We start from the raw sequence: 57,671 nt of genomic DNA, 5'->3' as shown, positions 1-57,671 counted from the left end.
TGGGCATTCAATCATTACGTTTGAGAATTCTACCTGTCATAAGTTTGATTGCAGGGTTGTTATTTCCAACACATGCTCAGGAAACTGGATTAGTCAAACGCGTCTGGAATTCAGTATTCAACGATACCACTTCCATTGAGAGGCCAAAATTCATTGCCTATCCTACGTTGGCTTATGCTCCAGAAACAAAATGGGAACTGGGAGTTAGTGCCATTTATGTATACCACGCAAACCGAGATGTTAAGAATCGGCTAAGTGAGATCAATGCTTTTAGTTTCATCACCCTGGAACAACAGTATGGATTGTGGATGGATCATGCACTTTACAGTGATAAGAGTAAATGGATTATGCTGGGAAGGGTAAGACTCCAGCAGTTTCCATTGCTTTACTTCGGTATCGGCCCAGATACAGATGGGGAAGAATTAGCACAAATAGATGCAGGAAGCATAAGCATTCGTGAGCGTGTCTTGAGAAAGGTGTACAAAAACCTTTACCTGGGATTTGAGTCAGATTTGCATAAACTATCGAATGTAAGTCTTACATCATTGTCAAATGAACCGTATGAAATGCCTGCTGGCCTTCTAAAATTCAGAAATATTGGTCTTGGATTGGGTTTGGTATATGACAGCCGGCATAATGTCCTCAATGTTCGCGAAGGATTTTTTGGAGAAACCGGATTCCTCAGATACGATGATGCCTGGGGAAGTGATTTCGAGTTCACATCATATTTTTTTGATGCTCGATATTATCACTCTTTAGCTGAATCTCAGGTTCTAGCATCTCAAATTTATTTTTCTGAGGTTCAGGGTAATGCACCTTTTAGTCAGCTTAGCTTGATGGGAGGAGAGTCCTTAATGCGTGGATATTATCTGGGAAGATATCGTGATAAGACGTTGTTAGCAGCCCAGTCTGAATATCGATTTTTACCATTTCCATTTAGCAAGCGATGGGGTGCTGCTGCTTTTGTTGGAGTTGGGACAGTGAGTGCCGGGGCAACAAAACTTGATATGAGTAAACTCAAGGTTACAGGGGGAACAGGTGTGCGATTCCTTATCTTTCGTAGCAAGGATATCTTCACACGTTTTGATGTTGCAGTGTCTGAGGATGGTTTGGGTTACTATTTTTTTATTGGAGAAGCTTTTTAGGTTGAAGCATTGTAAATTAAAATAGCAAATCAAATCGTGGAAATCAGTGAATTCAATAAAACCCAATCTCCAGCAGATCAACAAATCTGTCACCTTCTGATGAATACCATCAATAAGCATCTCTCTGAAGCTGAAAGTAGGATATGGCACAGACATCCGGTTTGGTTTTTGGATGGTAATCCGATTGTGGGTTACAGCAAACTGAAAGATTGCATTCGATTAATGTTCTGGAGTGGGGCTGATTTTGATGAGTCAGATTTAAAAGTGGGGACCGGAAAATTTAAAGATGCTTCCATTCGATACACTTCAGCTGACCAAATTGATGAAGACGATTTGAAGAGATGGCTTGAAAAGTCAAAAACGATCCAATGTGATTATAGAAATATCGTTAAGAAAAAGGGTCGATTGGATCGAATTAAATAGGTGATTCTACTCTAAAAAGTATCAGGTAGTAGTGATGCACACACCTGATCTTTTTCTGTCTGATTCCTTGAAGAGTCAATTCTGATCGCTATGTTTATTAATTGATTTAGATAGCTGATCAAATCATCATGAAGCCGATCACCCAGTATACAAAAAGTGGAAGCATCAATATAGCCTATCAGGTTTTTGGTTCTGGAACCAAAGATTTAGTTTATATCCCTGGATGGGTTTCTAACATTGATTTAATGTGGGCATGTCCAGAACTTGTCAGTTTCTTATTAGAACTTGGGAAAGTAGCACGTGTGATTCTTTTCGATAAGAGAGGAACCGGGCTTTCTGATCGATTGGTTGAGTTTTCCACGCTGGAAGAGCGAATGGATGATATACGGGCTGTCATGGACGCAGTTGGTTCTGAAAAAGCAATTTTGTTTGGTCACTCTGAGGGTGGCTCAGCATCTGCTTTATTCGCTGCAACATACCCTGATCGTACACTAGGTATGATTTCCTTTGGGATCTTCGCCAAACGCAGATACAGCAAAGACTACCCCTGGGCTCCAACGGATGAGGAAAGAAAGGTTGTATATGATATGATCGAAAACAGTTGGGGTAGTGGAGATATGGATTTGGAATCTTTGGCCCCATCTAAAGCAGATGACAAAAAATTTATGGACTGGTTGTCTAATTACTTTAGATCTGGAGCAAGTCCTAGTGCAGCAATGGTTCTGACGAAAATGAATACTCAGGTTGATATCATAGATATTCTTGGGTCAATAAAAGTACCTGCATTGATCATGCAAAGAACACACGACATAGATGTAAAAGTTGAAGAAGGGAGATTTATCGCTGATCGAATAAGAAACTCAAAATTTATCGAATTGGAAGGACAGGATCATCTTTTTTGGGTAGGGAATACAAAGAATGTGCTGAAGGAAATTAAGGATTTTTTGTATGAAATAGAGCCGGAGAAGTCACATGATGAAAGGCTTTTTACAATCGTTGCTGGTAAACTTAAGGGCGAAACTGATGAAGGTTCGAATGTTAAAGTTTTAATTAAAGAGATCATCAAAAAAGGGAAGGGCAAGAATACTCAATTTGATGGATTGTCATTTATTTCAACCTTTGACGGCCCCAGTAAAGCAGTCAATTGTGGAATGGATTTGGTGAATTTTATGAAAAGCTTATCTATTGAAATAGCTATCGTAATTGATATGAAAGAGGGCGCTATCAGTGGAAACAATTTGGTGAATGTAAGCAATAAGGAGTTTGTTGATGCGCTCCTCAACGAGTCTCAATTTAATCAGATTCTCGTCTCCCAAGCCGTGAGATATTTACTTTCAGGAGCAGATGTTTCTTTTTCTGAATATGGGTATCTATCCATTCCGGGAATGATGGAAAAATCTACGTTGTATTTAGTATCAGATCCTAATGACATTCAAACCCCGATTCTTAGAGATGATGCATTTTTAGAAAGTATCATCAAAATCATTGAAAAAAACTATAATAAGGAACACTTCAGTGTTGATATGCTATGCAAGGAGGTAGGAATTAGTGAGCGACAGTTGCAACGTAAACTTAAAGCCATTACGAATAAATCGCCTATTCAGTTAATTTCAAGCGTACGCCTTCATCAAGCAAAAGAACTACTGCAAAGCAGCGGCCAAAGCATCTCCGAAGTTGCCTACATGACAGGCTTTAATAACCCATCTTATTTTGCGAAAAGCTTTAAAAAAGAGTTTGGTATAAGCCCTTCTTCGATCAATTCAGCCAAATAATGTCGGAATAGTGTTAGTCTGACGGTTTTGTGCCAGTAGTTGCCGGATTAGTATGCTCTAAAGCATGTGACTCAAATCTAGTTTTGTATATCAAAATTGATTTACAACACTATGAGTAATTCTATTCAAAAGCTGGTATTGATGGTCTTCATATCATTAATCATTTCATGTACTTCAGAGCAAATATCACCCGAGGTTGATTGCACAACTTCTCCGGTAGAATTGGAAGTTGACGTAGTAACTGATGCCACTTGTAGCGTATCGGATGGATCATTTAGGTTAATAGCTTCAGGGGGATCGAATCCCTATACATTTTCAACAGATTTCGAATCGAACAGCGATGGCAACTTTACTGAATTAGTAGCAGGCACCTATTTAGTTGTAGTTACAGATTCTGCTGGTTGTTCATCTGAAATTGAAGTAGCAGTCAAAAATGAAGAAGGAGTCAATCTTAATGACGTCCAGGTTTCAAATACAGCTTGCGAAACTACAGAAGGAAGTATTGAGATTGATGCTTCTGGTGGTGTAGAGCCTTATAGGTATTCAATCAATGGTGGTGTTTCACAGGCAAGCAATTTATTCTCAAACTTAGGTAATGGATCATATGATGTAGCCGTGATAGATGCCACCGGGTGCGAGACGTCTGAATCAGTAAATATTTTAACGGGCGTCAGCTATGAAAATTCAATTAAAGCAATAATTGAGACCAATTGTGCCATTTCCGGATGTCACAACGGAAGTGTATCTCCTGACCTTCGGACGTTCACATCAATTCAATCTAGCGCCAGTAGGATCAAAGCAAGAACTGCAAATGGCTCTATGCCAAGAGGAAGGACACTCACACAGACCCAAATAGGCCTAATTGCATGCTGGGTAGATGATGGAGCTCTTGATAATTAGTAATAATCCCTAAACATATAATTATGACTTATTTAAAAACTTTCGCCGTAGCTATTTTATTACTGACAATGAAGCTTGTCGTAGCACAAAATGTGTTAATTGACAAACAAGGAGTGGCCCATTTCTACTCAGAAGCCCCGCTAGAAGATATAGAAGCCACAAATGAAAAGGCAGTTGGTGCCATAGATCTTGATAAAGGAACCGTGGCTGTGACCATGCTTATTAAGAATTTCCATTTTGAAAAAAGCTTAATGGAGGAGCATTTCAATGAAAATTATCTAGAGTCAGAAAAGTATCCAAAAGCTTCTTTCAAAGGAAAGATTGCAAATTTCTCATCATATGATTTTTCTAAACCTGGAACAATCACAGCCAAAGCCAATGGAGAACTCGAAATTCATGGAGTGAAAAGGCCAATAGAAAGTGAGGTAACATTTGATATTAAAGAAGATGTAATTGGTGCAAATACCATTTTCAAGGTTGCTTTAGAGGATCATAAAATTAAAATACCGAAGCTGGTGATTAAGAATATCGCCGAAGTTGTAGATGTAGATGTTTCATTCAATTTCATGAAGAAGTGATGAGGAATCTGATATTTATACTACTGCTGGTTTCAGGAAGTGTATGTGCACAAGATGATTTACTATCCTTAGTTGAAGACGAGCAATCAAAAGAAGCAACGATTGTTGAGGCTACTTTTAAAGGAACACGAATTATTAATGGTCATTCGATTGAGACGAGGAGGAAAGGGGTCATGGATTTTATTATCTCTCACCGATTTGGAACCATCGATGGTGGGAGCTATGAGCTTTACGGGTTGGATAATGCTACCGTAAGATTTGGATTAGAGTATGCGCTTTCGGATAGGCTTTATGTTGGACTGGGAAGGAGTTCTTTTGAAAAAACTTATGATGGATTTGTAAAGTACCGCTTATTGAGACAAATGAATGGTGGTGGTATGCCGGTATCTATGACTTGGTTTAGTTCTATTTCGGTTAAAACTCTTCGTATGCCTGAGTTGGATTTAGGGTTCACTGATAAGTTAGCAAATACAAATCAGCTACTAATTGCTAGAAAATTGAGTTCCAGTGTTTCAATACAGATAATGCCAACGTGGGTACATAAAAATCTGATTACTGCTGAGGACACTAACAATGATGCATATGGGTTAGGATTAGGAGGTAGAGTTAAGCTTTCTCAGAGAGTAGCGTTAGTAGTAGAATACTACTATATGGCTAGAAAAATTAATAATTCGGCTTTCAACCCTATTGCTATCGGATTTGATATAGAAACAGGTGGGCATGTTTTTCAATTACAGTTTACCAATGCCACTGCCATGGTTCCAAAAGGTTTCCTGACGGAAACAAACAATGATTTTTTTAACGGTGAATTACATTTTGGATTCAACATTTCAAGAACATTTCAAGTTGGTGAATAATGAAAATAGCTATGGGGGTTAAACATGGCGAAAGGCAGGCATCCAAGTGGGGATTTGGAATGCCTAAAGGCAACTCACTGAGTTGCCTTTTTTAAATATTTGACAGGTTATTAATCTCATGAATGATTCTATCTAGTTTGGAAACTGTCTTCTCAAGATGATGGAAGATTTTTGCGTTGTATTCCGTTTTGAAATTCTCTTCCTTGATTAACGATATTAACCCAATGATATTCGCTACAGGAGCTCTTAACTCATGTGAATTCTTATAAGATACCTTGCGTATTATTTCTACCTTCTCTTTGAGTTCGTTTTCTAATGCTACTATATCGGAAACATCCTGAACAATCGTTGTGTATTTGACAGGTGAGTTTTCATCATTCCTATCGAAAACAATATCCCGTATATAGAAGGTGAGATATGCATTGTCTGATCGACGGACTCTTAAAGTACATTCAACAATCTCACCTACATTACTATTCATTAATTGTTTGATTTTTTGCCTCGATTTTTCTTGATCGTCAGGATGAACAATTGATTCAAAATAGTTTTTACTGTGCTCCTTCAACTCTTCTTTACTATATCCAAGGAGCTGTTCTGCATGACCGCTGGAGTAGATAAGTTCCTCTTTTAACATATCTATAGCACCAAAAGCAACTGGTGATGCTCTCTGTAATGATTTAATAAATGAAAAATTCAATCCCATAGACTAACTATTCGATTTTAACTATTTATCCTCAATGTTTAAATCACCAACAATTGGAAGTTTGATTTGGGATGGGTATTCTGCTGAGTGGTGTATAGTGTTGTGAGCTATGACACCTTCTGTCTCATCATAATTGTTTCCCCCGGTATTCAGATTTCTCATAAAACGAGGAAAGTTACTGCTTGCAACCTCTATTCTAATTCTGTGGCCTTTTGCAAAGTAATTACTAGTGGAAAGAGGAGTTAAATCAATTTTGTAGACCTCACCCTCTTCCATAAATACCTCCTTATCATATCCTTCGCGGTAACGTGCTCGCTGAATGGTCTCATCCAGATTGTAAGCCGTGCCATCGGGATGTACATCGATTAGCTTAATTGTAAAATCCGTATCCTTTACATCCGAGGAAACATAAAGTGACATTTCAATAAATCCTGAAACTTCAATTCCTTCGGTAAGTGGCTCGGAAGTGTACACCAAAATATCATTACGTGTTTCCATCTCTCGTTGGTCTCGAGCTCCAGCGTCAATGGCATTTCCCGTACAACATACATTCCCACCATATGAAAAAACAGGGTTATGAGGATCGTAAGTATAATTGTCTTGATTTGGTTTAGCAGGAGGGTTTAATGACAATTTACCATCACCAAACAAACTATTCGCGTTACCCTCACTATCTAGATAAAGTGAGGTCATATTCGCTTCTTTTGGTGGCCAGGTATCTGAAGTCTTCCACTCATTTTTCCCCATCAAATAATATTGAACTCTAGGTAAATCTTCCAGAAAATCACTTTTTCCGTCTTCTTTTAGCCAATGATCAAACCAACCATAAATCAACTCGTCATAATTTAAACGAGCATCTCCAACACTCATTTCACCTACCATCGTATTTTCAGTAGCTCTTTGGTAGCCGCAATGCAATGTTGGTGCAATCACCAGGTATTGGTTGTCCGCAACCTTCGGATCGGGATGATTTCTCACATGATTGAATAATGCCAAATTTGGACTTACCGATACATCGTACCAGGAAACGAACCAAAAGCTTGGCTTTTTTAATTCCATATTGTCATGATAGAGTCCACCCTCAAACCATGCTGGATCGTTGGGTTTACGTCTGATCATTTCATCAAAAATCTCGCGTTTGCCTCCCATATTTACCAGCATGTCCTGGACAGGTAAATGAGACATAGCTGCTAGCATATCATCAATTCGCGGATTTTCTGGTGCCAAATCATAAAATCTTGAAATTCTTATTAAGTCTTCTTGGGTGGCGCCTGCAGGAATTCTTGGTTTGAATTTGTCATGCTCCACGCTGTAAAGCCATGAAGCAAAGAGCATCTGAAAAGCTCCTCCCCGGTACCAATTGCCTTGCTCATAAAAGTCACCAACTTTCCCAACGCCAGCTCCATAACCCATAGGAACCATGGCAGCATGTGAGGGGTGATCCAATGCTGCTACGGCCATCTGCCACTCTGCCGTTGATGAGCAACCAAGGGTACCAATCTTGCCATTACTCCAATCTTGATCAGACATCCATGAGAAAGCATCATAGCCATCAGTGAGAGGGACTCCTAAAATGTCCCATTCTCCCTCCGAATAATACCTCCCTCTTTCATTTTGAACCACGTATGCGAACCCTTTTTCTACGGCCTCTAAAGCTCGTTGATAGGTTCTTGTTCGTTCCTCTCCATCCCCCCAGCTATTAAAATTGTAGGGAGTTCTTGAAAAGATGATGGGTACTTTCTTGTCTGTTTTAGGACGATAGATGTCTGTTGCCAGCCGAACTCCGTCCCGCATTGGCATCATGATTTTTTGATCAATAATGGCAATTTCTTCAAGCTTTTCACGGACGGCTTGACTGAAGATGAGCGTTGCAACAAAAGAAAATATTAGAAAGAAAGAAACCTTTTTCATGGCATGGATTGGATTAGTTGAATTTAAGTTAACAATTTCTACGCAACTGATAGGAAAATCTCGCAATGTTGAATTAGAGTTTTTAGTAACTTGAATAAAAAACTGCTCATGAACAAATCAATTATAATTTCAATCTTCACTTTAGGAATCATTTTTAATTCATTTGCTCAAGACAAATACCTGAATAAAGTTCAAACATTGGATTCCACAATTGAAACATTATATGAGGTGATTTCTGGAGCGGCTGGAGAGAAAAGAAACTGGGAATTGTTTAAGTATTTATTTACGAACGATGCTCAGTTGATTCCGTCTGGACCCAATGAAGAAGGAAAAATTGGATATCGAGTGATGAGTCCTTCACAATATGTGGAGACTTCAGGATCCTGGTTAGAAGAGAATGGTTTTTTTGAAAAAGAGATTTACCGGGTTACTGAATCATTCGGTTCTCTCACCCATATTTTTAGCACCTATGAATCTTATCGTAGTGAGGCAGATGAGAAACCTTTTACGCGAGGGATAAATAGCATTCAATTGATGAAAGACAAAGAAAGATGGTGGGTCGTTAACATTTACTGGACAGGAGAGCGAGATGATAATCCAATACCTGAGAAGTATTTGCCTAAAGACTAAAGACATGGCTGTAGTAAAGCACCGAATCTATACCATGAGTGTTGCTGGGGTCTACCCTCACTACATCACCAAAGCAGAGAAAAAAGGACGGACCAAAGAAGATGTAGATCTGATTATTGAATGGCTGACCGGATATGATCAAAAGGGGCTGGAAGCTGTCATCGAGAACAAAACAAATTTCGAAGATTTCTTTGCCCAAGCTCCAAAAATGAATCCCAATCGGAAATTGATCAAAGGAGTGGTCTGCGGCATCCGGGTAGAGGAGGTAGAAGAGCCACTGATGCAGGAGATTCGCTATTTAGACAAGCTCATCGATGAGCTGGCCAGGGGAAAGAAAATGGAGAGTATTTTAAGGAAGGAGTAGTATGTACATCATTGATTTAAACTATATCGTTCCGCTGGAAGAACTTGATGCTCACATGACTGAGCATGTGAAATATCTTCATCGGTACTACAAGCAAAATAAGTTTGTGGCTTCCGGAAGAAAAGTACCGCGAACAGGTGGGATTATTCTGGCGCTAGCCGATTCAAAAGAGGAAGTAGAACAGATGATATCAGAAGATCCATTCTTTACTCATAAGCTGGCTGAATTCACCATCACGGAATTCCTTACTTCACAAATGCATCCACAGCTAAAGCCTTTGTTGGGTAAGCCTTGAAATTTTTCTTTTACTACGAAGCAACCATTTGCGTATCCTACTCATCAAAGGGTTAAACATCTACTATGCACACACTTACACAACAAAAAAATGCCGTAACCTGGCTGAGAATCATTTACCCACTTTGGGCAGTTCTGGGAATGTTCAGTCTCTTGTATGTCCCGTCCCAATTAATCGTCTTGAGCGATCCGGAGCTCACAGCTTCGAACATCCTGGCGAATGAAATGCTTTTTCGGCTTGGTATAGCTGGCAGTTTAATAACCCAATTATTTAGCGTTGCAGCTGTCTGGTTTCTATACAAGCTGTTTTATTCTAAATATAAGGATGCTACTATTCTCATGGCCATTTTCGCTTTTCTGGGAATTCCGATAGCTATGCTCAGTACCGCTGATCAGCTAATGGTACTAGAGGTTCTGGATCAGCCTGATCAAGTGGTTTCTTTACTTAAGCAAAGCTCAAGAGGTACCATCATCGCTACAATTTTCTGGGGTTTATGGCTACTGCCTCAAGGTTATATGATCATTCGCTCACCCTTATTTCCGCGAATAATTGGTTGGTTTTTGATTCTGGCCGGTGCAGGATATACCATATCGGCATTCGCCTATTTTCTGGGTATCAAAGGGTTATTGATCGACGTGCTGGACTATCTCACATTCGGAGAAGTGATCTGGATGCTTTGGGTGCTATTTATGGGAGCCAGATGGAAAGCATTAGACGATTAGGGTGCAAAATATCCAGCTCAATAATCTTTTGAGGGGTGAAAAATATGAGAGCTAATTCAATGTGACCTTATGGAATCAAATACGTAACTTACCTGAGGTCCTGGTTCTTTACTTAACTCCTTCCGATGATGCCTAAGATACAGTTTGATTCCTACGATACTACAGGCTTCTTCGATGAGATGGTGATGGAGGATCATTCAATTCAACCTCATTACCAGATATTCAAGGAACGGATACAGAAAATGGGCTGGAAAAGGCTCAATTTCCTGCAGCACTCAGCTGATAGAGCGCAGTTGTCCTTAGGGATGACCTTTAATGTTTACAGTGATAATCAGGGCGTTGAACGGATACTGCATCTCGACTTAATTCCCAGGATAATAAGTGGAAAGGATTGGGCTTTTTTGGAGAAAGGTCTCAAACAGCGAATTGAAGCACTCAATCTTTTCATTAGTGATCTATACAATGAGCAGAAGATCTTAAAGGATAAGATTATACCAAAAGACCTGATTTTTTCAGGCGAATATCTAAAAGAATGCGAAGGCTTAAAACCACCACAAAATGTTTGGACACACATCAGTGGTAGTGACATCATTCGTGACGGTGATGGGAGATTTTATGTGCTGGAGGATAACCTTAGGTGCCCATCAGGTGTATCCTACATGCTGGAAAATCGCGAAATTCTTAAGCGAACATTTCCTGAAGTATTCGAAAAATTGAATGTTCGCCCAGTGCAGGATTATTCGCATCATTTGAGAGATATGCTGGAGTCACTCACACCAATAACTCCGGCAACAATAGCAGTACTTACACCTGGAATATACAATTCCGCCTATTTCGAGCACTCCTACTTGGCACAGCAAATGGGAGCGGAGTTAGTAGAAGGGAGGGATTTAGTGGTTGAAGATGATATTGTCTATATGAAAACGATTCGTGGGCTACAGCGTGTGGATGTGATATATAGAAGAGTGGATGATGAATTTCTCGATCCGAAGGTTTTTAGAAAAGATTCACTCCTTGGGACACCCGGATTATTCAATGCTTACAAAAAGGGAAATGTAGTCCTTGTAAATGCTCCAGGCACGGGAGTGGCCGATGACAAAGCGGTTTACACATATATTGATAAGATAGTAAAATACTACCTGGATGAAGACATCATTTTACCTAATGTACCGACCTACTTATGTGGCGAGAAAAAAGACTTAAAATATGTTATAGAAAATATTGCCAATCTGGTCATAAAGCAAACAGATGCTTCTGGTGGATATGGTATGCTGATTGGACCTAAGGCTACCAAAAAAGAGCATGAAGAATTCAGAGCCAAAATATTAGAGAACCCCAGAAATTACATCGCACAACCAGTATTAAATCTTTCCAGAGTTCCAACCTTAACCGAAGGATCCATTGAAGGAAGACATGTAGACTTGCGGCCCTATATTTTGTATGGAAAGGACATTAAGATTATTCCTGGGGCTTTGACACGGGTGGCTTTAAAGAAGGGTTCATTGGTAGTTAACTCATCTCAAGGAGGTGGGAGCAAGGACACATGGGTACTGGACAAATAAACAAGAAAAGAGATGCTAAGTAGAGTTGCAGATGCCCTGTATTGGATGAATAGATATGTTGAACGTGCGGAAAATTATGCACGCTTTCTGGATGTTAATTTCAACCTTTCTTTGGAAATGCCACCAGGGGGAACAGAGCAATGGAAACCGGTTATTGTGACCACCGGAGATTATAATCTTTATGAAAGTACCCATGATAATGTTGATAAAACAAGTGTCATTCATTTCCTTGGTTTCGATGAAAACAACCCAAACTCTATCTACAATAGCATCTGCAATGCCCGTGAGAATGCTCGAGCCATTCGGCCGGATATTACACGAGAAGTGTGGGAACAAATCAATTCACTTTACTATCATGTAAGGGAAGGAGTAAACAAAAAACAGTGGGAAAAGCATGACCCTCGAAACTACTTTTTAGAAGTTAAAAAGAGTTGTCAGCTGTTATATGGAATTTTTGATTCCACTATTTCCAGAACCGAAGGATATCATTTTGGTAAGATAGGTCAGCTGATTGAGCGAGCCGATAAAACTTCAAGGGTGTTGGATGTAAAGTATCACATGCTCTTACCTTCAGTTGAGGAAGTGGGGTCACCTTTGGATTTGGTTCAATGGGCCTCTTTACTTAAATCAGTAAGTGCTTATGATATGTACCGTAAAAAACGAGGGAAGCTGTCGCCTTTGTTTATTTCTGAATTTCTCATCTTCGATAAAGAATTTCCACGATCGATGATGAATTGTCTGGAGGAAGCAGAGGAATCACTTCAAGCGATTACTGGAAGTAGTCAGGGATATGCTAATATGGCTGAGAAGAGACTAGGACGATTAAAATCAAACCTTGAATACGCCGACATTGAAGAAGTATTCAACGTAGGTCTTCATGAGTACCTTGATAACTTCCAATTGGAACTTAATGAGGTGTCTAACGCTATTTATTTGACTTTCTTTTCGTGGGATAATTTTTCAAATCAAACACAAACAACAAATCAATGACATATTGCTTAGGCATTAAACTCAAAACCGGTTTCATAGGCATTGCTGATACTCGGATTACCTCTGGAAATGAAACTGCAAAGGCCAAGAAGGTCTTCACAGTAAATAAGAAAAAACACTCATTCTTCATTATGACATCAGGCCTTCGTTCTGTTCGAGATAAAGCCATCACCTATTTCAAGGAAATAATTGAAGAAAATGATGAATCATTCAATAAGCTGTACAAAGCAGTGAATGCCTTTGCTGATCAGGTAAAAAGGGCAGCTAATGAAGATAAAGCATCATTGAAGGAATCGGGCCTTAGCTTCAACCTCTTTTCTATTGTTGGTGGGCAGCTCGAAGACGATGATGAGCATAAAATATTTTTATTGTATCCCGAGGGTAATTGGGTGGAAGTATCAGAAGGATCGCCATTTGTAATCATTGGAAATAGTGGGTATGGCAAGCCAATTCTTGATCGCTCCATTCGATATAATTCTTCATTGAAATTTGCTTTAAAAGCAGGGCTACTCTCTTTTGATGCGACACGCATTAGTGCCAATGACGTTGATTTTCCCATTGATGTAGTTCATTATGAAAAAGATTCTTTTAACATAACAGAGACCAGGTATAAGAAAGATGAGCTATCCGATATTTCAAAAATGTGGGATTCAAAAATAAGTGAAGCCATCAATGATTTACCTGATGATTGGATCGAAAAAATCTATATCTCCAACAATATGGAAGAGGAAGATATGTTTGATGAAGGTAAATGGAGCGGTAGCTAATGGATCTTAAAATACATCATGAAACGATTTATCAATTTGATGACGAGGTGTTTTTTGAACCTCATACATTACGATTTAAACCATCCACAGATCATTATCTCACGGTAGAAAAGTTTCATTTGAAAGTCTCTCCTGATCCAGTGGGCTTTTCAGAGCAAATGGACATTGAAAATAATATGGTTCTTTTTTGTTGGTTTGAGGGGCTGCATAAAGAATTAAAAATCACACTCGATTGCACGGTAACAATTCAAGAATTTAATCCATTCAACTACCTCATTTATCCCGGATCATTTCTCACCGTTCCATTTGAATATCCTAATCAATTAAAACACCTTTTAACAGCTTCATTAAATCATACTGAGTTATCCAATGAGATAGTTAGTTACCTAAACGCAATTCTCAAATCTGCTAAAAATGATACTGCCTCATTTATCCTGGCACTCACCCAGCAGATTCATTCTGATTTTAAGGTTGAAATACGAGAGGAGGGAGTACCAATGTCACCAAATGATACATTTCGCTTAAGAAGAGGCTCTTGTCGTGACTTAGCATGGCTACAAATTCAATGTTTGAGGCATCTTGGTGTAGCTTCACGTTTTGTAAGTGGATACTATTACCTGGATGTAGAAGAGCCTGTTTTTGAGTTGCATGCCTGGGTTATCGCTTACATTCCGGGTGCAGGATGGCTAGGATTTGACCCTACTCACGGAATAGCAGCAGGGCATACGCATATTCCAATTGCAAAGAGTGCGCATTATGAAAATACAATGCCTGTAAGCGGTACAATTAGAGGTGGAGCAAAATCGAAAATGCAATTCAATTTGGATATGGAGCTTAAAGCATAGAGTACTTAATGACCCTGCTCATATAAAAACCTTCTTTCTTCAGCATTCGCTTTTCTAAAATCAAAATGGAGGTTCTTGCCTTCCAGTGGAAAAGTAATGCGATGATGTTCTTTAATTTCTTCAAAATTTTTAAAGAAAATTTTTCCAAAATAGGTTTCACCTGGATAGATGATTTCTCTATCAAAAAGTTCGTTTGGTAAGTAGTGAAGCTCCACTTGAGCGGACGCTTCACTTTCTATAGCCACATCTATCAGAATGTCAGTCGCCATCAAGGTGGCTACTGTAACTGCATCTCGTGTGTTGGATTTTTTTTCGTCTGCTTCGGTCCAGGTGGATTTATTCCAATCTCGCTCATCCTCAATAATATCATGTGTGATAATGGCTGCACCCACAAGAAATAAGAACAAGGCAGCTGCCTCAGCATCTTGCTGTTTTACTGTAAAAAAAGCATCTACTTGTTCAGGTGTCATGGCGGATGTCACCTCTTGGTACAACTTCTTCTTTTCAGGGTCTCGATAGGAGTATGGATGAGCAAATTTCTTTATTCTATTCATATCAATAAAAATAGGTTGTGTGCTTTTGTTTTCGATTTCCAATCCAAAGACATAATGGTCGCCTTTTGCTTTTAGATTGGCCAGTGCAATTGTCACAGAATCCAATTCAATATAGGCTTCATAATTGTTCTTTTCGATGGAAAAATCCTGTGGTACTAGCCTGGCAGGCAAACAGCTGATCAATAGGAATGGGATTAGAAGTATGGTGAGTCTCATGAATTGGATAAAACAATTATGTTGCCAAAACTGAATGATCTCCACATTAAAAAAGCTTTTATGCCTTTGAAGTATACAAAAAATGAGACCACCTCCTGGTGGTCTCTTATCCATTGTAATTGTAATTAAATGCTAACGTATTTCTATGCTTGGAGCACACACGATTAAGCTCTCCTTTCAGGAAGTAGCTATACTCAGAACTTACGCTTTCATCAAGGGCCCGTTTTAGCAGGTCCATGGCTTTAGCATATTCTTTGCATAGTTCGTAGATCAAAGCTTCCATTCGAATCCATTGATCCATCTGCGCCCCGGGTAATCCGGAAGCATAGCTGATGACAAGCAAAGCATCTTTGTAAGCTCTCATCTTGATGTGCCAGCGGGTTATACTTTCACAAACCTGTAGGTTGGAAAGATCAGCAGCCATGGCTTCATCGAGGTAGACTTTTGCTTTCTCTAACTCACCGAACTGATCCATATACATTCGACCCATTAGCTCATTCGCAGCAGGATGCTCCGGATCATAGCTCAAAGAATAGTTTAAGTTTTCAACGACCTCTTCCAAGTTATAGTCATACATCTCAAGCGCCTTCACAAAATATTGATCGGCTAAATTGAATGCCATAATAGTTTCTGTTGTGGGACCAACTAGTCCCGGTTAATAGTAAATTCCGCGAGATACGTCAAACAGGTTGTAACCTGTACCAAAGGCATTGATAGGAAATATTATTAGGTATTCCCGATCCAGGTGATCGGGCGATTATTCACATACCTTGATGAGAGGAGCCCGATCGAAGAAGTTTTCGTTTTTGATTACTACTCTTTTTCATTCGATTCTAATTAATAATGCGAAAGTAGGAATTTATTTTTTATTAACAAATTCAAAATTAAATTTTGTTGTTAATAAAATCTTTCCGATACTTGCAGAGCTAAAATGAAAATAATGAAGCAACACATTTTACATATCAATAATTATCAAGGGACAGAAATACTGTCTTTTGATTACATATATAAGCATTGGCTTGGTATAGATTGAATGATCTAACATATAGAAATTTCGAAACCCAAGCCAAAAGCTTGGGTTTTTTGTTTGTATTCAAAAATGGTGAAATGATACATAAACAGAATATTATTTGGTTTTCGGATTTCCGTCAATGGGAGAGGTATGCCCAAACGAATCTGGATTTAATGAACGATTACCTCTCTGTAAGGTTTCCCGATAGCGCATAGGATTTATTGTCTGTTGACAGCAACCCTGGCCCGTATCGGTTAGGGTTTTTTTGTGCCTTTTTTGGAAGTGCGCTGACGTTGGAGAGTCAGGTCTGTCCGTAAAACAGATGTCATGTGACTTATCGAGTTCGATTCTCGAGACGTCCACAAAACCGATTGGTCCAATGGCTAGGATATTGGGATTTGACCCCAAAGAAGCAGGTTCGATTCCTGTATCGGTTACAAACGGTACCATAGTTCAGTAGGTAGAATGTCGCACTGTCTATGCGAAGGTCAGGGGTTCGAACCCCCTTGGTACCGCACCTGAAGCAGATGCAAAACGGGTGTCTTGTGCTTAGAGAATGGTTGAAGGCCATAACGTCAGATTCCGTTTGTCTGGCCATGTTTTGAAAAAGCTCTAAGCGGATGGTGGTCGTCTTGACTGATCAGAAAAGATTAGTTGTGGCGATTTAAGGAAGTGGATTGGTGAATAGCCATCCATTTCCTCTGAAATAAAGAAAAAGTTCTTTGAATAAGAGATTGCTTTTAATAGCACAAGATCTTCTCGAAAGAGAAGCTGGGAATGAAGAAGGTAAGGAGACCTGATGAGCGTTTCTGTATAGCGCCATAGTGTTCTTCGGAATATGCTGCTCAGTACCTGATGAAAGTTTCCCACCACGCTGGAACGAGGGTTCGAATCCCTCTCTTGATTAAGGTTCAAGATAGCTTAGAGGTAAAGCAAGCACGTGAAAGTCGCGGGTTCGATTCCCGTCATTTTCGCCCTTCGGGGATTGGGATAATGTAGCTCAGTTGGTTAGAGCATCACCCTGTTAAGGTGAGACTGGATAGTCACTCCAGATCCAAGCTTGTCATCTTGTAAAACTGACAGCTAGTGAGAGCAGAAGGTAGCTGTCCAGCAGATCGAATCTTCGGATTCGTGATGCAGTTTGAAGAGCGACTGAAAAACAGACAGGATTCCGTTCGGAATGACTGGATCTTTTGATTGAAGCAGCAAATCAGTCCTTGTAATCTGTATGGATTACGAGCGGAGAAGAGCCCCTTCAGTTAAACGATTTATTCATCATCGAACTCAATGTCAGATTTTCCTCAATCGACAGACGGCCAGCTATCATGCTGCTTTCTTTTTGAAGAGTATTTTTTTAACTAAATGTGTATAACGATGCAAAGGATTAGAATCAATGCAGGACAAATCGGATTGGTCTACAGGACTTCAGGTGGCTACAAAAGAGTAATCACTGAAGGTGTCTACTGGATCTTTCCGTATGAGCAAGTCGTAAAGTATGACTTGGCAAAACCATTCTATCCTTCAATCGACTTAAATGTGCTTTTGAGGGATGAAAGATTGGCTGAACATTTAATGATTGTTGAGGTGCGAGACAATGAATTGGCGCTTCAATATGAAGATGGTAGATTCAAGGCAGTTCTTACTACGGGCAAACACGCTTTCTGGAAAGGATTGATTGAGTATTCATTCGTCAAAGTGGATTTGAGTAAAATCGAAATCACAGAAGCGGTAGATTTACTTTCAATTAAACGGAAAGAATTGGTGCCTTATGTGCGAATGCTAACTGTGGAATCTTATGAAAAGGGAGTGCTTTTCGTGGATGGAAAGGTTGAAAGGGTCGTAGGTCCTGGAGACTACTACTTCTGGAAAAATGCTCAGGAGCTTCTCGTAAGAAAAGCTGATATGAGACAGTTGCAGTTGGAGATTTCAGGTCAGGAAATCCTAACCAAAGACAAGGCTGCTTTGCGAATCAATTTCTACACACAGTATAAAGTAGTGGATGTAGAAAAGGCTGTGGTTGATAATAAGGACTATGAGAAGCAATTGTACATCTTCATGCAATTTGCATTGAGGGAGTACATTGGTCAATTGACCTTGGATGAATTGCTAGAAAGCAAGGAGTCTATTTCAGCATATGTGAAAGAAGCGCTTGTAGAAAAAGCAAGTGAGTTGGGAGTGGAGATCAAAGGTTGCGGAGTTAGAGATATCATCTTGCCTGGTGACATGAAAGAGATCATGAACCAGGTGCTGGTGGCTCAAAAACAAGCTCAGGCAAACGTGATCACCCGAAGGGAAGAAACAGCGTCTACTAGGAGCTTGTTGAACACAGCCAAGTTGATGGAGGATAATGCAATGCTCTTCAAGTTGAAAGAGATGGAATATGTCGAAAAGATTGCGGACAAGATCGGAGAAATCACGGTCACCGGCAATGGGCAGATTGTTGATCAATTGAGGAGTATCTTCACTCCAGGAACACGGTAAAAGCGCACTTAGGTGCGCTTTTTTTAAATCACTGTACCATTTAAAGTGCTAACTTGAGTGCTTATGGGTGAGCTACTTGACAAACAGCACAAATTTTACCTCAAAAATGAGCAGGATTTAATTGAGCAATACAAAGGTCAATACATAGTCATCCATGATGAAAAAGTTGCTGAATCCTTCGGTTCAGAACGAGATGCATACATCTATTGTGTCAAGCATTTTCCTATCGGCACATTTTTAATTAGAAAGGTACTAGCCAAATCTTCACCTGCTTAAAACCAATGCATGCTGAGTATCTCTAATTCCATATCGATAGACAAGCCTCTTTCCGATGTGTTTGCATTCGTTAGCGATCAGGGCAACAATCCCAAGTGGAATTATTACGTCAGGAGCGTTGAAAAAATAAATGATGAGGAAGGTATTGGAGCTGAATATCTGCAAATCCGTAAAAAAGACAAGCAAAAATTTAATGTTATTGTATTCAAAGAAAATGAGCGAATAATCATCCAATCCCTGCCAGGTCAGCGGCCCTCCGTAAGACGTGATTTGAGGTTTGATGGAGATGAAAAACAAACGACCATCCATGATCAAATCGATTTCAAAGTTCCGCTACCAAAGTTCCTTTCTTCGTTGATTTTAAAAGGACCACAAAAAGGAGTTAAGCAGAACCTGGCAAAGCTGAAAATACTTTTAGAAACCGGCCATGTTGTGTTGCAAGATGGAAGAGAGATTAACTATTAGGTCTAACTAATAATTAAGTCAATAACCAAATAGCTACTCCCACCTTAACGATTCTACCGGGTTATTTTTTGTGATCTTTTTAGTTTGAAACCCAATGGTTATCACTGAAATCAAAAGCAATACCAAAGCGGATAAAAGAATAATTCCAAATCCAATATTGATGGAATAAGCGAACCCTGCTTTCCATTCCATTAAGGCAAAATAACTGATTGGTGCACCTACCAAAATAGCAATCAGTACAAGCGATAGAAATTCTTTACTGATTATCGCTAAGAGCTGGCCTAAGTTGGCACCCAGCACTTTTCGAATGCCTATTTCCTTTGTCTTTCGAACCAGCGTGATCATCACCAATCCATATAATCCCAAAATCGCGATGATGATTGATAAGGCAGCAAAAACGTGCGAAATTTTACTTACTCGAACATCAGTGTTGTATAGCGATTTGATTTCATCCTCCAAAAAGTAATAATCGAAATAATTACCTGGAAAGTACTGATGGTACCTTTTCTCAACCGCTTCTACCAGTGCAGGATTGGGCTGAGATGAAAATTTGACTGAGAAGTTATTGCCAGTGTCGTAGTAGGGTATCAACAAAATGGGTTCGATCTTATTATGAAGCGATACCTGATGAAAATCCTTGATGACCCCAATGATGGTCCAGTCTTTATCATAAAAGTTGATGGATCTGCCAATCGCTTCTTCTGGTATGCGGAACTTTAGCAATGAAACGGCAGATTCATTGATGATTATATTCTTCACTTTGTCGCCATCAAAATCATGGTCAGTGAATCCAAAATCTCTCCCAGCTACCAACTCCACATTGTATAACTCAGAAAACTCATGATCCACATTCATGAAATTGGAAGTCAAATTTCGAGCTTCAGGATCCGCATCTGAAGTAATCTGAAATACCCTTCCCATATTAGAGCCGGGCACGCGATTCGAAATCGTAGCTATTTCAACACCTGATAATGAGCTTAAGTCATTTTTAAACTGATCAATTTTATTGATGAACGTACTATCCCATTCGGTCATAACCGGCCCATAAACTACCATGGTATTGTCCACATCTACACCAAGATCTTGATTAACCATGAAGTCGATTTGTTTTGCAATGGCAATGGTGGCGGTAATAAGAACCACAGCAAGCGAAAATTGGAAAATGACCATCCCTTTTCTCAGCCAGGCAATTTCACCTTTTAGTCTGAAGCTGCCTTTCAATACATCCTGCGTGCTAAATCTGGTGACGAGCAATGCCGGATACAATGCAACAAGTGCCAGTGAGATCATGAAGGTGAAGAAAAGGAGTATTGGAAATGGAATGCCCCAAATGCTGGATTCTAAGATGATAAATATGCTTAAATCCAAACCTGTCAGGATATTAAAGATTGGTTGTAACCAAATCACTAACCCAATAGATAGTACAAGCGCTATAACGTTTAGCAGTAATGTCTCAATGAACGATTGGCGGATGATCTGACTTTTTTGAGCACCCACTGATTTTCGTATGCCCACTTCTTTTGCCCGTTGAATAGCCCGACTGGTGTTTAAGTTGATGTAATTGATCCATGCGATAACGATGATGAATATGGCGATGTAAAGCATAAGCCAAACCGTATTACCATCAGTCACCACACCGATTTCGTATTCCATGGTGTCATTAAGATGAATCTCATTTAATGGCTGTAAGGAGAACTTTTCTTCACCACCGGAAACCTCTCCATCTTTAAAGTATTGTGTCCCAAAATCAGCAAGCTTACTATTCAAACTAGCCTGATTGACACCTACTTTGAGTTTTACATAATGGTAGAAATCAGACCATTCCCAGCTGGCGTCAGCACCTTCGCCTACAATGGTAATGAAAGATTTATACGAGGTAATGAAGCCAAATTGTAAATGAGAATTCTTAGGAGGATCCTCTAAGATTCCTGAAATCATGAATGGAGTTGGGTAGTTGAAATGAATGGATTTCCCAATCAGATCAGTTACTTCTTCACCTTTTCCGATGAGTTTTTCTGCAAATGTTTTGGTAAGCACCATTTTGAACGGAGCGTCTAGGCATTCAGCCTTGTCACCTTTAATCAATTCATAATCGAAGAAGGAAAGGAAATGCTCGTCTGCAATCAGGTAATCACCTGTTCGGTAGATTTTCTCAGTGTAGTTAATGAAGTTTGACCCGCTGTAGGTCATGCGTGTGTAAGACTCAATCTCGGGAAAGTCAGCTTTCATTGTCGGTCCAATGGTTGGGTAGGTAATGGCCCCATGCTGGACTAGTTCACCATTTTGATAGCGGTCATTGATTATCCGATACATCCGATCGGCATCTGTATTAAAGTTGTCAAAGCTGGTCTCAAAGAGAACGTATTGAAACATCAGGAGAGACACAGTCATTCCTGCGATTAGTCCGAAAAGGTTGATGCCCGTAAAGGTCTTGTTACGTTTAAGATCCCTGTAAGAGACCTTGAGGTAGTTTTGAATAAGCGCCATGTGATTAAGTGTTTTTGAGTGTTGCCTTTTTCTGAGTCGGTGATATCGAAGAAAGGCCAGTGCGTTGAAGAAATAGTTGACACGAGCTTTTCGCTTGTCTTTTTGCTTCAAATCAAGTTGGAATTGCTCCATCAAATCTCCTTCAATAGATTCCCACAATACCGGATGGCAGTACTTAGAGAGTAGAATCGTTAATAATTTGGGTGGAGCTGCTTTCATTGTTCAAATGCAACTTTAGGAATTCCTGACCATAAATCTTCCCGCATAGAGCGTGACGTCTTGAGCGCTGCTTGCCCTGCTTTTGTTACCCGAAACAGGAGCTTTCGTTTACCACCACGTTCGGGTGTAGGATCACTGTATCGTGACTCCAAATAGTCCTTTTCGCTGAGTCGTTGCAGTACATTGTGTACAGTGCTGATCGTAATAGTCCTGTTGCATTTCTCTTCAATCTCCTGTTTGATCAGAATGCCATAGGCATTATCAAAAAGATTTGCTACGACCAGCAATACGATCTCTTCCAGCTCTCCTAGGTTAGTTCCTTTCATATCAATTAATTCAGTTTCTATAATTGTCTTTAATTCATCATCCGTTTCAATTTGGCTCTTTGATTACAGCAGGTAAAATAAAGTTCTCCAACATTTGATCAACCTGTGAATGACCATATGGCTGACCATAAGCTGTAGCTGTTATAACAACAACCAAAGGCTGATCTTTAAAAACAATAATTTTATTTCCTCCATTGCCACTGCATAAAAAAGCTTCATATTTTTTGTCACCAACAGAAAATTCCTGATTCCAGAATAAGTAGCCATAAGCAGTTTGATTGGGCTTCCCTTCAAAATAATTGGTCATGGTCTTAGTTGCCCAATCTGACGACAAAATATGCCTTCCATTCCAAACACCTTTGTTTTTATAGAGTTGGCCATACTTTGCAAAATCTAAGGAATTCATTTCTAAACCTCCTCCAGTATACGGTACGTTTTGTGGAGTATAAAACCATTTATAATTAGAGATATCCAAAGGTTGAAATAGCTTTTCATCTGCATATTTTTCTAATCCTCCCGGGACAGATTTGTCTATAATATCACCCAGAACCAAAACACCTGCTGTGAAATAATCCCATACCTCGCCAACCTTTCTTGTGTTATCCATGGATAGATCTAAAGTGAATTTCACCCAGTTATCGGTAAGTTGCATTTCATCTTCACTCCCTGGTGAATTGAACTTATTGTCGGAACCGTCAAAACCGGAGCTCATAGTTAAGAGGCTTTGTAGTGTTACACTATCCTTTTTAGTTGAATAATTAGCAAATTGGGTGAGGTCATAAAATTCGCTAAGTGTTTGATCGGTATTTTTCAGATGTCCTTCTTCAATGGCAATACCTGTCAGGGTAGATGCGAATGATTTCCCCACTGAGCGTGTATCATGTAATGTGTTTCTACTAGCACCATTAAAATACTCTTCAATTAGAAGTTTACCATTCTTGATAACTACAACACTCGTAATGTTTTTAAATCTATTTTGAGCAATTTTTTCATTGAGCCCCCTAATCTTTTCTTCATCAAAACCATTTTTTGATAGCTCCCAACCGCTATTTTCTTTAATTGGCTGAATGGCTATTTGCTCTTCTGATACCTTGTCTAACTCAGCCATTTTTAAGTTGATTTCACCTTCAGCAATAATATCACCAACGATAATTTCACCATTTTTCAGGTATGGGCGTATTTCTATTTTAAGTGTATGAATGCCTGTTTCCAAAGCAGCTTCACCACCATTTCTATAATAAAACCGCATCCATAAAAACCGACCCCAGGAATCAATATTGGTGCTACTTAAAAATGGTTTACGCAGGATTGTATTTTCGTTTTTTTGAGCCGGAAGCCCTGCACCTAGATTGAGATTTTCTGTATATAATAAGCTATCATCTACAATGAATGAAAACTGGAAATTCCCTTTTTGTATTAGTTCTTCAGCAGTTAATGTAGTGTCTAATTCATGCAGGTAATTAGTCAGAGAATTACCCATGAACACAGTGAAATTTAAATCGCAACTTTCATTTATCTCAAAAGAGGATAGAAAATCACTTTCACTACAGTCTTTAAGTGGACGCGTATTTGACATAAATACGATTCGACCAACATGCGCTTGATGCATGGGTGTAGAGATGCCTTTATGCGGTACAAAACCAGGTATTAAGTTAGATGGAGTTTGTCCACATGCGGTGAAAATGGAGGACGCGATAAGTAACAGAATGAATGGAATTTTTCTCATATTGTTTTTCCTTTATTTGAGTTAGGCAGTTTCGTCACTTCATAAGGGTTTATTTATTCGACAAAACCGAAATTAATATATTAATCGTAATTGTCGAATAAATAGTTACAATAATTTTCAATGAAGTTCAATTGTGGTGTCATGCCTGACCAGCCTTTTCCTGTAGACAGGCCTGATCCGGTCAAATTCCCCCTTATCAAAGGGGGCTAGGGGGTTGTTATGTTGAGAAAAAAGGCAAATTCACATTGCCTCACAATTAATCCATTGTTATGATTTCTTATTTAAGTATTTGCATTTGAACTATTTACAATCTGCATGTGTACTTTTAATGTAATTATCAGGAAAGGTGAAGGGACTGGGCCCCATGCAGCCTTGGCAACCAGATCACCAGCGTGTGATAATTGGTGCTAATTCTCAGCCTGCAGCGACAGGACAGATAATTGACTGATGCCATCTTAGTTGATGGTTTTTTTATGTCCTTACTTTTTCATTCACATTTCATAATACTGTTCTAAGGTTTTATTGACAAAATATTGCGCAAGTAAACACTTGCGTATATATTTGCAAGCACTTACTTGCATATTATGGAGCAACGTAGAGATATTTTTCAAGCCATTGCCGATCCCACTCGTCGTGAGATTCTAACTGCTCTTATTGAAAAACCGAAGAATCTGAATGCGCTTGCAGAGCAGTTTTCAATCTCACGTCAGGGGGTTTCATTGCATGTGAAAGTGCTGGAGGAGTGTGACATGATTTCTATCTCCAAAGAAGGAAGGGAACGATACTGTCACATTAAACCTGAAAAACTATTGGAGATCATCGAATGGCTGGAGCCTTTTAAGCAGCTCTGGCGAGATCGATTTGATCAATTGGATGACCTATTAAAAAATATGAAATAAACACCTACAACAATGAACAAAACTACATTCACCGAAGACCTGGAAAATAACCGGTTGATTGCCGTGCGCACCTTTGATGCACCCGTAGAAAAAGTATGGAGCGATCCTGCAATCCTATGCCAGTGGTGGGCACCACAACCATACACTTGCAAAATAGATGAAATGGATTTTAAGGAAGGTGGCTACTGGATTTATAACATGGTAGGACCGGAAGGGGATGTGCATCGAGGGCGCATGGACTATCTGAAAATAGAGCAGCATAAGCGACTGGAAGCGGAAGACTATTTTGTGGATGAGGATGGCAATGCATCAACGGGAATTCCACCGATGCAAATGTCAGTGAAATTTGACTCAAACGGATCATCGACCACCGTTACATCCATTACCACATTTGCTTCAGCAGAGGCCCTTAAACAAATGGCCGAGATGGGCATGGCCGAAGGATGGGAGCTGGCTTGTAATCAGTTGGAAGCTCTATTGGTCTGATCGTTATACTTCGAAATCTTCATTGGTCTTAGCGTCTCGCTAAGACCAAACCCAACATCACCAAAGTTGCTTATCAGCTAAGGACCTGAGATTCCCATGACTCGGACAATTTAAAATTGTCCTCCCAAGGGAATACGGCATAACCCCAATCCCTATTCCCTTGCGAATGAGGTACGAATGAGACTTGGGAATCTGAATAGACTTCTCTCGTCTTAGCGTCTCGCTGAGACCAAACCTTATAGGTATTTCCAGAAATGTAGTTATATATCAGTTGTGATAGTATGGGTAGAAAATATACCATCCGGCATCAGGATAAATTCAATTTTGTAACATTTACAGTCATTCATTGGATTGATGTATTTATTAGAAATGAATACAAGGGTATTTCATCGACAGTCTAAAATATTGTCAAAAAGAGAAAGGATTGTTGGTTTCCTGTGGTGGCAGGTTTCGTGGATGAGCCGCGTGAATGGTTATAGCACAGTGCAAAGATTATTGTGGCGAGAAAGGGTTGATTTGATGTTTTTGGATTAGCGATCTTAACGAGACGCTAAGACCAGACTCAGGAAGCACTATTGGTCAGATTGATTACTTCCAAAAGATTTCTATGAGCAGTCCTTGATGATTATTAATCACAGAATCTCTTAAAAATCATTCCCGCAAGGAATCGTTTGCTTCATGCTAAGTACTCCTTTTCGTTAGTAATAGAATAATCATGAAATGAGTAACAATCAACATCGGAACATAGAAATTAAGGATGTAGAGATTGAAGCCCATTGGTATATCAAGAAGTCCGGCACCTATACCTTTGGCTGAAGCTAACGCAACATCTCCAAAACCAACAATAGTAAATAGCCAGATAGCAAGTTTGGCGCCTGCCGCTTTATTCCAAACCAATAAAGCTGTTATAATCGCCAGAATTCCTGAAGCCAAATCACCATAGGCAATGGTCTGTACCACATCTAAAGGCGCCTCATTGGAAACCTGACCCGGCATTAGAAGTGTGAGTGGGCCATATCTAAAAGCATGTACCAAAAGCAATGGAACAATTGCCTTATTCCATTCCATTTGTTTGAGCTTAGGCTGCACATACCAAACGGCAATCATGGAGTAAACAATGAGCGATAATGTGAATTGAATGTTTCCGATAATGAAAGGTGTCATAGTATAGAGTTCTTTTATGGTTAGGCCTTTTCAATTTAGTATATTCATTTCAATTTATTCTTCAAACCAATTTCATCTAATGCCTCGGTTCGTGTCCCCACGAACCGAAAACTTGGGTCTTATTTAGTGGCTTTTGAAAGATGGACATTGGCTGAGTCTGAACTCATTCAAAACTCGGTTAGCACTTACTATGAAGAAGATTTTAAGCGACAACTATATGCTAAGAAAGAGTAAGGCCGAAGCACAACATACCAAACTATCTTAATGCGAATAATCTTTATTCATGGACTCATATTGCCTTGGTTCGTGTCCGCACGAACCGAAAGAGTTGGTTTAATGATTTGTGAAGACACAAACCATGGCAAGACGATTAACACCAAAATGAAATGCTCGCTCCAATTAAGTCATTCTTAAGACTATAACTGTGTCATGTCGGACGTGATTCGACATCTTCCGCAACTGATATTATTTACAGTTGGATAAATCTTTTTCAGTGGAAAAATTAGAAAAACTTACATCCTTCCAGGAAAATTATTTCGCCTGTCTCAACAGAATCTTCTGAATAATTTTTTTCAGAAGGATGGAAAATAAATGTTTGATCTTCAGAACTTGAAAAGTGAAGTAAACCATCAATTACTTCATATTTATAAGTTATAGAATATTCAATTTCTTCACTAATCCCATAATAATCATACCCAAACCACAAAACATCATCCTCATCTTTTTTGAGTTCAATATTCCATTTTATTCCATCGTAAGTTGTTTCACCTAATTTCCATCCTTCACAATATGAAGTAGTACTATCAAGATTTAAGAAGGATAGAAAATATAGATCGTCTGCAAAGCCTGAAAATTTTATATCTGAAAAGTCGCTATAGTAATTTTCTGCATCTGCCCAGATTGTCTCCTCATACTTATATAAAAAGCGACAAAACTTTCTTCCAAAACCCGGACCACAGTATATTTTGTTCGGATCAAGATCATATTGTTTCCCACTTCTATCATATACGTATTCTTTTTGTCCATACTCAAAGTTTATAGTATCCTTTTCTTCACAAGAAAACAAAACAAAGAATAGAAATAGAAATGGTAATTTATTCATTACGAATTAGTTATGGGTAAGCAAATCTACGGTAATTAACCTAATAGCTTCAAATACTCCTTTAACGTTAGGTTACGTTTATGTGCTTCTTCAATAGTCATTTTTCTGAACTGTATCTATTGTTATAATAATACCCTCCATCATCTTTATTGTTGTGGATGTATTTAAAACCTAATCTATCATTCAGTTCATAAATCCTTTTAATCCAATTTTACTGCCTCGGGTCGTGTCCCCACGAACCAAAAACTTGTTTATGGTTTGACAAACTACTTTCGTTAGAGCGTTCAGGCCTTGATGTTGCACTTATATCATTGCTATTTAACTGCACATATTCTCATTATTTTCTTTGACAAATCCCAAAATTCTTAATTCATTATTTCCGAATTCAACATTTTCCCCACCATCTCCCACCAAAAATCCCAAATTCCAATATACAAGCTCAAAATTCCAAAAAATCTTCAAAAATAGTGGCATAGCCGTCTTATTTCCATAACTCACTCATTCACAGAACATTCATTTATTGCTTAAAATCATTGATTTAATGCTCAAATTCACATTTTTCTCTATTTTGTGTGTGAAAGTGGGGGAAAGTGGAGGAAAATAGGAAAAGTTGATTACATTTGTCTCGGTGGTTTATATTTTTCAAGGCTCAGTATGGCGTTTTTTACAAGCGAGTATGAGTGTAAGTTGGATACTAAAGGAAGGTTGGTCTTGCCTGCAAAGATCAAGAACAACCTTCCGGAGGTCTCCACTGCAGAACTAGTAATTCGGAAGGGATTCGAGCCGAACCTAATCCTCTACCCAATGGTGGAGTATAAAAAGATACACCACAAGATCTCATCACTTAGTGAATTCGATCCTGAACAACGGAAGTTGAAAAGGACATTTTTCAGGAGCATCGCACAGGTGGAGCTGGATAATGCTAATCGCATTTTGATCCCCAAGCAAATGCTCGCTCATGCACAGATAGAAAAGGAGGCACTCCTCATCGGCACGGGCAACTATATTGAAATGTGGAATCCTGAAGTATTTGATAAGCACATGATTAGTGACGATACCGAATACTCAGAGCTGGCACAGAAATTCCTGGATGAATAGTTTGGTAATGAAGCCTGAAATATTTCCCCCTCTGGAGGGGGTTAGGGGGAGGAAAAAACCATGAGTCAGTACCACAACCCGGTCATGTTGCAGGAATGCCTGGACGGGCTGGACATAAAACCAGATGGAGTATACGTGGATGTGACCTTTGGAGGTGGCGGTCACAGCAAAGCAATACTCGACAAATTGACTACCGGCCACCTCATTGCTTTTGATCAGGATAAAGATGCTGAACAAAATGCCGATAGGCTCACCGAAGCATTAGCGGAGGAGGGCACAAAATGTTCTTTCACATTTATTGAATCAAATTTCAGATACCTGAAAAAATTCCTCAGACTACATGGCATCACGGAAGTAGATGGCATCCTGGCGGATTTGGGAGTAAGCTCCCATCAGTTTGACGAACCATCGCGTGGATTCACCATTAGGGCAGAAGGTGTGTTGGATATGCGTATGGATCAGGCCGCTGCAAAAAGCGCCAGGGAGATAGTCAACGAATACGAGGAAAAGGATCTGATACATATTTTAAGTGCGTACGGGGAAATCAGAAATGCGCGAACACTCGCAAGAGAGATTGTGAATTTCCGAATGAACCAGCCCATCGAGACCAACGAGCAATTGAAAGCCATTGCGCTGAAACATGCTCCGAGAGGTCGAGATCTCAAATACCTCGCACAGGTCTTTCAGGCCATTCGGATTGAGGTAAATGAAGAGATGGAAGCACTCAGGGAATTTTTGATACAGGCAGGCGAGGTGCTAAAGGCAGAAGGCAGACTCGTGGTGATGAGTTATCACTCATTGGAAGACCGGCCAGTCAAGAATTTCATAAACAAAGGAAATATTAAAGGGGTCGATGAAAAAGACTTTTATGGGAATCCAATCAGGGTGTTAGACCCGGTGAACCGAAAGCCCATCATCCCCACAGCGGCAGAAATTGAAAAAAACAGCAGAGCGAGAAGCGCTAAGCTGCGTATTGGCAAGAAAAGAAGTGTGAAGTAGGAAGCTAGAAGGTGGAAGTGATTCCTTCAAACTCCCAGCTTCAAATTTCAAACTTTAAAAAGATGAAGAACACCTACAAATTACCCCAAAGAGAAGAGCGAGGAGGCTTATTCCGTCTCATCAATCGCTTTCTACGCATGGACACTTCCATGAGTGAGGTGATACACGTGCGTTTTCTTCCCCAAATTCTATTTCTGGCATTCTTATGTCTGCTGTATATCGGCAACCGCCATTACGCAGAGAAGAAAATCAGAGACATCAACCACCTGGAAACAGAAGTTGAAGATCTCAGAGCGGATTATACTACCCTGAAAGCAGATTTCATGTATGAAAGCAAACAGTCAGAGGTGGCAAAACGAGCGGCAGAGCTCGGCTTAAAAGAGAGTAAGGAGTTACCCGTCTTAATTAGAAGTGTAGAAGAATTCGATGATTAATAGCGGTGCAAAAAATATCAAAATACTTATTAGTCGACAGTCCACAGCTTGGCAGTCGACTGAAAACTTTCGACTGTTGACTTGAAAAAATGAGCATCAAAAGAGACATAGTATTACGTGTGCGTATCGCCTTTTTGCTAACCTTTCTGGTAGCAGGAGCGGTGATTTTTCGTATTGCTAAAGTTCAATACGTAGAAGGCGACAAGTGGAGAAGCATGGGTGAGACGCTGGGTCTTCAGGTGATGAACGTAAAAGCAACTCGTGGCAACATCTATGCTGATGATGGTAGTTTGCTAGCTACGTCACTTCCATTCTATCGATTGGCGCTGGATCCGTATTTACCATCAAATGGCCTTTATAAAAACAACATTGATTCTCTGTGTTATCTGCTTTCCAGGTATTATGGAGATTTAACTCCTACCCAATACAAACGGAAGATCGATAATGCTCGAAAGAAGGGTCGGCGCTACCTGACTCTTAATCGCAAGGAGATCGGCTACCAGGATAAAAAGAATATGGAGAACTGGCCGCTTTTTAAAGAGGGTAGGCTAAAAGGAGGAGTCATTTTTGAAAAGGTAGAAAAACGCTTTCTGCCTTTCTCCCATTTAGGTATACGCACGATCGGCAGTGTCAATGCCAATGATCGTGGGACTGTGGGACTGGAGTATAGTTTCAATAAACAACTTGCTGGAGTTAGCGGGAAAGGACTTTATCAAAAAATGGCTGGTGGTGGCTGGAGACCCATTTATGATGGCACTGAAAGACGCCCAGTCGATGGTTATGATATCCAGACAACCATTAATGTAGATCTTCAAGATGTAACTGAGTCAGCTTTATTAAACGAACTACAAAAGCATGATGCAGATTATGGAGTAGCAGTAGTAATGGAGGTTCAGACCGGGGAGATCAAAGCCATTTCCAATCTCAGCAGAAACAGTGATGGCGATTACTATGAAAGATACAATTATGCAGTGGGCAGTCAGGGTTCAAGGGAGCCGGGCTCTACCTTCAAGTTGGCAAGTATGATTGCTTTGCTGGAGGAAACTGATATTAAGCTCAATGATTCGATTGATACCGGTGATGGCAAGCTTGAGTTTTTTGACAAAACCATGCGTGATCATAAGCCTGATGGTTTTGGTAAGCTGACTATTCAGGAGGTTTTTGAGAAATCTTCAAACATTGGTGTGGCAAAGTTGATCTCTCATTATTTCGGCAACAATCCAGAGAAATTTATTGATTACTTAAAGCACATGAACCTTCATGAACCACTCGATTTTCAAATGGTTGGTGAGGGTAAACCCTACATTAAAGATCCATCAGATAGTACCTGGAGTGGAGTGAGTTTGCCTTGGATGTCTCATGGCTATGAGCTAAAGATGACGCCACTGCAAATGTTGACGCTTTACAATGCGGTAGCAAACGATGGCAAAATGGTGAAACCCATGATTGTCAAAGGTGTCATGAAAGCGGATCGAATGGTTGATGAGTTTGATACGGAAATCATCAATGATCGAATCGCTTCAAAGGAGACTTTAAGAAAGGTTAAGTTGATGATGGAAGGTGTTGTAGAGCGTGGTACCGCTCAAAACATTAATTACAGTCACTACAAAATTGCTGGTAAAACAGGTACGGCTAAAAAGGTAAAAAACGGTCGTTACGTTAAAGAATACTACACATCATTTGCTGGATATTTCCCAGCGGAAGCTCCTAGATACAGCTGTATTGTAGTTATTGATAATCCAAAAGGGTATCAAATCTACGGTAGCGATGTATCTGCTCCGGTCTTTAAAGAAATAGCCGATAAGATCTATTCATTAGAGCTTGATATGCATGAAGTTGGAACACAGGAGCGCTCTTACATCACAGGGGTCTTTCCATACATCAAAGCGGGCAAGCGTGATGAGTTGACAATGATTTGCAACGAGTTTGGAATATCCAATCATTCTGAAACTGAATCAGAATGGGTGAAAACAAATGTCATAAACGATGCTGTTTATTGGAAAGGAAATAAAGTGAAATATGAGGTGGTGCCGGATGTTCGTGGAATGACATTACGTGATGCGATCTACGTGCTAGAAAATTTAGGGTTAGAAGTACAAGTAAAAGGTAGAGGACGAGTGGCCACCCAATCCATGTCTCCGGGAGGAAGACTATCAAAAGGTTCAACCATTAAACTTCAATTAAGCTGATGCAAACGCTGAAAGACATATTGTTTGGCGTTTCGCTAAAGTCCATCACTGGAAATCGTGATGAAGAAGTAGCAGGTGTGACTTTTGATTCACGAAAAGTTGAGAAAGGATTCCTGTTTGTGGCGGTGAAGGGACTGACTGTGGATGGGCATGATTTCATCGATACCGCAATCGAGAAAGGAGCGAAAGTTATTGTATGTGAGCAAATTCTTTCTGATTTAGATAAAGGTGTTACGATTGTTCAAACAGACAATTCAGCGGAGGCACTTGGTATCATTGCATCAAATTTTCATGGACGACCATCAGAGAAATTAAAGCTTGTAGGCATCACCGGCACTAACGGTAAGACCACTTGTGCAACGTTGCTGTTTGAGCTTTTTCAAAACCTGGGCTATTCGGTGGGCTTACTTTCAACCGTAGAGAACAAGATTAACCATAAGATCTTAAATGCCAGCTTTACTACTCCGGATGCAGTACAGCTTAACCAACTTTTGGCCGAAATGGTTGAAGGTGGTTGTACGCACGCATTCATGGAGGTAAGCTCCCATGCCCTGGTTCAAAATCGAGTTGCAGGTATACATTTCTCAGGAGGAGTATTTACCAATATTTCCCATGATCACCTGGATTATCACAAAACTTTTGACGAGTACATCGCAGCAAAAAAGCTTCTGTTCGATGGTCTTTCATCAGATGCATTCGCTTTAGTCAATGTAGATGACAAGAGAGGAATGGTGATGCTTCAAAATACCAAAGCTGAAAGGAACAGAATGGCTATCCGGTCCATGGCTGATTTTAAAGTCAGGATCATTCATGATACACTGCAGGGCTTAGAGCTAAATTTTGATGGGGTAGATGTGTGGTTCAAGCTCATCGGAGAATTCAATGCTTATAATCTCCTTACTGCATATGCTGTTGCGCTATTGCTCGAGGAAGAGAAAGAAGAGGTATTGAGTGGTTTGTCAACGACCACTGGTGCAAGTGGTCGATTTGAAAAGGTGGAAAACACGACCAATGTAATGGCAATTGTGGATTATGCACATACGCCGGATGCATTGGAGAATGTTTTGCAAACGATTGATAAATTAAGAACAAAGAACGAATTACTGGTAACTGTGGTCGGCTGTGGTGGAGATAGAGATAAGACCAAGCGTCCAAAAATGGCAGGTATAGCTGCACAGTTTAGTGATAAAATCATTTTGACATCTGATAATCCCAGAACAGAAGATCCGAAACAGATTTTGGAAGATATGCGAACGGGAATTCCAAAATCAAAGGAAAGGAATGTGATGGTTATTGAAGATCGAAAGGAAGCGATACGGACAGCCTGTAATCTGGCCAATGATGAGGATATCATTTTGGTAGCAGGAAAAGGCCATGAAACCTATCAGGAGATAAATGGTGTGAGACATCACTTTGATGACAAGGAGGTTTTAAAAGAGCTATTGAATTGATGAATGGATTTAAGCTAAATATCGAAGGCAAAGGTATAAATCTTATAACTGTCGACTGTCAACTGTCGACTGTTTATTCGATTTATATGCGATTGCGGATTTGTTTGGATGATAAAATATTGCAAGAGTAATGTTAAACTATCTCTTCGAATATCTCAATCAAATAGACTTCCCGGGAGCGGGATTGTTTCAGTACATCTCGTTCCGAGCGGGCATGGCAGCATTGCTATCCCTATTAATCACCATAACCTTCGGCAAGTATCTCATCGAAATGCTTAGAAGATATCAGCTGGGCGAATCAATTAGAGACCTTGGTCTTGATGGTCAGATGGAGAAAAAGGGAACACCTACAATGGGAGGAATTATCATTATTTCAGCCATTGTTATCCCAACACTGCTCTTTGCTAATCTGGACAACATTTATATTATTCTATTGATCATCTCTGCTCTGTGGATGGGCTCTATTGGCTTTTTAGATGACTATCTCAAAGTAAAAAAGAAGAACAAAGAAGGACTTAGAGGAAAGTTCAAGGTTGTGGGTCAAATAGGGCTAGGACTTATCGTTGGCCTTGTGATGGTTTACAATGATGACATTGTAGTCAGGGATTTTTCGGGAGAAGCCTTTAAGGATGAAAACACGCTACTAACCACGATACCATTCGTAGCAAACAATGAGTTTAATTATGACTGGTTAATGCCAGAATTTCTATCTGAATATTCATGGGTATTATATGTGCTGGTGGTAATATTTATCGTCACCGCAGTTTCAAACGGAGCAAATATTACCGATGGGTTAGATGGCTTAGCAGCCGGAACGTGTGCGATCATTGGTTTGACATTAGCAGTTCTAGCCTACCTATCAGGTAATGCAATTTTCGCTGACTATCTCAACATCATGTTCATACCAAACTCTGGAGAACTGGTGATTTTCTGTACCGCCTTTGTAGGTGCATGCATCGGTTTCCTTTGGTACAATGCGTTCCCGGCGCAGGTTTTCATGGGAGATACCGGCAGCCTTTCACTGGGTGGGATCATCGCGGTTTTAGCATTGGTTATTAGAAAAGAATTATTGATTCCGATATTATGCGGGATTCTGGTTATCGAGAATTTATCGGTGATCATACAGGTGTCTTATTTCAAGTATACCAAAAAGAAATATGGTGAAGGAAGGCGCATCTTTTTGATGTCACCACTCCATCACCATTATCAAAAGAAGGGACTTCATGAGGCCAAGATCGTCGCGCGATTCTGGACTGTGGGAATTCTCTTAGCCATTTTCACACTAGCAACTCTAAAAATCAGATAATGACAGTAACGCAAATTCATGAACTAAACGAAAAATTCCAGAAGAGCTCCGTGCAGCTTTCTGAGTTGATCCCATCTGGGACCTTAGTGCAAGCCACATCAATGCTTATCAGATGTGCCCGAAAGATTGATGATTTATTTCTTAAGCTGCTAAAAGCTCCTTCAGAAATGGTATTTAATCAGATTTTGGGACGATTGGAAGATGAAACCGATGAGGTACTCTTCATTTTAGATCAGCTTGAAATGGCTAATAAGAAGCAAAAAATCAGCCTAATCAATGATTTCTTAAAGGATGGATATGACCTAATGTCTATTTACTCTAAGTGTTTCGATGCAATAATTGACAAAAAAGTAAAAGACGAAGAATAATGAAAGAACGCATAGTCATATTGGGCGGTGGAGAAAGTGGCGTTGGCGCTGCTATACTTGCTTGTCAAAAGGGCTATGAAGTATTCCTTTCTGATGGAGGAAACCTGGCTGCTGAGCGCAGAAGAACGCTCAAAGGTCAGAAGATTGATTTTGAAGAAGGAGGACATTCAGAAGAATTGATTTTGAATGCTTCTATTGTTGTAAAGAGTCCTGGTATTCCTGACTCTGCACCATTGGTCAAAAAAATAGTCACTAAAGGTATTTCAGTCATTTCTGAAATAGAGTTTGCATACAGATTTATTGAAAAGGCTAAAGTCATCGCGATTACTGGAACCAATGGCAAAACGACCACAGCGATGCTGACTTATCATCTGTTAAAAACGGCAGGATATAAGGTAGCATTAGGTGGCAATGTGGGCAAAAGTTTAGCAGGGTTGGTAGCGAAAGGAGGCTATCACTATTATGTAGTGGAAGTGAGCAGTTTCCAATTGGATGGCATTCAAAATTTCCGTCCTGATGTTGCTGTATTGCTGAATATTACTCCAGATCACCTGGATCGATACGAGTACAATTTTAGTAAGTACGTCACTTCAAAATTCCGAATCATTGAGAATCTAACGAATGAGCAAGCTTTTGTTTACTGTGCTGATTCGCAACCTGTCACCGAAGAAATAAGCAGAAGAAAAATTGAAGCTAGCATGTTTGCAATGACTGCTTCAAATAACAATAAACTCAGTGCTTATCTGGAAGAAGATCATCTGATTTTTAATTTCCAGTACAAAGAGGCCTCAGAAGAATTTCAAATTCCGGTTTCAGAGATCTCACTTATTGGTAAGCATAACATGGTAAACAGCATGGCGGCTGTTTTGAGCTCGCTTTGCATGGATGTTCCAATGGAAAGTGTGATGAAAGGGCTTAAGAACTTTAAAAACGCACCCCATCGACTCGAATTTGTTACAGAGATTGATGGAACTGCATTCATCAATGATTCCAAGGCAACCAACGTGGATTCTGTCTACTATGCCCTGGATGGTGTGAAAGGAAATATTATCTGGATAGCCGGAGGCGTAGATAAAGGAAACGATTATTCGCAGATAGAGAAACTGGTTAAGAATAAAGTGAAGGGACTCATTTGTATGGGCAAGGATAACAGCGGGTTGACTGATTTTTTTGGTTCAAAACTGAATATGATAGCAGAAGTTGGATCTGTTAAGGAAGCTATCAAGCAAGCACATGAATGGGCCGAAGAAGGGGATGTGGTTTTGCTTTCTCCTGCGTGTGCCAGCTTTGACCTATTTAATAATTACGAGGATCGTGGAGATAAATTTAAGCGTGCAATAAATAAGCTCGCTAAGGCATTAAAAACAAAAGAGGCATGAACGAGATAAAAAATTGGGCATATCGAAACCTGAAAGGTGACCCGGTGATTTGGTTCATCGTTCTGATCCTTTCTCTATTCAGTATTTTGGTTGTTTATAGTGCCACTGGTAGTCTGGCTTATAAAATGATGGATGGAAATACTGAATACTACTTGGTCAAGCATTCAGTATTGGTAGTGGTTAGTTTGATAGCCATATGGTTAGCTCACCGCATTGATTATCGATACTATTCAAAGATTTCTCGTTTAGTCCTATGGTTAAGTGTGCCTCTTCTTTTGTTCACATGGATATTTGGTACAAATATCAATGAAGCATCGCGTTGGTTGACCATTCCTGTCATCAATCAAGCATTTCAGCCATCAGATTTAGCTAAGCTAGCTTTATTGGTTACTCTAGCCAGTATGTTGTCAAAGCGTCAGCAATCCATTGATGATTTTCAAAAAGCGATTGTTCCAATGCTTTTCTGGATTGGTTTAATCTGCGGATTGATTGCTCTAACAAACTTCTCATCAGCAATACTGCTTTTCCTTACTTGCATGTTGGTATTATTCATTGGTAGAGTTCCGGTAAAGTACTTAGCAATGCTCGTGGTGATCTGCTCAGCATTTGGATCGGTTGCATTTATGGTTGGACAAAGAGGAGGAACTGCAATCTCCAGAGTTGAAGACTTTATCAATAACGAAACTCCTTACCAGGCGAAGCAGGCTTATATTGCTATTGCCTCAGGGGGGGTGATTGGGAAAGGTCCCGGGCAAAGTGATCAAAGAAATTTTTTACCTCATCCATATTCAGATTTCATTTATGCAATCATTTTAGAAGAGTACGGGCTTATTGGAGGAGTCACAATTCTTTTCCTTTACCTGGCATTATTGTATAGAGGGATGAAAGCCGCAGAACAAAATGATCGAGCTTATGGTGGATTGCTTTCAGCCGGACTGAGTTTTGCACTTGTGATACAAGCACTGGTTAATATGGGTGTTGCTGTTGGCTTGGGACCAGTTACAGGACTGACATTACCCTTCATAAGTATGGGAGGAACCTCACAGCTATTTGCAGGAGTGGCACTAGGCATCATATTAAGCGTGAGCCGAGGTGAGATAGACAATTTCGGAGGTACGATAGGGAATCAATATAAAGAAGCAGCGTAATCGAGCAGGAAAGAACATATCGCATTATGATTAGTGGTGGTGGCACAGGCGGCCACATCTATCCAGCTATTTCCATTGCCCAAGCTTTGAAGGATATGCTTCAATCTGTAGAAATCTTGTTCGTAGGAGCAAAGGGAAAGATGGAGATGAAAAAGGTTCCTGAAGCAGGTTTTGAGATTGAAGGATTATGGATCAGTGGTATCCAACGAAAACTTTCGGCTGATAACCTCATGTTTCCTTTTAAGTTACTATCTAGCCTAAAACAAGCATCCAGACTGATTAAAAAATTTAATCCCGATGTGGTGGTAGGAGTTGGTGGATATGCAAGCGGACCGCTCTTATATGTGGCTGGAAAAAAAGGTATTCCTACTTTGATTCAGGAACAAAATTCATATGCAGGCCTAACAAACAAGTGGTTAGCCAAATCGGCACGAACGATCTGTGTGGCCCATGATGGTATGGAAAAATATTTCCCGGCAGAGAAACTGGTTGTAACAGGTAATCCGGTAAGGAAAACGATCAAATTAAATCCAAATAGGAAAACGGAAGCATTTAAGCATTTTGATTTAGAAGAATTCAAGCCAACTCTCCTAATTATTGGAGGAAGCTTAGGAGCGAGAACATTGAATGAAAGCGCCCTTGCGGGTTTGGGAAAATTAAAAAATGAAGACATTCAGTTGATCTGGCAATGTGGTGGGTTTTATCATGAGGAAATGGAAAAACGCGCTGGTGACTTGGATAGCAAAGTGGTTCTTAAGGACTTCATTTTTCAAATAGACTTTGCATATGCATGTGCAGATGTAGTGGTATCGAGAGCAGGAGCACTTTCGATTGCAGAGCTGATGCTGACTGGTAAACCTTCGATTTTAGTCCCTTCACCCAATGTTGCAGAGGACCATCAAACCATAAATGCAAAGGCTTTAGTAGCACATGAAGCCGCTGAAATGGTGGATGATAAAGAAGCGATGAATAAGTTAATCGATGAGGCGATTGCGCTATTGAAAGATAAAGATCGACAGCAAAAACTGTCAAAAAATATAAGTGCTATGGCTCATGAAAATGCTGCCATTGATATAGCAAACGAAGTGGTGAAATTGGTGGAGAAATGAAGAATATAGGATCCATATATCGACCAATCAATTTATCTCTATTTACTTCCCTGAGGCTGTCGACTGTCGACTGTCGACAGTGCAGTATAATTAGACAGCTGTTAGCTGCATTTGAAGTTCTATTTCAACTAAAAATGCGTCTGATTCAATGAAACTCATCGAAGTAAATAACGCCTATTTTATTGGTATCGGTGGTATCGGAATGAGTGCATTGGCTCGTTGGTTTCATGCGAAAGGTAAAACTGTCGCAGGCTATGATAAAACAGAATCAGATTTAACCAAACAGCTCATCGAAGAGGGAATTAACGTTCATTATGAAGATCAGCTGGATTTGATTGAGGATAAATTTCTTGAGAGAGATGGAACACTAATTGTCTATACACCAGCTATTCCAAAAGATCATCTGGAGTTTAACTACTTCAACGATAATGGCTTTACTGTAATGAAGCGGTCTGAAGTACTGGGTATGATCACTGAGAACCATTTTACGATTGCTGTGGCCGGTACTCACGGAAAGACAACAACCACTTCCATGATTGCTCACCTTTTGAGTCACTCAAGAAAAGGGTGTTCTGCATTTGTTGGAGGGATTATGGCCAATACAGGCTCCAACCTCATCATTGGAGATGAAAATGCGCCAGTCGTTGTGGAAGCAGACGAATATGATCGATCCTTCATGAAGTTAAATCCGAACTATACCATCATCACTTCATTGGATCCTGATCATTTGGATATTTATGGAGACGAGACGGCCATGTTGGATACGTATGAAGAGTTCGTAAAGAAAACACCTAAGGACGGCAAAGTATTGATGCATTCTGAAGCAGGATTCAAAATCAATCCGGGTAATAAATACATCTCTTATGCAATTCGAAATGGTGACGCTATTGCTGACGCTCTGCGAATTGTTAATGGTGCATTTGTATTTACCTACCGATACGGTATGGAAAAAATCTCAGATGTTCATCTTGAGTTCCCTGGTTACCATAACGTAGAAAATGCACTTGCGGCAATTACAGTTGCGGTAGATATGGGAATGGAAGGGCGCGAGATAAGAAAGATAATGAGATCGTATAAAGGTGTTAAGAGAAGGTTTGAGTATGTCTTCAGAAGTCCTCAGGCCACATTGATTGACGATTATGCGCATCATCCTGAAGAGATCAATGCATTTTTAAAATCAGTTAGGTCCCTTGCAGGAAAACGAAAGATCACAGCGATTTTTCAGCCGCATCTTTATTCTCGCACCAATGATTTTAAGAAGGGATTTGCAGAAGCATTGGATAAGGCAGACGAAGTAATCCTTTTGGATATCTATCCGGCTAGAGAGGAACCCATTGAAGGAGTGTCGTCAAAGTCCATTTTTGATCTAATGGAGAATGAGAAGAAAGTAATGGTTTCGAAAGAGCATTTAATTGATGAACTCGAAAATCGAAATCTGGACATAGTAGTGACTCTTGGTGCCGGTGATATCGATCGGGAAGTGCCAAAGATCGCTGAATACATGAAAAATAAGTTCAACCTAAAAAGCGAGGACAATGAGTAAAGAAGAAAAGAAAAATATTCTTATCTACTCTTTCAGTGGATTGCTGCTGTTGACGTTGATCACTTTCGCAGGAATAAAAAATAAGAGTCGATCCATTGAAGAAATTGAGGTGGAGATTACTGATCAAGAGGGTAATTTCTTTACCGACCAATTAGAGGTTATTGATCTCATGACAGATAAAAGTGCAGACTATGTAATCGGTGTAGAGATGGGTAAGTTGGATCCAAAAGTGCTTGAGGAACGGGTGGAATTGAATCCATTCGTGAAAGATGCTCAAGTATATCGAGACTTAAAGGGCAAGCTTAATGTCAAGGTTGAGCAAAGCAAGCCCATTGCAAGACTCTTCATTGATGGAAAGAAAGATAAATACATTGACTCGGAAGGAAGAGTACTACCTGTCAATGCAAAGCACACCGCAAGAGTCCCACTAATGGAAACGGAGTTTGAGTTTATGTGGGAGAAGAATTTAAGTGAAAGTAAGTACGGCAAACAAGTCTATGATTTACTCACATTCATTGAAAATGATAAATTCTGGAAAGCCCAGATTGCACATATCTTCATTAAAAAGGATGGAGAAATTGAAATGTATCCACAGGTAACGAAGCAGGTTGTAGAGTTTGGCCATCCTGAGGATTTAGAAAGAAAGTTTTCAAAGTTGATGACTTTCTACAAAGAGATTTTACCCAAGAAAGGTTGGAATACCTATGATCGGGTAAATCTGAAGTTTGAGAATCAAATTATTTGTGAATAATGCAAAACATTTTGGCATATAACATCCCCCTCACCCCCTTCAAAGGGGGAATCAGTTCTAGAGACAATTGTCCCCTTGAGGGGACTATAGGGGTGTTTTTCATCAATCGAAATAGAATAATCACCGAGAAATAAAGAAATTATGGAGGATAAAATCATCGTTGGACTAGACATTGGCACCACAAAGATTTGTGCCATTGTAGGTAAGAAAAATGAATACGGAAAACTAGAGATACTCGGCATGGGCAAGGCGGTATCTGATGGTGTGATCCGAGGTATTGTAACAAACATTGATAAAACGGTCAGGGCTATTGAAAAAGCAATAGCTGAAGCTAGTGATCAGTCAGGTATCGATATTGGAGTCGTAAATGTGGGAATTGCCGGGCAGCATATTAAGAGTGCTGTACACCACGGAGGTATTACCCGAGAAGATAAAGATGGTGAGATTACGATTGAGGATCTAACTCGCCTCAATAGCGATATGCATCGCATTGTTACTCCTCCAGGTAGTGAAATTATTCACGTGATGCCTCAAGACTACATTGTGGACTATGAAGATGGCATCATGGACCCGGTTGGAATGACAGGCGTGAAGCTGGAAGCTGACTTCCATATAATCACCGCACAAACCAACGCCATTAACAACATAAACAAGTGTGTGAAAAAGGCTGGGCTCCAGATTGAGAATCTCATTTTGGAACCACTCGCGTCCAGCTTATCTGTGTTAAGCGATGAGGAGAAAGAAGCAGGTGTATGCTTGGTTGATATAGGTGGTGGCACTACGGATGTAGCTGTTTTCTATGACAATATCATTCGCCATACAGCTGTGATTCCATTTGGTGGAAACATTATCACTTCAGACATCAAACAAGGTTGCATGGTGATGGAACATCAGGCGGAATTACTGAAAACTAAGTTTGGCAAGGCCATTTCTGAGGAAGCTAGCCCAAATGAAATCGTCTCTATTCCTGGTTTGAGAAATCGACCTCCAAAAGAGATTTCTATTAAAAACCTAGCGCACATTATAGAGGCGAGGATGGAAGAGATCATTGAGCTTGTTCATACAGAGATTATAAGCTCTGGATACAACAAGAAGCTTGCTGCTGGGATAGTAGTCACAGGTGGTGGCTCACAGTTAACCAATCTGAGCCAGTTGTTTGAATACATGACCGGACTAGACACACGCATAGGCTATCCAAATGAGCACTTGGGTAAGTCAAAGGTTGATGCAGCCAAGAGTCCAATGTTTGCAACAACCGTAGGTTTGGTTCTTTCTGGATTTAAGGCATTAGATATTCGTGAGGCTAGATACTCAGAAGCGCCTTCTTTCAAAGGAGAAGGAAAGAAAAAAATAAAACAAGGCAATAAGTTCTTTTCCAACATTTTGGAGAAAACAAAAGGTCTTTTAATTGACGATTTTGATGATAAGATTAATTAATTGTCAACAAACATTTAGTCGACTGTCGACTAAATAACTGTGGACTTTAAATAATATAATTATGGCAGAAAATATGTATCAATTCGACTTACCGTCACATCATAAATCCATCATCAAGGTGGTGGGTGTTGGTGGTGGCGGCAGCAACGCTGTTAATCACATGTACAGCCTGGGAATCCGGGATGTAGAATTTGTGGTTTGCAATACGGACCATCAGGCTCTAGAGAGCAGTGCGGTTCCAAGTAAGCTACAAATCGGAACAAACCTGACCAGTGGGTTAGGTGCAGGAGCAAATCCTGAAAGAGGCAAAAATGCCGCAATCGAAAGTAAAGAAGAGATTCGTGACCTACTCTCGCAAGACACGAAAATGATCTTCATAACAGCCGGAATGGGTGGTGGTACCGGTACTGGTGCAGCCCCTGTTATTGCACAGGTAGCAAGTGAACTCGATATCCTCACCGTGGGTATTGTAACTGCTCCATTTGCTTTTGAGGGTAAGAAAAAAATGAAAGCTGCGGAGGATGGTATCAAAGAACTTAAAAAGTACTGCGATACAGTCCTTGTTATTATGAATGATAAACTGAGAGAGATTTATGGAAATCTTTCCATCAGCGAAGCATTCGGTCAGGCTGACAATGTATTAACCACAGCAGCAAAGGGCATAGCTGAGATCATTACCGTTCCCGGCTATGTAAATGTAGATTTCGAAGATGTTAAAACCGTAATGAAGGGTGCAGGTCCTGCGGTCATGGGATCGGCTAAAACGATCGGTGACAACAGAGCAAGAAGAGCTGCAGAAGAAGCACTTAACTCCCCATTGTTGAATCAGCAGGACATTTATGGTGCAGAGAAAATTTTGCTTTCCATCATCTCAGGAGAGGAAGCTGAACTACAAATGGATGAATTGACTGATATAACAGATTATATTCAGGAATATGCCGGAGACAATGCTGAGGTAATCTTCGGTCACGGTGTTGATAGTTCACTGGGTGAGAATATCCGAGTGACAGTGATCGCCACTGGTTTTGGTAAAGTTGATGAAGAGGGTGAATACATCTCAAAAGATGAAGAAGCCAAACGATTCGACTTGCTTTCCCAGAAAGAGATTGATGATACTAAAAAGCGAGGCAATACTTCAGATTTCATGTTTGAGATTGAAGATGAAAGCGACAAAGAAGACGTTGAAGACTGGAATTATGAATTCAGCTCTTTAAAAGATGAAATCAAAAGAGAAGTAGAAGAGGAAGAACAACGAAGCAAGAAACCTTCCGAGCAGTCTTCTTTCGAGTTCGATTTCACGAATGCATTTGAAAACGACGAAGAGGAAGAAGTACATGAAGATGAGGTAGATATTGCTGATGCATTTCATGCTTCTCCTAGCTCTAAGCAAGTGCGATTGGCACAAGAACGAGCAGAGCGTGAAGCAATGTTTGATAACAAGAAGTTTGAAATGCCAACTGAGGAATTCAAAGAACGTCTAGATGTACCTGCTTATGAACGAAAAAAGGTCAAACTTCAAAATGTTCCACACTCTTCGGAGCGAAACATTTCAAAATTCAATCTGAATGAAGAGAATCAGATATTAGGTAATAATAAATTCTTACATGATAATGTGGATTAAAAGCCATGGCTTTTAATCCATCCCGACCTATTCTGCCTTTAGGTAGGCGAAGCATCGGGATTTCATGACTACAAATAATAAGTAGTTGTGAGCAAAAAAATGGTTAACAGTAGGTGTTAGTCATACATGCCCTGACCCAAAAGTTAGGGTAGCTGGACTTGTTCCGGCATTCTGCCAAGAATGAGCCCCCTGACGTGTCGGGGGGCTTAATTATTATTACCAAATTGAAAAGCTAGTTATTGTATGAGCGGTCAAAATTCTCATAATTAGCATTCTACCTTTGCAGCTGTTTAATATGAGAGGGTTAATTATTTGTATTTTGATACTTACTTCTCTGTCAGGGTATGGTCAGAGGATGTCAATTACCATCAAAAAAGTCGATGGTAAAATAAAGATTGACGGTATCCCGGATGAACAGGCCTGGAGTCTTGCAGATTCAGCCTATCAGTTTACACAAAATTTCCCCACCGATTCACTTCCTGCTCAAGCGCAGACAGTAGCCAAAATACTTTATGATGATGAAAACATCTATGTGTTGGGTGTCATGCATAATTTACCTCAGCCTAGAGGTTATGTTACTCCATCACTCAGAAGAGATTTTAGAGGTGCAGCAAATGATAGTTTTTCCGTTATTCTAGATCCTTTTTCAGATCGTACCAACGGCTTTTTGTTTGGTGTCAACCCTTTTGGAGTGATGAGAGAAGCACTTATTGTTAATGGTGGTACTGGAGGTGGGAGTTTTAGCATGGATTGGGACAATAAATGGTATGCAGAAGCTCAGCAATTCGAAAAATACTGGATAGTAGAAATGGCAATTCCTTTTAAAACACTTCGATTTAGTGAAGGAGTTGATTCATGGTTGGTAAACTTCTATCGTGTGGATAGTGAGTATGCTGAAAGAAGCACCTGGTCTCCCGTAAGACGAACTTTTCCAATTTTCAATTTGGCCAATAACAGACAATTAGTTTGGGATGAACCAACAAAAAAACCAGGAACCAATATTTCAGTGATCCCCTATGTTGCCACCAATACTCAACGTGATTTTGAAGAAAATACCGGTGAAGACTTTAAGCCATCAACCGGGTTTGATATAAAGTATGCGGTTACGCCCGGACTCAATCTTGATGTGACTGTAAATCCTGATTTCTCGCAAGTGGAGGTTGATCAACAGGTTACAAACCTGGATCGATTTGAAATTTTCTTTCCGGAAAGGCGCCAATTTTTTCTTGAGAATGCAGACCTTTTTTCAGGTTTTGGTACAGGGAGTACGCGACCTTTTTTCTCAAGACGAATTGGAATTGCAATTGATACTTTGACAGGTCAGAATGTTCAAAATCAAATTCCATTCGGCATGCGCTTAAGTGGTAAGGTATCCGATGATTTGCGATTAGGAATTTTGTCAATGCAAGCCGGGAGAGATGCTTCCATTGGATTACCCTCGTACAATTATTCGATGGTTAGCTTGCAACAGAAGGTTTTTAGTCGGTCAAACATTAATTTCTTTGCAATAAATAAACAAACGTTTGAGTCACCCAGTGAATACGACACCACTTCCTTGAATGAGTTCAATAGAACTTTTGGGGTTGAGTATCGCCTTGCAAGCAGTAATAATGTTTGGAATGGAAAGGCATTCTATCACCGAACATTTGGTCCAGAACCTACTACTTCACCTTATGCCGGAGGTTTTTTCATGAATTATGATATCCAGAAATGGTCGGTAGATATTTTTTCACAATTAATTGGAGCTGACTATAATCCGGAAGTTGGTTTTGTAAGGAGAAATGATATTAGACAATTAGCCACTACCGTTAGATACATATGGTTTCCGGAAAGGGGAAAGATTCAGAGCCATGGTCCCGCATTTGATTTTGATATGGTAGGTAATGATACCTATGGATTTTTGGATTGGGATTACAATTTACAATACGAGATTTCCTTTAGGAATACTTCCAGTTTTTTCACACGCCTAAGAAAGCAATACACTTATTTATTTGATTCATTTGATCCAAGTGGTACTGGAGGAGTAGAGTTACCTTCAGATTCTGAGTATACTAATTACCAGTTCATCGCACGATATGAATCAGACCAACGCAAGAAGATATTCTTTAGACTAAATACAAGATCTGGTCAATATTTTAATGGAAATCGGATCAATTTGGAAGGATCTGTGGGTTATCGATACCAGCCATTGGGCTTTACTTCCATTGACTTTGCATTAAATCGAATCCTCCTTCCAGAGCCATATACCACCACCTCACTTTACTTGATTGGACCAAGATTTGATTTTACCTTCACAAAGAAGATTTTCTGGACGACTTTCATTCAATACAATAGTCAAATTGAAAACATGAATATCAATACTCGTTTTCAATGGAGATTTAAGCCTGTCTCAGATATATTCCTTGTTTATACGGATAACTACTTTGCTTACCATGAAGGAGGATTCAATATAGGTCAACCACGTACCCGAGCACTCACATTCAAAATAACTTATTGGCTTAATCTTTAAGCGAATTGAGGAAATAGTCTCCTGGAAAGTATTACTAAAGGTCTGATTCGAACATCAAACTTATAAAATACCCCTACAGGGGTATCGCACAAATCTTTGATTTTTTGTAAATTCAATTACTTTCTTAGTCACCACTTAATTTTATAAAAATGAGACAATTAGCTCTTCTTTTATTCCTATTATCATCATTTGTAAGTACTGGTCAAACAATCTCTTTTGGAGATTTAATAACCGGTGAGTTAACCTCTGTTGGACAAATTAATTCTTACTCATTCTCAGCCAATGCAGGAGATGTTATATACATAGCTGCAAAAGGGTTTGGGGTTGCACCACGTGTTGAAGTATTCGAGCCTGGAGGGGATGAGATTGGTGAGGTAAGTTCAGGCGCTTCATATGAAAGCGGCAGGGTAACTATTCAAACTACTGGTACGCACACACTCACTTTTGAGGATACATTCGGTGATCAAACTGGAACTTATAATATTGGGTTTGAGAGAATCAATCCTGCTACTAATGCGATTAGTAAACAATTTGGCGACTTAATAGAAGGTGAAATAACATCCGCTGCACAGGTGGATTTATATACATTCACTGCGACTGCAGGCGAAGCAATATATATAGCCGCAAAAGGTTTTGACGTTGCTGTTAGTGCTAGGGTATATGATTCTAATGGTGATTTTGTTGGCTCAGTGAGCTCTGGAGCTACTTATGAAAGTGGAAGAATTTATATAGAAACTTCAGGCACGCACACCCTTGTTTTTGAAGAGACGTTTCTTGAAAATACAGGTCTCTATAACATAGGATTAGAGAAAATTGCATCTGCAGTTAATGCAACACCAAAGAATTTTGGGGATTTGATCTCCGGTGAGATAACCTCTCCAGCACAAGTTGATTTATATACATTTACTGCGTCTGCCGGCGAAGCAATTTATATATCCGCAAAAGGTTTTGACGTTGCTGTTAGTGCTAGGGTATATGATTCTAATGGTGATTTTGTAGGGTCAGTGAGCTCTGGCGCTACTTATGAAAGTGGAAGAATTTATATAGAAACTTCAGGCACGCACACCCTTGTTTTTGAAGAGACTTTTCTCGAAAATACAGGTCTCTATAACATAGGATTAGAGAAAATTGCATCTGCAGTTAATGCAGCTCCTAAGAATTTTGGGGATTTGATCTCCGGTGAAATAACGTCTCCTGCACAAGTTGATTTATATACATTTACTGCGTCTGCCGGCGAAGCAATTTATATATCCGCAAAAGGTTTTGACGTTGCGGTAAGTGCTAGGGTATATGATTCCAATGGTGATTTTGTTGGGTCAGTGAGTTCTGGCGCTACTTATGAAAGCGGAAGAATTTATATAGAGACTACTGGCACGCACACTCTTGTTTTCGAAGAGACTTTTCTTGAAAATACAGGTCTCTACAACTTAGGTTTAGAGAAGATTGCTAGTCCTGAGAATGCAATACCAAAGAATTTTGGAGATTTAACTAATGGAACAATTACAACATCTGCACAAGTCGACCTTTATACTTTCTATGCGGAAGTTGATGAAGTGATTTATTTAGCTGTTAAAGGAATAGGTGGAGTAGCTCCTCGAGCTAGGGTTTATGATGAAGTAGGTGATTTTGTGGGATCAGTAAGTTCTGGTGCTTCTTATGAAAGCGGATCACTTACCATATCTACAACGGGATTCCATACTATAGTTTTTGAAGAGACATTCTTAGAAAATACAGGTACTTATAATTTAGCACTTGAAAAAGTGTTTCCAGTAATTAAGGCTGAACAAATATCACTGAATCAGGTGATAAGCAGACCTTTAGATCAACAAACCCAGGTTGATTTGTATACTTTTGAAGCAACTGCAGGAGATGCAATTTATTTATCAGTAAACTGTTTCGAAGGAGTATCTCCAAGAGCAAGAATTTATGATCCAACTGGGGCATCTGTTGGTTCTACCAGTTCCGGTGCTTCCTCTACTTCTCGTATTTTTAATCTTGAGGGAACAGGCAGATATGTAATTGTTTTTGAGGACACTTTTCTAGAAGATGTTGGAGAATATTGCATGGGATTAGCCCTAATTTGCAATGGTCCGGATTGTGATGAAACTGCTCCAATATCTTCTGAGTTTGGGGCATGCAAAACTCAGGCAATGCCTGGTGATGATATTAACTTTTTAAGCTTGTCGACGAATGTCAGTTCTCGTTCATGGAGCTTTGATGGTGGTGATCCAATCTCATCTACTTCTCAAAATCCATCTATTACTTACAATAATGCTGGGGTGTTTGATGTTAGCCAAACTGTTTCATCGGGTGCTGATAATGACACTCAAACCAAGGAAGATTACATTATAATATCTAGTGAAACACCTCTTGTGGCATTATTTGAATCAGATAGTTCAAGTATTGTGCAGGGAGACACAATCCAATTCACCGATTTATCAACAGGTAATATAACCGGTTGGTCATGGGAATTTGCAGGTGGAACACCAGCTACATCAACTGATCAAAATCCAATGGTTTCTTATTCAACAATTGGTGTATATGATGTTGCATTAACCGTAAGTAATAGCACATCTGAAGATAGTAAGACAATCGTTGCATATGTTATTGTTAGTGAAGCTGAAGATCCACCACTAAATGCAAATTTCACTGTAGATACTGATTCGGTTTCTAGAGGAGAGTCCGTTCAATTCACTGATGCTTCTACGGGTGAAGTGACTTCATGGAATTGGACGTTTGAGGGAGGAGTTCCCGCTACATCTACCGATCAAAACCCAGTAGTACTTTATAACAATCAAGGAATTTATGATGTGACACTTGTTGTTGGAGATGGCGTTGAGACAGATGAGCAATTTGCTGCTGATTTTATAGAGGTAACAACTGGACCATTACCAGATCTGGTATTCACAGGAGTATCAATGGATCCAAATTCATTGTTTTCTGGAAATGATGTAACAACGTCTGTTTCTGTAACGAATGTCGGACAAGCGAATGTTGTAGGTGAAATATCAGTAACATACTACCTCTCTGAGGATAATACTTTGGATCAAACAGATATAGGCCTTCTCGTTAATTCAGTAAATGATTTGCAGGTTGGAGAGTCTAAATCCTTAGAAACGGTTGTGAATGTTCCAATCGATACTGAATCTGGAAATTATGTGATAATATTTGAAATAGACGCCTCTAATGTTATCGAGGAATCAAATGAGGATAACAATAAAGAAAATCTTAATGTAGAGATATTAGATAGAGCACCAGTGCTAGCAAGTCCTATTGCAGATCTTGATTTGGAACAAGGTTTTACGACCGAAACCATCGATCTAAGTACAGTTTTTGAAGATCCGGATCAGGATCAGCTTACTTTCACTGCTATTTCTTCAGATAATGCAGTTGTTACAATCGATATATCCGGAAGTAGTCTAATTCTTATTGAACAAGGGCCAGGACTTTCCAACATTTCAGTAACGGCTGATGATAATGAAGATGGCTCTGTTTCAGATGAGTTTTTACTCACCGTCAATGCCACTGGAAATAACAAGCCCACAGTTGCTAATCCAATTGATGATTTAGAACTTTTTGTTGGTTTTATTAGTGAATCGATTGATTTAAACGATGTATTTGCTGATGAAGATGGTGATAATTTAGCATTAACTATAGAAGAAGTTGATGGCACCTCTGTTAACCCTACCTTAGATGGTACATTATTGACACTTGATGAATTGGACGTAGGGATAACCACCATTACCATTCGAGCAAATGATGGCAATGGGGGTCTTGCATCTGAGACCTTCGTCGTAGAGGTAATATCAAATTTGGCTCCAATTGTTGATAATCCAATTTCGGATATTATTGGAAACGAAGGATTTGTTAGCGAAACGATTAGTCTGGCAAGTGTCTTCTCAGATCCGGATGGTGATGATTTAACCTATAGTGCAATCTCTGATAATGAGGAGATCGTTACAGTTTCAATATCTGGGACCAATTTGATAGTAGTGGAGCAAGGAATAGGAGAGGCGACTATAACAGTAACAGCAGATGATGGAAATGGCGGGACTGTTTCAGATGAATTTGCATTTACTGTGAATGATGTCAATGAAGCTCCTGTTTTAGAGAACCCTATTTCTGATCTGGCATTTGAGCCAGGATTTGGAACAGCTATCATAGAGTTAGATACAGTCTTCTCAGATCCGGATGGAGATATACTCTCCTTTACTGTTACCTCCAGTGATGAGAATGTAGTAACTGCATCAATTTCTAATTCGAGTATTATTTTAACTGAAATTGGAACTGGTACTGCCGATATCACGGTGATTGCTGATGATGGCAGAGAGGGCACTGCGGAAGACTCATTCACCGTAATAAATGCGGGAAATAATCCACCTGAAATCAGTAACCCCATAACAGACCAAGTGCTAAGTCAGGGATTTGTTACTACTTCTTTGAACTTTGAAGGTGTATTTAGTGATCCGGATGAAGATGAACTTTCATATTCTGTAGAAAGTCTTACGGATGGAATTGTTAGTGTAACCATGTCGGGAAATAACATTGTATTCATCGAGCAAGGCTTAGGAGAGACGTTAATTACGCTGACAGCTGATGATGGTAGAAATGGAATAGCCATCGATACATTTAATGTTTCAGTTGTTGAGAACACCATTCCAGTTGTCGTCAACGCAATTGAGGATCAAACATTTGACGATGGATTCGAATCTATCAGCTTTGACTTAAGTGATGTTTTCTCAGATGCTGATGGGGATGCATTAAGTTATAGTGCCACTTCAAGCGATGAGACAGTCGTATTGGCGAATAGCTCTGGAACCACATTAATTATAGAAGAGGAAGGCCTTGGAGAATCATCGATAACTGTAATTGCTGATGATGGAAAGGGAGGAATAGCAACAAACATATTCATTGTAACCGTTGTTGAAGGTGCTCTGGGAGTCAATGGACATTCTGATTTTATTTATCCTACCATAGCCAGTGGAATAATAAATATTTCTTCAGAAAAAAGAATCGTTAAATCCACCATTTCAAATCTTAATGGATCGGTGGTCAATGTCTTTAGACATGAGAAAATATTGAAAATAGATAACCTGGTGAGTGGCACCTATATCATTACAGTGGATTTTGAAGATGGCAGCACTAGCCAAATGAAGGCTATAATTAGAAATTGATAATAAAGGACCCTGATATTGAATCAGGGTCTATTTTAATTGGATTTTTAATTGGGATGATCCTCTCCAATTGCAATGCCGATTTTCTTGACTATTTGCTCAACTGAATCTTTTTCATAATTTATTTCCAGGGGAGATCCAATTTTTATGGATAGTTCAACTCCTTTTTTCAATTTTTTCAATCCAGTCTTATCAAATGCAGTTCTAAAGCCATCAACTCTTACAGGGATTACCACGGGCTGGTGCTGCTTAATAATATGGGCAGTTCCTTTCCTTACAGGAGCACCTACTCGGGTGGTTCCTTGGGGAAATGTAACGACCCATCCATCTCTTATAGCCATACCTATTGATTTGGTATCATCCGGATTCACGTCTCTTTTTATCATTTCCTCTCCTTTACGCCATGTTCGGTCAACAGTCACTGCTCCTGCCAATGCTAAGATCGGTGGCAAGATTCCTTTCTCCATTGTCTCCCTTGCTGCTATATAATACACGTTCACTTTCGGATTTTTCAAATAGCTACTATCCTCAATGGAATCTATCTGACCATTAAGAGATGCAAACATGGTATGAAACATGGCGATAACATCTGTGAAAATGGTTTGGTGATTCGCAACAAAAAGAACATTTTGATCAGGTATTTTCGTTAAAATTTCACTACCGGAAATAACTACTTTATTAGGCCTTAATAAGTACCATCTTACGAGCCTACCTACTACTTGGAATATTTTCTTCTTGAACCAAACGGACTGACCAAATACATTCTTTCTTGCCATAGGTTTACCTTTTAATCTCCGAAATTACTGAAGCATTAATCGTAAGTCAGACAAATTATAAAAAAACCTCGCCAAAGCGAGGTTTCCTAGTAGAGTAGAGTAGGTGATTGGGCGTTCTCTTTATTCTGCTCTAAGTGATTTTACAGGATTGGTTTTTATTGTACTCAAGACTTTGGTCGAAATACTAAGCATCGCCAAACCAACGACAAACACAATGGGGATAATCGCAAACCACCATCCTAAATCTATCCTGAAAGTATAATCTTCTAGCCATTTAGACATGATCCACCAGGCAGCCGGCAAACTCACAATGCAAGCTGCACCCACCAAAAGCATGTACTCTTTTGAAAGAAGGACAAGTAGATTTTTAGCTGACGCACCCAGTACTTTACGGATACCAATTTCCTTGGTTCGTTGTTGTACACTGAAAGAAGTCAGCCCAAATAACCCCAAGCATGCAATAAGTATTGCAAGCGAAGAAAACCCTGAGAAGATTTTACCAAATCGAATGTCTTCTTTGTACTGTTCATCAAATGCACGATCCAAGAAAAAATAATCCATCTGGAAATCAATGAATACATTGTCCCATTCAGATTTCACGGTAGCAACCAAGTTTTTAAGCTGTTCACTTCTATTCCTATTGCCACTATCGTCGAGTTTGAGTTTAATAAAATAAAATTCGGTCCAGGAGCTAAGAATATACGCAAGTGGCTGATAGTCATTATGTAAAGATGTATGATGATGATTTTCCAAAACTCCTCTAACAGTCAATGGTGCATAAAATCCAGATAATTCGGCACCAACTGCATCATCAGGATTTGAAAAGCCTAATTGTTCAGCTAATTTTTCATTTATAACTACATCACCTTTAGACCAGGGATCATCTCCTCGCTGAAGTTCACGGCCTGCAACCAGGTCAATTCCAAAGAATTTAGGAAAGTCTAGATCCATGGAAATCAGTCCTGTCTGGACAGAGGTTTCCTTGGATTCATTTTTTAAATAAATATTGGTGGCCCAACCAACCGGTTCACCAGGAATTTCGCCAGCATTGGTAATTTCTTGGATTTCAGCATACTTAAGTAACTCTGTCTTTAGTGTTTTAAAACGTTTGACATCCTCTCTATCTTGAGAATTAATATCACCAGGTGGCGATTTTATCACCAGCGTATTCTCTATCTCAATACCAAGGTCAGCATCCCGCATATAGTTGATTTGCTGATAAACCGTAATAGTGCCAGCTATAAGGATGAATGTGATCATAAATTGTATGAATACCATGCTTTTCCGCATTTTTACTCCACCAACTTTCCCTCTGTTGCCAATTAAAATGTTGACGATATTCATCGTTTTTAGTAAAACATATGGATATAGTCCTATAAGAAGAGTACCAGCACCAATTAGCCCAATTAAGAGAAATAATACGTTTAGGTCCATTAATGCTGAGACTGGCAATCCAGTTACTTCAATTAAATATTTTTCACCTATTTGGGTCAGAAGTATTGCAAAGCCAAAAGCAATAAGATTCATCACAAAAGCTTCTAGTATAAATAACTGGGTGATTTGCCTCATCGATGAACCCATGCATTTACGAATACCCATCTCCTTTAATCTCTCCATTGTTCGAACTAGTGAGAGATTCATATAGTTGATCCACGCAATGATGAGAATGATAGCCGCAATAAGGCTTAGCACAAATACTATTTTGCTGTCTACCCCCTCAGTGAAAGCCCATGCACTGCTTGAATTGAGATGGATATCAGTGATTGGACGCAAATAATAGTCAACAGTGTATCCGTTGGCTGCATACGATTCTTTTGAATTTTCCTCATGCAAGCGAATGGTTTCCTCTAAAATTTCATCCTTTCTGTTAGGATCCTCTGCTAACAGATAGGTGATCATGCTGCTAGAATTCCAGCTAGTTCTACCTTCCGAATAATTATCCAGTGAAGGATAGGATAACAACAGCCCAAATTGGATGTGGGAGTTTGCAGGTATGTCTTTGAGTATGCCTATGAGTTCATATTCGTGAGCTCCCGTGTTTCCGCTTAGTGTGAAAGATTTGCCAATTGCTTTGTTAGGGTCGTTAAAATACTTTTTTGACTCTTCTAATGTAAGAATAGCTTTCTGTGGTTCGTTAAATTTTGCTGCTGAGCCAGCCTCAAATTCAAAGTCAAATAGATCAAAAGTGCCTTTATCGGCAATATAAACCTGAGGTTGTTCGAAATTCACTTTGTTATAACCATCACTATAGATGATTGAAGAGTTGGCATAGCTGAAATTGAAGAATCTTGCAATCTCTTTGACATGTGGTGATTGCTCACGAAGTGTCTCGCTGAGCATAGATGGTGCCGTAATGGATTGCCCAAGAAATTCACCGTTTTTGTAAGCTTCTGATTCTAATCTGAATATTCGCTCTGAATTCGAATGGAATGAATCGAAAGAAGTATGAAAGTTTACATATTGCGCAATAACAAGGCATGCTGCCATACCTAAAGCCAATCCAAGTATATTAATGGATGAGAAGACCTTATTTTTCTGAATTTGGCGAAAAATGGTCACTAAATAATTCTTAAGCATGTCGATTTTGGTATTGGTCGGCTTTCTAAATTTCAATAGCTATGCCAAGGATTATAACATTCAGTAAATCAATTAGTTAAGATTAATACAATATTTTCACTCTGTGCGATATCGCACAATTTATTATGCAAATCGCACAGATTTTGGGCAAATCCACCTTTTTAGTGATCTTTCCATCATGAAGAAATTGATCCTTTTGTTCCTGTTACTTCCTTTTGGATTATCAGCGCAGATTTCATTTATTGATACATGGGATGAAGCATTGAAGCAATCGCGAATGAATGGAAAATTGATCTTCCTGAATGCCTATGCACATTGGTGTGAACCATGTGAGGAAATGGAGGAGTATACCTTTAGTGATCTGGAAGTAAGCAACTACTATAATTCAAATTTCATTAATCTGACTTTGGATTTGGAGGATTACCCGGGAGTAGAGTTAGCTGAAAAGTTTACAGTGGGTGTATTTCCATCCTATCTATTCATTAATGGAAATGGTGAAGTGGTTCATAGAGGTTGTGGAGCAATGGATGCCAATGAATTTCTAGCACTCGGCAAAGATGCTATTTCAGATAATGCAACCCTGATTTCATTCGAAAAAAGATTTGATAAGGGAGAAAGATCAACTGATTTTATGCTTGATTATCTTGAACTACTGGAATATGCCTGCTTGGATGCAGAGCGCTTTGCAGCAAATTATTTATCCCAAGTCGAACTGACAGATCTTATAACGGAAACTCCATGGGAAATTTTTGCAACCTATCAATGGGATATTTTTAGCAGAGAGTTTCAGTACATGCTTCAGAATAAAGAACTCTTCGAGGATAGTCTTGGACAAAGGGTAGTGAACGCTAAATTGTACGATACTTATCTATCCCAATATCAGGAAATATTTGCATCAGAAGAACTTCATGATTTCGGTATGCGTGCCCTTTTACATTCATTTAAAGATGTAACCTTTACAGGTTCTGATACCTTAAGGCTAATGATGAATCTTCATTACGCTGAATTCACAGAAAACTGGAAAGATTATGCCGGTTATGCTGTGGAACTAGTAGGGATGAGTGATATCGAAGATCCTGAAGAACTCAATGAACTGGCATGGAAGTTTTATTTGTTTGTGGACAATAAAAATCAATTGGAAATTGCCGCAACCTGGGCGCAGCAGGCGGTAGATCAACAACCGGAACCTTCAATGATCGATACCTACGCCTCTCTGCAATTCAAACTTGGTAACAGGAAGAAGGCCATAGACCTTGAAAGACGCGCATTGGAGTTAGCGAAGGAACTCTATGAGGACACCTCTCACTATGAGCATCAACTAAGGAAATTTGAAGGAAGGTGATCATAGGTAAAAGACCAAGCAGAATGAGTAAATGATTTGAAAAATGAAAAAGCCCTCACTTGGAGGGCTCTCATTTGAATTTGACGTTTTCTTAAAAATTCAGAGCATCTGCTCATTAACTGATGCCACTTTTTAAGTACTCTCTGTTCATTCTGGCAATATTTTCTAATGAAATACCCTTTGGACATTCTACTTCACATGCTCCAGTGTTGGTACAGTTGCCAAAACCCTCTTCATCCATTTGTTTCACCATATTCTGCACACGATCTTGAGCTTCAACTTTTCCTTGTGGAAGGAGTGAAAGCTGTGACACTTTCGCTGAAGTAAACAACATTGCAGAGGCATTCTTACAAGAAGCAACACATGCTCCACATCCAATACATGTTGCCGCATCAAAAGCTTTATCAGCATCATGCTTATCAATAGGAATTGCATTTGCATCTTGAGTATTTCCGGAAGTATTCACGCTGATGAACCCACCAGCATTCATAATTCTATCAAATGCACTTCTGTCTACTACAAGATCCTTAATAACAGGAAAGGCTTTAGCTCTCCATGGTTCAACATAAATGGTATCACCATC

48 protein-coding genes, 2 tRNA genes and 1 riboswitch (2 of these 51 running past the window's edge) are annotated in these 57,671 nt (G+C 39.6%); of the genes, 38 read left to right on the top strand and 12 right to left on the bottom strand.

The window, feature by feature from the left end:
- The 6 genes from ACOMC3_RS11905 to ACOMC3_RS11880 all read left to right on the top strand — a co-directional run.
- Positions 1–1,145 carry the 3' portion of a BamA/TamA family outer membrane protein gene (locus ACOMC3_RS11905; protein WP_420316110.1) on the top strand. The gene continues 25 nt to the left of window position 1, outside the view, so 1,145 of the gene's 1,170 nt are visible here — the last part of the coding sequence; the start codon falls outside the window, past its left edge; it ends in the stop codon at positions 1,143–1,145.
- Between the two features lie 36 nt (positions 1,146–1,181).
- Positions 1,182–1,568, top strand: coding sequence for a DUF1801 domain-containing protein (locus tag ACOMC3_RS11900; protein WP_420316109.1), 387 nt, complete (start codon positions 1,182–1,184; stop codon positions 1,566–1,568).
- A 128-nt stretch (positions 1,569–1,696) separates the two neighbouring features.
- Entirely contained in the window at positions 1,697–3,340 is a 1,644-nt protein-coding gene (locus ACOMC3_RS11895; RefSeq protein WP_420316108.1) for an alpha/beta fold hydrolase, read from the top strand.
- Between the two features lie 111 nt (positions 3,341–3,451).
- Entirely contained in the window at positions 3,452–4,240 is a 789-nt protein-coding gene (locus tag ACOMC3_RS11890; protein ID WP_420316107.1) for a SprB repeat-containing protein, read from the top strand.
- A 23-nt stretch (positions 4,241–4,263) separates the two neighbouring features.
- Positions 4,264–4,818: a YceI family protein gene (locus ACOMC3_RS11885; protein WP_420316106.1), complete on the top strand. Its 555-nt coding sequence runs from the start codon at positions 4,264–4,266 to the stop codon at positions 4,816–4,818.
- Entirely contained in the window at positions 4,818–5,675 is an 858-nt protein-coding gene (locus ACOMC3_RS11880) for a DUF5777 family beta-barrel protein (protein WP_420316105.1), read from the top strand. Before ACOMC3_RS11885 ends, ACOMC3_RS11880 begins: the two co-directional genes overlap by 1 nt.
- A 91-nt stretch (positions 5,676–5,766) precedes the next feature.
- On the opposite strand, the gene ACOMC3_RS11875 is transcribed toward ACOMC3_RS11880, so the two are convergent.
- Positions 5,767–6,378, bottom strand: coding sequence for a PAS domain-containing protein (locus tag ACOMC3_RS11875; protein WP_420316104.1), 612 nt, complete (start codon positions 6,376–6,378; stop codon positions 5,767–5,769).
- Positions 6,379–6,399: 21 nt separating this feature from the next.
- A complete protein-coding gene (locus ACOMC3_RS11870) occupies positions 6,400–8,289 on the bottom strand; it encodes a CocE/NonD family hydrolase (protein ID WP_420316103.1) in 1,890 nt (629 codons plus the stop codon).
- 108 nt (positions 8,290–8,397) lie between these two features.
- Here ACOMC3_RS11870 and ACOMC3_RS11865 point away from each other — a divergent pair, with 108 nt between their 5' ends.
- The 8 genes from ACOMC3_RS11865 (at position 8,398) to ACOMC3_RS11830 (ending at position 14,464) form a co-directional block, all read left to right on the top strand.
- The gene (locus ACOMC3_RS11865; RefSeq protein ID WP_420316102.1) at positions 8,398–8,919 is read left to right on the top strand and encodes a hypothetical protein; all 522 of its coding nucleotides are present in this window, start codon (positions 8,398–8,400) and stop codon (positions 8,917–8,919) included.
- Positions 8,920–8,923: 4 nt separating this feature from the next.
- The gene (locus tag ACOMC3_RS11860; protein WP_420316101.1) at positions 8,924–9,283 is read left to right on the top strand and encodes a DUF2200 domain-containing protein; all 360 of its coding nucleotides are present in this window, start codon (positions 8,924–8,926) and stop codon (positions 9,281–9,283) included.
- A gap of 1 nt (position 9,284) precedes the next feature.
- The gene (locus ACOMC3_RS11855; RefSeq protein WP_420316100.1) at positions 9,285–9,578 is read left to right on the top strand and encodes a YciI family protein; all 294 of its coding nucleotides are present in this window, start codon (positions 9,285–9,287) and stop codon (positions 9,576–9,578) included.
- Between the two features lie 65 nt (positions 9,579–9,643).
- Positions 9,644–10,300, top strand: a complete 657-nt coding sequence (locus ACOMC3_RS11850) for a DUF4386 domain-containing protein (RefSeq protein WP_420316099.1) — start codon at positions 9,644–9,646, stop codon at positions 10,298–10,300.
- Positions 10,301–10,425: 125 nt separating this feature from the next.
- Entirely contained in the window at positions 10,426–11,862 is a 1,437-nt protein-coding gene (locus ACOMC3_RS11845) for a circularly permuted type 2 ATP-grasp protein (protein WP_420316098.1), read from the top strand.
- A gap of 12 nt (positions 11,863–11,874) precedes the next feature.
- A complete protein-coding gene (locus ACOMC3_RS11840; protein WP_420316097.1) occupies positions 11,875–12,852 on the top strand; it encodes an alpha-E domain-containing protein in 978 nt (325 codons plus the stop codon).
- The gene (locus tag ACOMC3_RS11835) at positions 12,849–13,619 is read left to right on the top strand and encodes a peptidase (RefSeq protein ID WP_420316096.1); all 771 of its coding nucleotides are present in this window, start codon (positions 12,849–12,851) and stop codon (positions 13,617–13,619) included. The genes ACOMC3_RS11840 and ACOMC3_RS11835 overlap by 4 nt, the downstream gene beginning before the upstream one ends.
- Positions 13,619–14,464 (top strand): transglutaminase family protein, encoded by an 846-nt coding sequence (locus tag ACOMC3_RS11830; protein ID WP_420316095.1) that lies wholly within the window; start codon positions 13,619–13,621, stop codon positions 14,462–14,464. Before ACOMC3_RS11835 ends, ACOMC3_RS11830 begins: the two co-directional genes overlap by 1 nt.
- A 5-nt stretch (positions 14,465–14,469) precedes the next feature.
- Here the strand turns inward: ACOMC3_RS11830 and ACOMC3_RS11825 are convergent, their stop codons facing one another.
- Both ACOMC3_RS11825 and ACOMC3_RS11820 read right to left on the bottom strand, forming a co-directional pair.
- Positions 14,470–15,348, bottom strand: coding sequence for a hypothetical protein (locus tag ACOMC3_RS11825; protein WP_420316094.1), 879 nt, complete (start codon positions 15,346–15,348; stop codon positions 14,470–14,472).
- Complete coding sequence (locus tag ACOMC3_RS11820) at positions 15,341–15,856, bottom strand: tetratricopeptide repeat protein (protein WP_420316093.1); 516 nt, start codon at positions 15,854–15,856, stop codon at positions 15,341–15,343. Before ACOMC3_RS11820 ends, ACOMC3_RS11825 begins: the two co-directional genes overlap by 8 nt.
- Before the next feature lie 755 nt (positions 15,857–16,611).
- Here ACOMC3_RS11820 and ACOMC3_RS11815 point away from each other — a divergent pair.
- The 5 genes from ACOMC3_RS11815 to ACOMC3_RS11795 all read left to right on the top strand — a co-directional run bounded on the left by ACOMC3_RS11815 (position 16,612) and on the right by ACOMC3_RS11795 (position 19,468).
- A tRNA-Gln gene (locus tag ACOMC3_RS11815) sits at positions 16,612–16,683 on the top strand.
- Between the two features lie 5 nt (positions 16,684–16,688).
- Positions 16,689–16,761: transfer RNA gene (locus ACOMC3_RS11810), tRNA-Asp, on the top strand.
- Between the two features lie 859 nt (positions 16,762–17,620).
- Positions 17,621–18,727, top strand: a complete 1,107-nt coding sequence (locus ACOMC3_RS11805) for a slipin family protein (protein WP_420316092.1) — start codon at positions 17,621–17,623, stop codon at positions 18,725–18,727.
- A gap of 63 nt (positions 18,728–18,790) precedes the next feature.
- Positions 18,791–19,003: a hypothetical protein gene (locus tag ACOMC3_RS11800; RefSeq protein WP_420316091.1), complete on the top strand. Its 213-nt coding sequence runs from the start codon at positions 18,791–18,793 to the stop codon at positions 19,001–19,003.
- Positions 19,004–19,012: 9 nt separating this feature from the next.
- The gene (locus tag ACOMC3_RS11795) at positions 19,013–19,468 is read left to right on the top strand and encodes an SRPBCC family protein (RefSeq protein WP_420316090.1); all 456 of its coding nucleotides are present in this window, start codon (positions 19,013–19,015) and stop codon (positions 19,466–19,468) included.
- Between the two features lie 33 nt (positions 19,469–19,501).
- On the opposite strand, the gene ACOMC3_RS11790 is transcribed toward ACOMC3_RS11795, so the two are convergent.
- Genes ACOMC3_RS11790 through ACOMC3_RS11780 form a run of 3 tightly spaced genes read right to left on the bottom strand, consistent with a single transcriptional unit; the run spans position 19,502 to position 24,226 of the window.
- Entirely contained in the window at positions 19,502–22,174 is a 2,673-nt protein-coding gene (locus ACOMC3_RS11790; RefSeq protein WP_420316089.1) for an ABC transporter permease, read from the bottom strand.
- The gene (locus tag ACOMC3_RS11785; protein WP_420316088.1) at positions 22,171–22,500 is read right to left on the bottom strand and encodes a PadR family transcriptional regulator; all 330 of its coding nucleotides are present in this window, start codon (positions 22,498–22,500) and stop codon (positions 22,171–22,173) included. The genes ACOMC3_RS11790 and ACOMC3_RS11785 overlap by 4 nt, the downstream gene beginning before the upstream one ends.
- 46 nt (positions 22,501–22,546) lie before the next feature.
- Complete coding sequence (locus ACOMC3_RS11780) at positions 22,547–24,226, bottom strand: serine hydrolase domain-containing protein (RefSeq protein WP_420316087.1); 1,680 nt, start codon at positions 24,224–24,226, stop codon at positions 22,547–22,549.
- Positions 24,227–24,557: 331 nt separating this feature from the next.
- Positions 24,558–24,669, top strand: a riboswitch (SAM riboswitch).
- 141 nt (positions 24,670–24,810) lie between these two features.
- Here ACOMC3_RS11780 and ACOMC3_RS11775 point away from each other — a divergent pair.
- Together ACOMC3_RS11775 and ACOMC3_RS11770 are read left to right on the top strand one after the other, a co-directional pair.
- On the top strand, positions 24,811–25,125 hold the full coding sequence (locus tag ACOMC3_RS11775) for an ArsR/SmtB family transcription factor (RefSeq protein ID WP_420316086.1): 315 nt from the start codon (positions 24,811–24,813) through the stop codon (positions 25,123–25,125).
- Positions 25,126–25,188: 63 nt separating this feature from the next.
- Positions 25,189–25,611 (top strand): SRPBCC family protein, encoded by a 423-nt coding sequence (locus ACOMC3_RS11770; protein ID WP_420316085.1) that lies wholly within the window; start codon positions 25,189–25,191, stop codon positions 25,609–25,611.
- A 681-nt stretch (positions 25,612–26,292) separates the two neighbouring features.
- On the opposite strand, the gene ACOMC3_RS11765 is transcribed toward ACOMC3_RS11770, so the two are convergent.
- A complete protein-coding gene (locus ACOMC3_RS11765; RefSeq protein WP_420316084.1) occupies positions 26,293–26,775 on the bottom strand; it encodes a hypothetical protein in 483 nt (160 codons plus the stop codon).
- 502 nt (positions 26,776–27,277) lie between these two features.
- Positions 27,278–27,877: a hypothetical protein gene (locus ACOMC3_RS11760; RefSeq protein WP_420316083.1), complete on the bottom strand. Its 600-nt coding sequence runs from the start codon at positions 27,875–27,877 to the stop codon at positions 27,278–27,280.
- Between the two features lie 654 nt (positions 27,878–28,531).
- On the opposite strand from ACOMC3_RS11760, the gene mraZ reads away from it, so the two are divergent.
- From mraZ to ACOMC3_RS11680, 16 genes are all read left to right on the top strand, one after another.
- Positions 28,532–28,975, top strand: coding sequence for a division/cell wall cluster transcriptional repressor MraZ (gene mraZ / locus ACOMC3_RS11755; protein WP_420316082.1), 444 nt, complete (start codon positions 28,532–28,534; stop codon positions 28,973–28,975).
- Between the two features lie 60 nt (positions 28,976–29,035).
- Positions 29,036–29,974, top strand: coding sequence for a 16S rRNA (cytosine(1402)-N(4))-methyltransferase RsmH (rsmH, locus tag ACOMC3_RS11750; RefSeq protein WP_420316081.1), 939 nt, complete (start codon positions 29,036–29,038; stop codon positions 29,972–29,974).
- A 62-nt stretch (positions 29,975–30,036) separates the two neighbouring features.
- Entirely contained in the window at positions 30,037–30,408 is a 372-nt protein-coding gene (locus ACOMC3_RS11745; protein ID WP_420316080.1) for an FtsL-like putative cell division protein, read from the top strand.
- A gap of 89 nt (positions 30,409–30,497) precedes the next feature.
- A complete protein-coding gene (locus ACOMC3_RS11740) occupies positions 30,498–32,597 on the top strand; it encodes a penicillin-binding protein (RefSeq protein ID WP_420316079.1) in 2,100 nt (699 codons plus the stop codon).
- Positions 32,597–34,048, top strand: a complete 1,452-nt coding sequence (locus ACOMC3_RS11735) for a UDP-N-acetylmuramoyl-L-alanyl-D-glutamate--2,6-diaminopimelate ligase (protein WP_420316078.1) — start codon at positions 32,597–32,599, stop codon at positions 34,046–34,048. Before ACOMC3_RS11740 ends, ACOMC3_RS11735 begins: the two co-directional genes overlap by 1 nt.
- Positions 34,049–34,178: 130 nt before the next feature.
- Positions 34,179–35,354 carry a phospho-N-acetylmuramoyl-pentapeptide-transferase gene (gene mraY, locus ACOMC3_RS11730; RefSeq protein WP_420316077.1) on the top strand — a complete coding sequence of 392 codons (1,176 nt, stop codon included), beginning with the start codon at positions 34,179–34,181 and terminating at the stop codon, positions 35,352–35,354.
- On the top strand, positions 35,354–35,722 hold the full coding sequence (locus ACOMC3_RS11725; RefSeq protein WP_420316076.1) for a hypothetical protein: 369 nt from the start codon (positions 35,354–35,356) through the stop codon (positions 35,720–35,722). Before mraY ends, ACOMC3_RS11725 begins: the two co-directional genes overlap by 1 nt.
- The gene (murD, locus tag ACOMC3_RS11720; RefSeq protein ID WP_420316075.1) at positions 35,722–37,101 is read left to right on the top strand and encodes a UDP-N-acetylmuramoyl-L-alanine--D-glutamate ligase; all 1,380 of its coding nucleotides are present in this window, start codon (positions 35,722–35,724) and stop codon (positions 37,099–37,101) included. The genes ACOMC3_RS11725 and murD overlap by 1 nt, the downstream gene beginning before the upstream one ends.
- The gene (locus ACOMC3_RS11715; protein ID WP_420316074.1) at positions 37,098–38,249 is read left to right on the top strand and encodes an FtsW/RodA/SpoVE family cell cycle protein; all 1,152 of its coding nucleotides are present in this window, start codon (positions 37,098–37,100) and stop codon (positions 38,247–38,249) included. Before murD ends, ACOMC3_RS11715 begins: the two co-directional genes overlap by 4 nt.
- Before the next feature lie 26 nt (positions 38,250–38,275).
- Positions 38,276–39,358, top strand: a complete 1,083-nt coding sequence (gene murG, locus ACOMC3_RS11710; RefSeq protein WP_420316073.1) for an undecaprenyldiphospho-muramoylpentapeptide beta-N-acetylglucosaminyltransferase — start codon at positions 38,276–38,278, stop codon at positions 39,356–39,358.
- 148 nt (positions 39,359–39,506) lie between these two features.
- A complete protein-coding gene (gene murC / locus ACOMC3_RS11705; RefSeq protein ID WP_420316072.1) occupies positions 39,507–40,901 on the top strand; it encodes a UDP-N-acetylmuramate--L-alanine ligase in 1,395 nt (464 codons plus the stop codon).
- Positions 40,894–41,652: a cell division protein FtsQ/DivIB gene (locus tag ACOMC3_RS11700; RefSeq protein WP_420316071.1), complete on the top strand. Its 759-nt coding sequence runs from the start codon at positions 40,894–40,896 to the stop codon at positions 41,650–41,652. The genes murC and ACOMC3_RS11700 overlap by 8 nt, the downstream gene beginning before the upstream one ends.
- 138 nt (positions 41,653–41,790) lie before the next feature.
- Positions 41,791–43,089 carry a cell division protein FtsA gene (gene ftsA, locus ACOMC3_RS11695; protein ID WP_420319316.1) on the top strand — a complete coding sequence of 433 codons (1,299 nt, stop codon included), beginning with the start codon at positions 41,791–41,793 and terminating at the stop codon, positions 43,087–43,089.
- 61 nt (positions 43,090–43,150) lie between these two features.
- Entirely contained in the window at positions 43,151–44,710 is a 1,560-nt protein-coding gene (gene ftsZ, locus ACOMC3_RS11690; protein WP_420316070.1) for a cell division protein FtsZ, read from the top strand.
- A 295-nt stretch (positions 44,711–45,005) separates the two neighbouring features.
- On the top strand, positions 45,006–47,219 hold the full coding sequence (locus ACOMC3_RS11685; RefSeq protein ID WP_420316069.1) for a DUF5916 domain-containing protein: 2,214 nt from the start codon (positions 45,006–45,008) through the stop codon (positions 47,217–47,219).
- Between the two features lie 149 nt (positions 47,220–47,368).
- Positions 47,369–52,393 (top strand): PKD domain-containing protein, encoded by a 5,025-nt coding sequence (locus ACOMC3_RS11680; protein ID WP_420316068.1) that lies wholly within the window; start codon positions 47,369–47,371, stop codon positions 52,391–52,393.
- A gap of 47 nt (positions 52,394–52,440) precedes the next feature.
- Here ACOMC3_RS11680 and ACOMC3_RS11675 read toward each other — a convergent pair whose 3' ends face one another.
- Both ACOMC3_RS11675 and ACOMC3_RS11670 read right to left on the bottom strand, forming a co-directional pair.
- Positions 52,441–53,169, bottom strand: coding sequence for a lysophospholipid acyltransferase family protein (locus ACOMC3_RS11675; RefSeq protein WP_420316067.1), 729 nt, complete (start codon positions 53,167–53,169; stop codon positions 52,441–52,443).
- Positions 53,170–53,289: 120 nt separating this feature from the next.
- Positions 53,290–55,746, bottom strand: a complete 2,457-nt coding sequence (locus ACOMC3_RS11670; RefSeq protein WP_420316066.1) for an ABC transporter permease — start codon at positions 55,744–55,746, stop codon at positions 53,290–53,292.
- Positions 55,747–55,924: 178 nt separating this feature from the next.
- Between ACOMC3_RS11670 and ACOMC3_RS11665 the strand changes: the two genes are divergently transcribed.
- Positions 55,925–57,088 carry a thioredoxin fold domain-containing protein gene (locus ACOMC3_RS11665; protein ID WP_420316065.1) on the top strand — a complete coding sequence of 388 codons (1,164 nt, stop codon included), beginning with the start codon at positions 55,925–55,927 and terminating at the stop codon, positions 57,086–57,088.
- Positions 57,089–57,203: 115 nt separating this feature from the next.
- Here the strand turns inward: ACOMC3_RS11665 and ACOMC3_RS11660 are convergent, their stop codons facing one another.
- Positions 57,204–57,671 carry the 3' portion of a succinate dehydrogenase/fumarate reductase iron-sulfur subunit gene (locus tag ACOMC3_RS11660; RefSeq protein ID WP_420319315.1) on the bottom strand. The gene runs 276 nt beyond the window's last position, so 468 of the gene's 744 nt are visible here — the last part of the coding sequence; its start codon lies off the right edge, out of view; the stop codon is at positions 57,204–57,206.

The sequence above is a fragment of the Ekhidna sp. genome (genome assembly GCF_965212185.1).
GTDB lineage: Bacteria > Bacteroidota > Bacteroidia > Cytophagales > Cyclobacteriaceae > Ekhidna.
Note: the sequence above shows the minus strand (reverse complement) of the source record. Positions and strands in the feature narration are given on the sequence as shown.

Bases quoted from the DNA above. Each gene is read 5' to 3' on its own strand.
- ACOMC3_RS11895 (WP_420316108.1), top strand. From the start codon at position 1,697: ATGAAGCCGATCACCCAGTATACAAAAAGTGGAAGCATCAATATAGCC.
- ACOMC3_RS11890 (WP_420316107.1), top strand. From the start codon at position 3,452: ATGAGTAATTCTATTCAAAAGCTGGTATTGATGGTCTTCATATCATTA.
- ACOMC3_RS11885 (WP_420316106.1), top strand. From the start codon at position 4,264: ATGACTTATTTAAAAACTTTCGCCGTAGCTATTTTATTACTGACAATG.
- ACOMC3_RS11880 (WP_420316105.1), top strand. From the start codon at position 4,818: ATGAGGAATCTGATATTTATACTACTGCTGGTTTCAGGAAGTGTATGT.
- ACOMC3_RS11875 (WP_420316104.1), bottom strand. From the start codon at position 6,378: ATGGGATTGAATTTTTCATTTATTAAATCATTACAGAGAGCATCACCA.
- ACOMC3_RS11870 (WP_420316103.1), bottom strand. From the start codon at position 8,289: ATGAAAAAGGTTTCTTTCTTTCTAATATTTTCTTTTGTTGCAACGCTC.
- ACOMC3_RS11865 (WP_420316102.1), top strand. From the start codon at position 8,398: ATGAACAAATCAATTATAATTTCAATCTTCACTTTAGGAATCATTTTT.
- ACOMC3_RS11860 (WP_420316101.1), top strand. From the start codon at position 8,924: ATGGCTGTAGTAAAGCACCGAATCTATACCATGAGTGTTGCTGGGGTC.
- ACOMC3_RS11855 (WP_420316100.1), top strand. From the start codon at position 9,285: ATGTACATCATTGATTTAAACTATATCGTTCCGCTGGAAGAACTTGAT.
- ACOMC3_RS11850 (WP_420316099.1), top strand. From the start codon at position 9,644: ATGCACACACTTACACAACAAAAAAATGCCGTAACCTGGCTGAGAATC.
- ACOMC3_RS11845 (WP_420316098.1), top strand. From the start codon at position 10,426: ATGATGCCTAAGATACAGTTTGATTCCTACGATACTACAGGCTTCTTC.
- ACOMC3_RS11840 (WP_420316097.1), top strand. From the start codon at position 11,875: ATGCTAAGTAGAGTTGCAGATGCCCTGTATTGGATGAATAGATATGTT.
- ACOMC3_RS11835 (WP_420316096.1), top strand. From the start codon at position 12,849: ATGACATATTGCTTAGGCATTAAACTCAAAACCGGTTTCATAGGCATT.
- ACOMC3_RS11830 (WP_420316095.1), top strand. From the start codon at position 13,619: ATGGATCTTAAAATACATCATGAAACGATTTATCAATTTGATGACGAG.
- ACOMC3_RS11825 (WP_420316094.1), bottom strand. From the start codon at position 15,348: ATGGATAAGAGACCACCAGGAGGTGGTCTCATTTTTTGTATACTTCAA.
- ACOMC3_RS11820 (WP_420316093.1), bottom strand. From the start codon at position 15,856: ATGGCATTCAATTTAGCCGATCAATATTTTGTGAAGGCGCTTGAGATG.
- ACOMC3_RS11805 (WP_420316092.1), top strand. From the start codon at position 17,621: ATGCAAAGGATTAGAATCAATGCAGGACAAATCGGATTGGTCTACAGG.
- ACOMC3_RS11800 (WP_420316091.1), top strand. From the start codon at position 18,791: ATGGGTGAGCTACTTGACAAACAGCACAAATTTTACCTCAAAAATGAG.
- ACOMC3_RS11795 (WP_420316090.1), top strand. From the start codon at position 19,013: ATGCTGAGTATCTCTAATTCCATATCGATAGACAAGCCTCTTTCCGAT.
- ACOMC3_RS11790 (WP_420316089.1), bottom strand. From the start codon at position 22,174: ATGAAAGCAGCTCCACCCAAATTATTAACGATTCTACTCTCTAAGTAC.
- ACOMC3_RS11785 (WP_420316088.1), bottom strand. From the start codon at position 22,500: ATGAAAGGAACTAACCTAGGAGAGCTGGAAGAGATCGTATTGCTGGTC.
- ACOMC3_RS11780 (WP_420316087.1), bottom strand. From the start codon at position 24,226: ATGAGAAAAATTCCATTCATTCTGTTACTTATCGCGTCCTCCATTTTC.
- ACOMC3_RS11775 (WP_420316086.1), top strand. From the start codon at position 24,811: ATGGAGCAACGTAGAGATATTTTTCAAGCCATTGCCGATCCCACTCGT.
- ACOMC3_RS11765 (WP_420316084.1), bottom strand. From the start codon at position 26,775: ATGACACCTTTCATTATCGGAAACATTCAATTCACATTATCGCTCATT.
- ACOMC3_RS11760 (WP_420316083.1), bottom strand. From the start codon at position 27,877: ATGAATAAATTACCATTTCTATTTCTATTCTTTGTTTTGTTTTCTTGT.
- mraZ (WP_420316082.1), top strand. From the start codon at position 28,532: ATGGCGTTTTTTACAAGCGAGTATGAGTGTAAGTTGGATACTAAAGGA.
- rsmH (WP_420316081.1), top strand. From the start codon at position 29,036: ATGAGTCAGTACCACAACCCGGTCATGTTGCAGGAATGCCTGGACGGG.
- ACOMC3_RS11745 (WP_420316080.1), top strand. From the start codon at position 30,037: ATGAAGAACACCTACAAATTACCCCAAAGAGAAGAGCGAGGAGGCTTA.
- ACOMC3_RS11740 (WP_420316079.1), top strand. From the start codon at position 30,498: ATGAGCATCAAAAGAGACATAGTATTACGTGTGCGTATCGCCTTTTTG.
- ACOMC3_RS11735 (WP_420316078.1), top strand. From the start codon at position 32,597: ATGCAAACGCTGAAAGACATATTGTTTGGCGTTTCGCTAAAGTCCATC.
- mraY (WP_420316077.1), top strand. From the start codon at position 34,179: ATGTTAAACTATCTCTTCGAATATCTCAATCAAATAGACTTCCCGGGA.
- ACOMC3_RS11725 (WP_420316076.1), top strand. From the start codon at position 35,354: ATGACAGTAACGCAAATTCATGAACTAAACGAAAAATTCCAGAAGAGC.
- murD (WP_420316075.1), top strand. From the start codon at position 35,722: ATGAAAGAACGCATAGTCATATTGGGCGGTGGAGAAAGTGGCGTTGGC.
- ACOMC3_RS11715 (WP_420316074.1), top strand. From the start codon at position 37,098: ATGAACGAGATAAAAAATTGGGCATATCGAAACCTGAAAGGTGACCCG.
- murG (WP_420316073.1), top strand. From the start codon at position 38,276: ATGATTAGTGGTGGTGGCACAGGCGGCCACATCTATCCAGCTATTTCC.
- murC (WP_420316072.1), top strand. From the start codon at position 39,507: ATGAAACTCATCGAAGTAAATAACGCCTATTTTATTGGTATCGGTGGT.
- ACOMC3_RS11700 (WP_420316071.1), top strand. From the start codon at position 40,894: ATGAGTAAAGAAGAAAAGAAAAATATTCTTATCTACTCTTTCAGTGGA.
- ftsZ (WP_420316070.1), top strand. From the start codon at position 43,151: ATGGCAGAAAATATGTATCAATTCGACTTACCGTCACATCATAAATCC.
- ACOMC3_RS11685 (WP_420316069.1), top strand. From the start codon at position 45,006: ATGAGAGGGTTAATTATTTGTATTTTGATACTTACTTCTCTGTCAGGG.
- ACOMC3_RS11680 (WP_420316068.1), top strand. From the start codon at position 47,369: ATGAGACAATTAGCTCTTCTTTTATTCCTATTATCATCATTTGTAAGT.
- ACOMC3_RS11675 (WP_420316067.1), bottom strand. From the start codon at position 53,169: ATGGCAAGAAAGAATGTATTTGGTCAGTCCGTTTGGTTCAAGAAGAAA.
- ACOMC3_RS11670 (WP_420316066.1), bottom strand. From the start codon at position 55,746: ATGCTTAAGAATTATTTAGTGACCATTTTTCGCCAAATTCAGAAAAAT.
- ACOMC3_RS11665 (WP_420316065.1), top strand. From the start codon at position 55,925: ATGAAGAAATTGATCCTTTTGTTCCTGTTACTTCCTTTTGGATTATCA.